The sequence below is a fragment of the Bacillus sp. TH25 genome (assembly GCF_016650935.1).
GTDB classification, from domain to species: domain Bacteria; phylum Bacillota; class Bacilli; order Bacillales; family Bacillaceae_G; genus Bacillus_A; species Bacillus_A mycoides.
The window spans coordinates 57672-114348 of the sequence record NZ_JAEKEU010000039.1 but is presented as its reverse complement, the minus strand read 5'-3'; the positions used below and the strand labels follow the sequence as shown (position 1 = coordinate 114348).

Annotated in this window: 66 protein-coding genes, 2 pseudogenes and 2 riboswitches (2 of these 70 only partly in view); of the genes and pseudogenes, 26 read left to right on the top strand and 42 right to left on the bottom strand. The window is 34.9% G+C overall.

The features are described from left to right. Positions 1–321, bottom strand: the 5' portion of a protein-coding gene (locus JFT89_RS24430; RefSeq protein WP_002067723.1) for a MogA/MoaB family molybdenum cofactor biosynthesis protein. 189 nt of this gene lie to the left of the window's left edge; only the first 321 of its 510 coding nucleotides appear in the window; the start codon lies at positions 319–321; its stop codon lies beyond the left edge, outside the window. A 267-nt stretch (positions 322–588) separates the two neighbouring features. Between JFT89_RS24430 and JFT89_RS24425 the strand changes: the two genes are divergently transcribed. Together JFT89_RS24425 and JFT89_RS24420 are read left to right on the top strand one after the other, a co-directional pair. Further along, complete coding sequence (locus JFT89_RS24425) at positions 589–768, top strand: hypothetical protein (protein ID WP_002067722.1); 180 nt, start codon at positions 589–591, stop codon at positions 766–768. A gap of 6 nt (positions 769–774) precedes the next feature. Continuing rightward, positions 775–957, top strand: a complete 183-nt coding sequence (locus JFT89_RS24420) for a hypothetical protein (protein WP_002067721.1) — start codon at positions 775–777, stop codon at positions 955–957. A gap of 192 nt (positions 958–1149) precedes the next feature. Here JFT89_RS24420 and metK read toward each other — a convergent pair whose 3' ends face one another. Further along, positions 1150–2349, bottom strand: coding sequence for a methionine adenosyltransferase (gene metK, locus JFT89_RS24415; protein ID WP_002015707.1), 1200 nt, complete (start codon positions 2347–2349; stop codon positions 1150–1152). 169 nt (positions 2350–2518) lie between these two features. Further along, positions 2519–2640: riboswitch (SAM riboswitch) on the bottom strand. A 228-nt stretch (positions 2641–2868) separates the two neighbouring features. Here metK and pckA point away from each other — a divergent pair. Continuing rightward, positions 2869–4455: a phosphoenolpyruvate carboxykinase (ATP) gene (pckA, locus tag JFT89_RS24410; protein ID WP_002089118.1), complete on the top strand. Its 1587-nt coding sequence runs from the start codon at positions 2869–2871 to the stop codon at positions 4453–4455. A gap of 327 nt (positions 4456–4782) precedes the next feature. Here pckA and JFT89_RS24405 read toward each other — a convergent pair whose 3' ends face one another. Further along, positions 4783–5166, bottom strand: a complete 384-nt coding sequence (locus JFT89_RS24405; RefSeq protein WP_002089121.1) for an ATP synthase subunit I — start codon at positions 5164–5166, stop codon at positions 4783–4785. A gap of 289 nt (positions 5167–5455) precedes the next feature. On the opposite strand from JFT89_RS24405, the gene JFT89_RS24400 reads away from it, so the two are divergent. Then, positions 5456–5677 carry a hypothetical protein gene (locus JFT89_RS24400; protein WP_002067746.1) on the top strand — a complete coding sequence of 74 codons (222 nt, stop codon included), beginning with the start codon at positions 5456–5458 and terminating at the stop codon, positions 5675–5677. Positions 5678–5705: 28 nt separating this feature from the next. On the opposite strand, the gene JFT89_RS24395 is transcribed toward JFT89_RS24400, so the two are convergent. The 4 genes from JFT89_RS24395 to JFT89_RS24380 all read right to left on the bottom strand — a co-directional run bounded on the left by JFT89_RS24395 (position 5706) and on the right by JFT89_RS24380 (position 9839). Beyond that, positions 5706–6611, bottom strand: a complete 906-nt coding sequence (locus JFT89_RS24395) for a DMT family transporter (RefSeq protein WP_002067744.1) — start codon at positions 6609–6611, stop codon at positions 5706–5708. A 113-nt stretch (positions 6612–6724) separates the two neighbouring features. Then, positions 6725–7048, bottom strand: coding sequence for an iron-sulfur cluster biosynthesis family protein (locus tag JFT89_RS24390; protein ID WP_002089124.1), 324 nt, complete (start codon positions 7046–7048; stop codon positions 6725–6727). A 318-nt stretch (positions 7049–7366) separates the two neighbouring features. Continuing rightward, positions 7367–8584, bottom strand: coding sequence for an ATP-binding protein (locus JFT89_RS24385; protein WP_002067742.1), 1218 nt, complete (start codon positions 8582–8584; stop codon positions 7367–7369). 25 nt (positions 8585–8609) lie between these two features. Beyond that, positions 8610–9839: an ATP-binding protein gene (locus tag JFT89_RS24380; protein WP_002067741.1), complete on the bottom strand. Its 1230-nt coding sequence runs from the start codon at positions 9837–9839 to the stop codon at positions 8610–8612. A 172-nt stretch (positions 9840–10011) separates the two neighbouring features. Between JFT89_RS24380 and JFT89_RS24375 the strand changes: the two genes are divergently transcribed. Together JFT89_RS24375 and JFT89_RS24370 are read left to right on the top strand one after the other, a co-directional pair. Next, positions 10012–12039 carry a catalase gene (locus tag JFT89_RS24375; RefSeq protein WP_002067740.1) on the top strand — a complete coding sequence of 676 codons (2028 nt, stop codon included), beginning with the start codon at positions 10012–10014 and terminating at the stop codon, positions 12037–12039. A 21-nt stretch (positions 12040–12060) separates the two neighbouring features. Then, entirely contained in the window at positions 12061–12870 is an 810-nt protein-coding gene (locus tag JFT89_RS24370) for an alpha/beta fold hydrolase (protein WP_002067739.1), read from the top strand. A gap of 49 nt (positions 12871–12919) precedes the next feature. On the opposite strand, the gene JFT89_RS24365 is transcribed toward JFT89_RS24370, so the two are convergent. Together JFT89_RS24365 and JFT89_RS24360 are read right to left on the bottom strand one after the other, a co-directional pair. Further along, positions 12920–13144, bottom strand: a complete 225-nt coding sequence (locus tag JFT89_RS24365) for a peptide ABC transporter permease (protein WP_206764818.1) — start codon at positions 13142–13144, stop codon at positions 12920–12922. A 212-nt stretch (positions 13145–13356) separates the two neighbouring features. Beyond that, complete coding sequence (locus JFT89_RS24360) at positions 13357–15423, bottom strand: LTA synthase family protein (RefSeq protein ID WP_016095943.1); 2067 nt, start codon at positions 15421–15423, stop codon at positions 13357–13359. Between the two features lie 291 nt (positions 15424–15714). Between JFT89_RS24360 and JFT89_RS24355 the strand changes: the two genes are divergently transcribed. After that, the gene (locus JFT89_RS24355) at positions 15715–16968 is read left to right on the top strand and encodes a glycosyltransferase family 39 protein (protein ID WP_002067736.1); all 1254 of its coding nucleotides are present in this window, start codon (positions 15715–15717) and stop codon (positions 16966–16968) included. 42 nt (positions 16969–17010) lie between these two features. On the opposite strand, the gene JFT89_RS24350 is transcribed toward JFT89_RS24355, so the two are convergent. The 3 genes and pseudogenes from JFT89_RS24350 to JFT89_RS24340 form a co-directional block, all read right to left on the bottom strand. After that, entirely contained in the window at positions 17011–17688 is a 678-nt protein-coding gene (locus JFT89_RS24350; RefSeq protein WP_201040816.1) for a YwbE family protein, read from the bottom strand. 193 nt (positions 17689–17881) lie between these two features. Further along, positions 17882–18093: pseudogene (locus tag JFT89_RS30840) on the bottom strand (hypothetical protein). Beyond that, the gene (locus tag JFT89_RS24340) at positions 18048–18344 is read right to left on the bottom strand and encodes a DUF3986 family protein (protein ID WP_002034469.1); all 297 of its coding nucleotides are present in this window, start codon (positions 18342–18344) and stop codon (positions 18048–18050) included. Before JFT89_RS24340 ends, JFT89_RS30840 begins: the two are co-directional and overlap by 46 nt. Before the next feature lie 120 nt (positions 18345–18464). Between JFT89_RS24340 and JFT89_RS24335 the strand changes: the two genes are divergently transcribed. Genes JFT89_RS24335 through JFT89_RS24325 form a run of 3 tightly spaced genes read left to right on the top strand, consistent with a single transcriptional unit; the run spans position 18465 to position 21047 of the window. Continuing rightward, positions 18465–19472: an ABC transporter substrate-binding protein gene (locus JFT89_RS24335; RefSeq protein ID WP_002067821.1), complete on the top strand. Its 1008-nt coding sequence runs from the start codon at positions 18465–18467 to the stop codon at positions 19470–19472. 11 nt (positions 19473–19483) lie between these two features. Then, complete coding sequence (locus JFT89_RS24330; protein ID WP_002034467.1) at positions 19484–20248, top strand: ABC transporter ATP-binding protein; 765 nt, start codon at positions 19484–19486, stop codon at positions 20246–20248. Then, positions 20241–21047: an ABC transporter permease gene (locus tag JFT89_RS24325; protein WP_002138764.1), complete on the top strand. Its 807-nt coding sequence runs from the start codon at positions 20241–20243 to the stop codon at positions 21045–21047. The genes JFT89_RS24330 and JFT89_RS24325 overlap by 8 nt, the downstream gene beginning before the upstream one ends. Before the next feature lie 34 nt (positions 21048–21081). On the opposite strand, the gene JFT89_RS24320 is transcribed toward JFT89_RS24325, so the two are convergent. Both JFT89_RS24320 and JFT89_RS24315 read right to left on the bottom strand, forming a co-directional pair. Beyond that, positions 21082–21309, bottom strand: coding sequence for a hypothetical protein (locus JFT89_RS24320; protein WP_002089142.1), 228 nt, complete (start codon positions 21307–21309; stop codon positions 21082–21084). A gap of 225 nt (positions 21310–21534) precedes the next feature. Then, entirely contained in the window at positions 21535–22653 is a 1119-nt protein-coding gene (locus JFT89_RS24315) for a recombinase family protein (protein WP_201040815.1), read from the bottom strand. 93 nt (positions 22654–22746) lie between these two features. Between JFT89_RS24315 and JFT89_RS24310 the strand changes: the two genes are divergently transcribed. Further along, positions 22747–23421, top strand: a complete 675-nt coding sequence (locus JFT89_RS24310; protein ID WP_002067814.1) for an HAD family hydrolase — start codon at positions 22747–22749, stop codon at positions 23419–23421. Between the two features lie 89 nt (positions 23422–23510). Here the strand turns inward: JFT89_RS24310 and JFT89_RS24305 are convergent, their stop codons facing one another. From JFT89_RS24305 to JFT89_RS24295, 3 genes are all read right to left on the bottom strand, one after another. Then, positions 23511–24047: a DUF3267 domain-containing protein gene (locus JFT89_RS24305; protein ID WP_201040814.1), complete on the bottom strand. Its 537-nt coding sequence runs from the start codon at positions 24045–24047 to the stop codon at positions 23511–23513. Positions 24048–24159: 112 nt separating this feature from the next. Beyond that, entirely contained in the window at positions 24160–24639 is a 480-nt protein-coding gene (gene mutTA / locus JFT89_RS24300) for an antimutator 8-oxo-(dGTP/GTP)ase (protein WP_002015736.1), read from the bottom strand. Between the two features lie 84 nt (positions 24640–24723). Beyond that, positions 24724–25041 (bottom strand): hypothetical protein, encoded by a 318-nt coding sequence (locus JFT89_RS24295; RefSeq protein WP_002089150.1) that lies wholly within the window; start codon positions 25039–25041, stop codon positions 24724–24726. An 83-nt stretch (positions 25042–25124) separates the two neighbouring features. Here JFT89_RS24295 and ytzI point away from each other — a divergent pair, with 83 nt between their 5' ends. The 4 genes from ytzI to JFT89_RS24275 are packed head-to-tail and all read left to right on the top strand — an operon-like array spanning position 25125 to position 26006. After that, positions 25125–25274 carry a YtzI protein gene (gene ytzI, locus JFT89_RS24290; protein WP_016095937.1) on the top strand — a complete coding sequence of 50 codons (150 nt, stop codon included), beginning with the start codon at positions 25125–25127 and terminating at the stop codon, positions 25272–25274. A 1-nt stretch (position 25275) separates the two neighbouring features. Then, complete coding sequence (locus JFT89_RS24285) at positions 25276–25506, top strand: YczI family protein (protein ID WP_002067811.1); 231 nt, start codon at positions 25276–25278, stop codon at positions 25504–25506. Positions 25507–25520: 14 nt separating this feature from the next. Next, positions 25521–25751 carry a YczI family protein gene (locus tag JFT89_RS24280; RefSeq protein WP_002067810.1) on the top strand — a complete coding sequence of 77 codons (231 nt, stop codon included), beginning with the start codon at positions 25521–25523 and terminating at the stop codon, positions 25749–25751. A 24-nt stretch (positions 25752–25775) separates the two neighbouring features. Continuing rightward, positions 25776–26006 (top strand): YczI family protein, encoded by a 231-nt coding sequence (locus JFT89_RS24275; protein WP_016092495.1) that lies wholly within the window; start codon positions 25776–25778, stop codon positions 26004–26006. 64 nt (positions 26007–26070) lie between these two features. Here JFT89_RS24275 and luxS read toward each other — a convergent pair whose 3' ends face one another. After that, positions 26071–26544, bottom strand: a complete 474-nt coding sequence (gene luxS / locus JFT89_RS24270) for an S-ribosylhomocysteine lyase LuxS (protein WP_001141371.1) — start codon at positions 26542–26544, stop codon at positions 26071–26073. A gap of 128 nt (positions 26545–26672) precedes the next feature. Here luxS and yidD point away from each other — a divergent pair, with 128 nt between their 5' ends. Further along, on the top strand, positions 26673–26909 hold the full coding sequence (gene yidD / locus JFT89_RS24265; protein ID WP_002112460.1) for a membrane protein insertion efficiency factor YidD: 237 nt from the start codon (positions 26673–26675) through the stop codon (positions 26907–26909). Here yidD and JFT89_RS24260 read toward each other — a convergent pair. Continuing rightward, complete coding sequence (locus JFT89_RS24260) at positions 26906–27469, bottom strand: beta-class carbonic anhydrase (protein WP_002015742.1); 564 nt, start codon at positions 27467–27469, stop codon at positions 26906–26908. The two genes, yidD and JFT89_RS24260, sit on opposite strands and share 4 nt — an antisense overlap. A 224-nt stretch (positions 27470–27693) precedes the next feature. On the opposite strand from JFT89_RS24260, the gene cydA reads away from it, so the two are divergent. Next, positions 27694–29043: a cytochrome ubiquinol oxidase subunit I gene (gene cydA / locus JFT89_RS24255; protein WP_016095936.1), complete on the top strand. Its 1350-nt coding sequence runs from the start codon at positions 27694–27696 to the stop codon at positions 29041–29043. Further along, positions 29033–30061, top strand: coding sequence for a cytochrome d ubiquinol oxidase subunit II (gene cydB, locus JFT89_RS24250; protein ID WP_016095935.1), 1029 nt, complete (start codon positions 29033–29035; stop codon positions 30059–30061). The genes cydA and cydB overlap by 11 nt, the downstream gene beginning before the upstream one ends. A 59-nt stretch (positions 30062–30120) precedes the next feature. Here cydB and JFT89_RS24245 read toward each other — a convergent pair. The 3 genes from JFT89_RS24245 to JFT89_RS24235 all read right to left on the bottom strand — a co-directional run bounded on the left by JFT89_RS24245 (position 30121) and on the right by JFT89_RS24235 (position 32679). Then, a protein-coding gene (locus tag JFT89_RS24245; protein WP_374191829.1) for an IS3 family transposase occupies positions 30121–31316 on the bottom strand; the annotation gives its coding sequence in 2 pieces (ribosomal slippage) (positions 30121–31019 and positions 31019–31316; 1197 coding nt in all). A 232-nt stretch (positions 31317–31548) separates the two neighbouring features. After that, positions 31549–31782, bottom strand: a complete 234-nt coding sequence (locus JFT89_RS24240) for a spore germination protein (protein ID WP_002015747.1) — start codon at positions 31780–31782, stop codon at positions 31549–31551. 84 nt (positions 31783–31866) lie between these two features. Beyond that, complete coding sequence (locus JFT89_RS24235) at positions 31867–32679, bottom strand: S-layer homology domain-containing protein (RefSeq protein WP_016095934.1); 813 nt, start codon at positions 32677–32679, stop codon at positions 31867–31869. Between the two features lie 743 nt (positions 32680–33422). Here JFT89_RS24235 and JFT89_RS24230 point away from each other — a divergent pair. Then, on the top strand, positions 33423–34457 hold the full coding sequence (locus tag JFT89_RS24230; protein WP_201040813.1) for a YdcF family protein: 1035 nt from the start codon (positions 33423–33425) through the stop codon (positions 34455–34457). Positions 34458–34645: 188 nt separating this feature from the next. Beyond that, on the top strand, positions 34646–35518 hold the full coding sequence (locus JFT89_RS24225; protein WP_002067795.1) for a YitT family protein: 873 nt from the start codon (positions 34646–34648) through the stop codon (positions 35516–35518). Between the two features lie 179 nt (positions 35519–35697). Here JFT89_RS24225 and JFT89_RS24220 read toward each other — a convergent pair whose 3' ends face one another. The 5 genes from JFT89_RS24220 to JFT89_RS24200 all read right to left on the bottom strand — a co-directional run bounded on the left by JFT89_RS24220 (position 35698) and on the right by JFT89_RS24200 (position 38522). Further along, entirely contained in the window at positions 35698–35916 is a 219-nt protein-coding gene (locus tag JFT89_RS24220) for a hypothetical protein (RefSeq protein WP_016095932.1), read from the bottom strand. 96 nt (positions 35917–36012) lie between these two features. After that, positions 36013–36831: a DUF4247 domain-containing protein gene (locus JFT89_RS24215; RefSeq protein WP_016095931.1), complete on the bottom strand. Its 819-nt coding sequence runs from the start codon at positions 36829–36831 to the stop codon at positions 36013–36015. A 13-nt stretch (positions 36832–36844) separates the two neighbouring features. Next, the gene (locus JFT89_RS24210; RefSeq protein WP_002015752.1) at positions 36845–37351 is read right to left on the bottom strand and encodes a DUF4178 domain-containing protein; all 507 of its coding nucleotides are present in this window, start codon (positions 37349–37351) and stop codon (positions 36845–36847) included. A 21-nt stretch (positions 37352–37372) separates the two neighbouring features. Continuing rightward, entirely contained in the window at positions 37373–37777 is a 405-nt protein-coding gene (locus tag JFT89_RS24205; RefSeq protein ID WP_201040811.1) for a DUF350 domain-containing protein, read from the bottom strand. Between the two features lie 79 nt (positions 37778–37856). After that, complete coding sequence (locus tag JFT89_RS24200; RefSeq protein WP_070145249.1) at positions 37857–38522, bottom strand: PspA/IM30 family protein; 666 nt, start codon at positions 38520–38522, stop codon at positions 37857–37859. Between the two features lie 412 nt (positions 38523–38934). On the opposite strand from JFT89_RS24200, the gene JFT89_RS24195 reads away from it, so the two are divergent. Next, complete coding sequence (locus JFT89_RS24195; RefSeq protein WP_016095927.1) at positions 38935–39513, top strand: lipoprotein BA_5634 family protein; 579 nt, start codon at positions 38935–38937, stop codon at positions 39511–39513. Between the two features lie 34 nt (positions 39514–39547). Here JFT89_RS24195 and JFT89_RS24190 read toward each other — a convergent pair whose 3' ends face one another. From JFT89_RS24190 to JFT89_RS24180, 3 genes are read right to left on the bottom strand one after another with little or no spacing between them, the layout of a single operon-like run. After that, on the bottom strand, positions 39548–39715 hold the full coding sequence (locus tag JFT89_RS24190; RefSeq protein WP_000989597.1) for a FeoB-associated Cys-rich membrane protein: 168 nt from the start codon (positions 39713–39715) through the stop codon (positions 39548–39550). Between the two features lie 16 nt (positions 39716–39731). Next, positions 39732–41720, bottom strand: a complete 1989-nt coding sequence (gene feoB, locus JFT89_RS24185; protein ID WP_201040809.1) for a ferrous iron transport protein B — start codon at positions 41718–41720, stop codon at positions 39732–39734. Then, positions 41717–41944 (bottom strand): FeoA family protein, encoded by a 228-nt coding sequence (locus JFT89_RS24180; RefSeq protein WP_000060512.1) that lies wholly within the window; start codon positions 41942–41944, stop codon positions 41717–41719. The genes feoB and JFT89_RS24180 overlap by 4 nt, the downstream gene beginning before the upstream one ends. A 194-nt stretch (positions 41945–42138) precedes the next feature. After that, a riboswitch (TPP riboswitch) is annotated at positions 42139–42240 on the top strand. Positions 42241–42326: 86 nt separating this feature from the next. Here JFT89_RS24180 and thiT point away from each other — a divergent pair. Next, the gene (gene thiT / locus JFT89_RS24175) at positions 42327–42998 is read left to right on the top strand and encodes an energy-coupled thiamine transporter ThiT (RefSeq protein ID WP_201040807.1); all 672 of its coding nucleotides are present in this window, start codon (positions 42327–42329) and stop codon (positions 42996–42998) included. Positions 42999–43208: 210 nt separating this feature from the next. On the opposite strand, the gene JFT89_RS24170 is transcribed toward thiT, so the two are convergent. The 6 genes from JFT89_RS24170 to JFT89_RS24145 all read right to left on the bottom strand — a co-directional run bounded on the left by JFT89_RS24170 (position 43209) and on the right by JFT89_RS24145 (position 47893). After that, on the bottom strand, positions 43209–45062 hold the full coding sequence (locus JFT89_RS24170) for a sensor histidine kinase (protein WP_201040805.1): 1854 nt from the start codon (positions 45060–45062) through the stop codon (positions 43209–43211). Beyond that, positions 45059–45748, bottom strand: a complete 690-nt coding sequence (locus tag JFT89_RS24165; RefSeq protein WP_201040803.1) for a response regulator transcription factor — start codon at positions 45746–45748, stop codon at positions 45059–45061. The genes JFT89_RS24170 and JFT89_RS24165 overlap by 4 nt, the downstream gene beginning before the upstream one ends. A 39-nt stretch (positions 45749–45787) precedes the next feature. Beyond that, positions 45788–46408 carry a class D sortase gene (locus tag JFT89_RS24160; protein WP_201040802.1) on the bottom strand — a complete coding sequence of 207 codons (621 nt, stop codon included), beginning with the start codon at positions 46406–46408 and terminating at the stop codon, positions 45788–45790. An 89-nt stretch (positions 46409–46497) separates the two neighbouring features. After that, positions 46498–46992, bottom strand: coding sequence for an LPXTG cell wall anchor domain-containing protein (locus tag JFT89_RS24155; protein ID WP_002067780.1), 495 nt, complete (start codon positions 46990–46992; stop codon positions 46498–46500). 173 nt (positions 46993–47165) lie between these two features. Further along, the gene (locus JFT89_RS24150) at positions 47166–47498 is read right to left on the bottom strand and encodes a hypothetical protein (RefSeq protein ID WP_016095920.1); all 333 of its coding nucleotides are present in this window, start codon (positions 47496–47498) and stop codon (positions 47166–47168) included. A 179-nt stretch (positions 47499–47677) separates the two neighbouring features. Then, positions 47678–47893, bottom strand: coding sequence for a hypothetical protein (locus JFT89_RS24145; protein ID WP_002175472.1), 216 nt, complete (start codon positions 47891–47893; stop codon positions 47678–47680). A gap of 161 nt (positions 47894–48054) precedes the next feature. On the opposite strand from JFT89_RS24145, the gene hpt reads away from it, so the two are divergent. Further along, positions 48055–48582: a hypoxanthine phosphoribosyltransferase gene (hpt, locus tag JFT89_RS24140; RefSeq protein WP_000687586.1), complete on the top strand. Its 528-nt coding sequence runs from the start codon at positions 48055–48057 to the stop codon at positions 48580–48582. 150 nt (positions 48583–48732) lie between these two features. Further along, the gene (locus JFT89_RS24135; RefSeq protein ID WP_201040800.1) at positions 48733–49635 is read left to right on the top strand and encodes a diacylglycerol/lipid kinase family protein; all 903 of its coding nucleotides are present in this window, start codon (positions 48733–48735) and stop codon (positions 49633–49635) included. 41 nt (positions 49636–49676) lie between these two features. Here JFT89_RS24135 and JFT89_RS24130 read toward each other — a convergent pair whose 3' ends face one another. Then, complete coding sequence (locus JFT89_RS24130) at positions 49677–50183, bottom strand: DUF2199 domain-containing protein (RefSeq protein ID WP_201040799.1); 507 nt, start codon at positions 50181–50183, stop codon at positions 49677–49679. A gap of 29 nt (positions 50184–50212) precedes the next feature. Then, complete coding sequence (locus tag JFT89_RS24125) at positions 50213–50884, bottom strand: DUF7003 family protein (protein ID WP_201040797.1); 672 nt, start codon at positions 50882–50884, stop codon at positions 50213–50215. Positions 50885–51178: 294 nt separating this feature from the next. Between JFT89_RS24125 and JFT89_RS24120 the strand changes: the two are divergent. Together JFT89_RS24120 and JFT89_RS24115 are read left to right on the top strand one after the other, a co-directional pair. Then, positions 51179–51565, top strand: a pseudogene (locus JFT89_RS24120) (Rpn family recombination-promoting nuclease/putative transposase); the annotation flags it as partial. Positions 51566–51967: 402 nt separating this feature from the next. Next, on the top strand, positions 51968–52147 hold the full coding sequence (locus JFT89_RS24115; RefSeq protein WP_002067775.1) for a cold-inducible protein YdjO-related protein: 180 nt from the start codon (positions 51968–51970) through the stop codon (positions 52145–52147). Positions 52148–52364: 217 nt separating this feature from the next. Here the strand turns inward: JFT89_RS24115 and JFT89_RS24110 are convergent, their stop codons facing one another. The 4 genes from JFT89_RS24110 to JFT89_RS24095 form a co-directional block, all read right to left on the bottom strand. Then, positions 52365–54212, bottom strand: coding sequence for an FtsX-like permease family protein (locus JFT89_RS24110; protein WP_016095918.1), 1848 nt, complete (start codon positions 54210–54212; stop codon positions 52365–52367). Between the two features lie 15 nt (positions 54213–54227). Further along, a complete protein-coding gene (locus JFT89_RS24105; protein ID WP_002067773.1) occupies positions 54228–54989 on the bottom strand; it encodes an ABC transporter ATP-binding protein in 762 nt (253 codons plus the stop codon). A 423-nt stretch (positions 54990–55412) separates the two neighbouring features. Further along, positions 55413–56183, bottom strand: a complete 771-nt coding sequence (gene mreC / locus JFT89_RS24100; RefSeq protein ID WP_002067772.1) for a rod shape-determining protein MreC — start codon at positions 56181–56183, stop codon at positions 55413–55415. 194 nt (positions 56184–56377) lie between these two features. After that, a protein-coding gene (locus tag JFT89_RS24095; RefSeq protein WP_016095916.1) for a YxeA family protein crosses the window boundary here: on the bottom strand, positions 56378–56677 show its 3' portion. Its footprint extends 66 nt past the window's final position; the window shows 300 of its 366 coding nt (coding positions 67–366); the start codon falls outside the window, past its right edge; its stop codon occupies positions 56378–56380.

Here is a 56677-nt window from a genome sequence, read left to right as displayed (position 1 = left end):
CTCACCAAATCCAACAATTTCTTTATCTAATAACACTGACACTGCCTCAATCGTTACATCACGTTTCGTAATACCAGTTCCGCCATTCGTTAACACGACATCAACATCTTTCCTATGATAACCTGCTAACACTGCTTGCTGAATACTTTCTTTATCATCTTTCACAATTTCATAAGAGGTCACTTTATGTCCTGCTTCTATTAATAATGCATGTAACAATTGACCACTCTTATCCGTCTCTTCCGTACGTGTATCTGAGATCGTTACAATCTTACAACGTACTTCTTTCGGTGCTTGTTTTTTATGTTCCATTACACTCATTCTTCATCTTTCCTTTCTTAAAAGCTTTTCTTCATTTTATCATACATACCTTTACACAATTCTGTATGAAGCCACCGATACGTCATGATACAATATAAGTATTAGCACCCACAAAAAGGAATTTAAATAGGTATACTATTTCCATTTCTTATACTCCTAGCTTTCACATCATTAGCTACTATTTATCTCTTCTTATGTTCTCTACATAATAGGTTTAAATTTAGTTTTAAAATTTACAATACAAAACAATTCGGAGGTTCCCACACTATGGAACTTTATAAAAAATTAACAACAACATTCATTCTCTTATTTGTTGCTTCCATCACTGTCGGCTTTTCCTTAAAAGGTGCGATTCCATACGCTACATTAGTGAGTATTATATTCGCAACGCTATTTTTACTGAGCAGTGCTTTTTGCGCAGGAAAAGCACGCCAACTGAAAGGGTGACCGTCTATGTTCCGTAAGAAACCAATCCTTTGTAAATCATGTGAAAAGGAAATACAAACGTATGAAAAAGCGTGGATTCATATGCCATTTCCCGCAAGTGGTATGACAAATATGAAGAAGTATATTGAGCTAGACGGGGAAGTTTATTGTAGTTCTTGCATTCAAGTAGTAAATAAAGTGAAACTTTAATCAGTGGGGATTTTGTTCTTCCCCACTGATTATTAGCCTTCACCAATCGGGCTTTTACGGGCAGTTAGCCTCCTACCTAACTTTTTTGCTTTACAGCCGAATTTTGAGGTGGGAGGCTTACTGCCCGTTAATACGGGATAAAACCAAATAAAAAAAGCTTTGCGCTCACCGCGCAAAGCTTTTTTTCATATATTATAGACCAGCTTGCTCTTTTAAAGTAGCTGCTTTGTCTGTACGTTCCCATGTAAGATCTACATCAGTACGTCCGAAGTGGCCGTAAGCTGCTGTTTGTTTGTAAATTGGGCGACGTAAGTCTAGCATTTTAATAATACCAGCTGGGCGAAGATCGAAGTTGTTACGAACTAGTTCTACTAATACGTCTTCAGATACTTTACCAGTGCCTAATGTATCAACTGAAATTGATACTGGTTGTGCTACGCCAATTGCGTATGCAAGTTGTACTTCTGCTTTGTCAGCAAGACCAGCTGCTACGATGTTTTTCGCAACATAACGAGCTGCATATGCTGCAGAACGGTCAACTTTCGTTGCATCTTTACCAGAGAATGCACCACCGCCATGGCGAGCATATCCACCGTAAGTATCAACGATAATTTTACGCCCTGTTAAACCAGCATCACCTTGTGGTCCACCAATTACGAAGCGGCCAGTTGGGTTAATGAAGAATTTCGTTTCTCCATCCATTAATTCTGCTGGAACTACAGCTTTAATTACGTGCTCTTTTAAATCGCGATCGATTTCTTCCCACGTAACATCTGGATGATGTTGTGTAGAAATTACAATTGTATCCACACGTACAGGTTTACCATTTTCATCATACTCAACTGTAACTTGCGTTTTTCCATCCGGACGTAAGTATGATAATGTGTCATCTTTACGTACTTCAGTTAAACGACGAGCTAATTTGTGAGCAAGCGAGATTGGAAGTGGCATTAATTCTTGTGTTTCATTACATGCGAAGCCAAACATTAAACCTTGGTCTCCCGCACCAATTGCCTCAATCTCAGCGTCAGTCATTTGACCTTCGCGTGCTTCTAGTGCTTGGTCAACACCCATAGCGATGTCAGCAGATTGCTCATCGATAGATGTTAAAACTGCACAAGTTTCTGCATCGAATCCGTATTTTGCGCGTGTGTAACCAATGCCTTGAATTGTTTCACGAACGATTTTTGGAATATCTACGTAAGTAGAAGTCGTAATTTCCCCCGCTACCAATACTAAACCAGTTGTTACAGTTGTTTCACAAGCCACACGTGCATTTGCGTCCTTTGCTAAGATCGCATCTAAAATTGAATCAGAAATTTGGTCACAAATTTTATCTGGATGTCCTTCAGTTACAGACTCAGATGTGAACAGATGACGTTTTTTTGTCATGTGGTAAACCTCCCTACAGTAATTGTATATATTGTACGGAACTCATCCTTAATTTGCCACAAACTGCGACATACATTTATTCTCCCACACAAGCATACAGAAAAACCTTTCCTACTTAACATAGAGGAAAGGTTTAATTTGCTACTTGCATACTGCTTTTTGCCCTTTGCTCTTATCGTTCGAGACCGTTAGCCTCGCACAGGTTTTAGCACCTATTCACCTGTATTTACCACTACAAGTGAGGTTGCTGGGCTTCATCGGGCCTGTCCCTCCGCCAGCTCGGGATAAGAGAGTATCCGTCCCAACCTATACTAAAGAAATGATATTCATTTGTCAATTAATATTCACATTTTCCTGAAAGTTTTTCTCAATACCCATAGAATGAAATATTAATAGGGAAATGATACATTCACACAAACAAAAATAAATAAATAGTATACATTATTTATATAATTGTGTTATACTATTGATGGGGATTACGAGAAATATTTCATTAAATGAAAAGGATGGTATATAAATATGAGTACTGTGAATGTCCAAATTGGTTTACATGAATTATTGAACGGAAGCAATGCACAGATTCAATTAAGTGTTCCGCAATTAGTGGAAAAAGTATTAATGCGAAACGAAGGGAAATTAACTTCTACTGGTGCCGTTTCTGCTTCAACAGGAAAATACACAGGACGTTCTCCTAAGGATAAATTTATTGTGAAGGAAGCATCGGTTGCTGACAAAATTGCTTGGGGAGCCGTGAACCAACCGATCTCTGAAGAACATTTTAATAAATTATATATAAAAGTTTTAGAATACTTAAAAGAAAAAGAAGAGTTATTCATCTTCAAAGGATTTGCTGGCGCTGATCGCAACTATCGCCTACCAATTCAAGTTGTTAACGAATATGCATGGCATAATTTGTTCGTACATCAATTATTTATTCGTCCAAATGAAGAAGAATTAGCAACTCACGAATCAGAGTTCACAATTGTTTCTGCACCAAACTTCAAAGCAGATCCAGCAATTGACGGTACAAATTCTGAAGCATTCATTATGGTTTCATTCGAAAAACGTATCGTACTAATCGGTGGTACAGAATACGCTGGAGAAATGAAAAAATCAATCTTCTCTATTATGAACTTCTTACTACCTGAACAAGACATTCTTTCTATGCACTGCTCTTCAAACGTAGGCGAAGAAGGCGACGTAGCACTATTCTTCGGTTTATCTGGAACAGGCAAAACAACATTATCTGCTGATCCAAACCGTAAATTAATCGGTGACGATGAGCACGGTTGGTCTGATAACGGCGTATTCAATATTGAAGGCGGTTGCTATGCAAAATGTGTAAACCTTTCTCATGAGAAAGAGCCACAAATCTTCGATGCAATCAAATTTGGTTCAGTTTTAGAAAACGTTGTCATTGATGGTCAAACACGCATCGCTGACTATAACGATACTACTTTAACAGAAAATACACGTGCTGCATACCCTATGCATGCGATTGACAATATCGTACTGCCAAGTGTTGCAGGACACCCAAATACAATTATTTTCTTAACTGCTGACGCATCTGGCGTATTGCCTCCAATCAGTAAGTTATCAAAAGAGCAAGCTATGTACCATTTCTTAAGCGGTTACACTAGTAAACTAGCAGGAACAGAGCGCGGTGTTACATCTCCGCAAGCTACATTCTCTACTTGCTTCGGTTCACCGTTCTTACCGCTTGATGCATCTCGTTATGCTGAAATGCTTGGTGAAAAAATCGAGAAACATGATGCGAAAGTATTCTTAGTAAACACTGGCTGGACTGGTGGCGAATACGGCGTTGGTAAACGTATGAACTTAGGTTACACTCGTGCAATGATTCAAGCAGCACTAAGCGGTGAACTTGCTAAAGCTGAAACTGCAAAACACGACATCTTTGGCCTTGAAGTACCTCGTCATGTTCCAGGTGTACCTGATGAAGTATTAATGCCTGAACAAACTTGGGCTGATAAAGATGCTTACAAAGCGAAAGCAATTGAGCTTGCAAACGAATTTAAAGAAAACTTCAAAAAATTCGATAGCGTTTCTGAAGCTATTATTAACTTAGGCGGTCCAATCGCTTAATTACAAATTTTCTGTTGGAATAACCCTTTTACTCATATGAATAAGTGTCGTGTAACCGTAAAGTTCCGCGTACTCACCGACAAAACCCAATGCGGCTTAACGGTTACACACACTTACATAAAAAAGAAGCTTACGTTTTCCGCGTAAGCTTCTTTCTATATATTCTTTAATTTACCCACATACAAACCACGGCTTCGAACATATAAACTATTTTCCCACTCACTACATCCTTCTGGTTTCACACCGCATGGGACTAAAAAAGGATCTGACCGCTTCTATCCATCGCCAGATCCTCTATTCCATCTAAAAAGAAGCTTTTTATCTTTTTCAGCCCTTTGTTAATTCTTCTTCATCCTTCATACTATAATACCCTAAATTAATAACGATTAAGAAATAACCACCCAGAATACCTACTGCAAATGCCCACATTACCATATGATGCTCGATTTCGTACATAATAATAGCACCCAAAATTGCAGCTGCAAAGCGATTAAACATACCAAGCGTCGGCGCTTTCGTCTTCTTTACTATACTATCTCCAAGCTTTTCGATACGCCTTCCTAAAATCCAAACACAATACATGCTTACAATAAGTCCAATTCCTGCACCTAGAAAATGTGCTGAAAACGGTGTTAACATCCAGCCTAATAACAGAATACCTAGTAGATAATACGATTGAATTTTAAACGACCTTAATGACATACTAATCATATTGTACTCCCCTTCAATAGTTTTTATCTATCCAACCAAAGCTATATAACTCATTTCTTTCGAGTCCATGCTACTTAAAATTCATTTCACTCAAATTTAAAAAACATAAACAGTATGTTTATGTTTTTTAAATGCTTTTAGGAAATAATATTATACAAGATTTATAATATAGAATCCCTCATAAATGTGACGTTTTTCAAAACATTTTCGTCCAATTATGAAAAAATTGATATCAATCTATGAACATACGGATATGATGTAATAAACACATAAATAAAGGGGGCGTCTAATGATTTATTTTTTAATGGCTCTCATTCATCTCATTGTTCCTGCACTTATTGGACTTTCATTATATTGGTACATGAAAAAACATAGTATTTTCTATGCTGTCCTCGGTGTTCTTCTTCCAGGTATTATTCTTATTACACTCTTCCGTATTCCATTTTTAAACTTAATTCCACTTATTACTGCTATCTTGTTTCTCATCTTCTTACCAAAAATAAAAAAATAGGAAAGCAGATCATAGGTAATCTGTTTTCCTATTTTGATATAGGTTCGTGTACGGTAGAGTGCGCTTCTATTTTCTCCGATTTCACAAACCATAGACCGAAGAAAATGATAATTCCACCGATTATTTGTTGAAACGATACATATTCATTTGCCCATATAGCTGCAAATAAAACCGCTACAAGCGGTGTAATATACATATATACCATCGTGTGCGACGCACCTATTTTTTGTACACCAACATACCACATGACTAAACCGAATACTGTTACAAAGAAAACAGAATATAGTAAAGCAAATAGTGTCATTCCGTGTGTAATGTGAAATGGCATGACAAATACATGTGGACCACTTAACAATAAGAGCGGAATCGCTCCAACTAATGTCGACCATGCAGTAACACGTAATGCTGAGTATTTTTTAATAAGCGGCCCTGCTAAAACGGGATAAAGTCCCCAACATATTGATGTAATAAGTCCAATCCCATTTCCGTAGAAAGAACTAGCGAGTGAATGCCCCGCTACTAAAACTAATGTAGCACCAATAAAGGCAATCATGGAACCAACTAACTTTCGAGAAGAAAATTTTTCTTGTTTCAAGAAAATCGCAAATAAAGTTGTAAAAATAGGTGAAATAGATATGAGTAAAGAAGCATTTGTAGCGGATGTGTATTTTACAGTTTCCATAAATAACGTTTGATACAGTACAATACCTACAACGCTAACGATGATTAATCTTGGTATATCTTTTCGCTCCATATAAAGTGACTTTTCGATAAAGAACGTAAGTAATAACAGTAGTGGTGCTGCTGTCATCATTCGAACTGCAGTAAACTCAATTGCTGTAAATTCTAAAAGTCCATATTTCGCAATCGTATAGTTAATCCCCCAAATAATAACGACACTTAAAATTAATAACTCAATTCCCCATCTTTTCATGCGCAACCCCCTCCGCAAAGAGAATTATACAGAAAATTCAACTATATGTACATTTCATTATGTGAAAAAATCCATAAGAAAAAGGAGCATATTATATACTCCTTCTCTCTTCATTATACTCGAACATGTAACTTCATATTCGGATTATAAAACTGGCTTGGGCTCTTCAGCTGGAAAGTCCCTCCAACTTCATGCCAATCAACTGTTAATTTATCATCCATAAATACAAGCTTTGTGCGATCTGCAATAAAGTTTAGTACGCTTGATTCGATATCTACATCGCGCTCATCTTTCTCTGAAACGGCTACTAAATCAATAATCCCGCTCATAACACAACCGCAACCTTCATTATCATAAAATAACTTTATATATTTCGTTTCACTTGGAATCGTATCCATAATCTTTTTATATGCTGCTTCTGTTACAGTAACGTACATGCGTGAATCTACATCCTCTCTTCTCGTATCATTTATATATTGTACCACCATTTTTCTCGAATCTTATATGCAGAAAATTAAGACTACTATAAAATATATGTGATAAAGTGAAACTTTAATCAGGGAGGTATCCATCCCCCTCTGATTATTAGCCCTCGCCAATCAGGCTTTTACGGGCAGCCCGACTCCCACCTAACTTCTTTGTCCCAGCTTAATTTGGAGGTGGGAGTCTTACTACCTGCTAACGCGGGATAAATCAATTTAAAAAAACATCACTTTTGATTAAGTGATGTTTTCTATTTATCTCTTACACTATCATTAAATCGGCAACATAATCTCAACAGTCGTTCCAACTCCAACTTCACTTTCAAAGTTCAATTTACCGTGGTGATCTTTAATAATTTTTTCCGTAACTACTAATCCTAAGCCTGTTCCAGTTTCTTTCGTTGTGTAAAAAGCTTCATTTAGCTTCGGAATTTTATCTTTCGGAATGCCGCATCCCTCATCTATAATTTGAACAATGATCACATCTTCCACTATAACTTTTACAGTAATAGTTCCGCCAACTGACATTGCTTCAATCGCATTTTTTATTAAATTAAAAAATACTTGTTTCAATCGTTTTTCCTCACATGTAATTGATGGTATATCTTTACTATAAATAGCATGCATTTTTATCCCTTGTTCTAAAGCTGGCTTTTCCATAACCCTGATAACATAAGAGATGATTTCTTTAATATTATGCGTTTCGGATTCTACCGATTTAGATTTCTCAAACCCATTTAGTTCTGTAGCAATTGTATGAATTCGCTCTACTTCCTGTCTCATAATTTCACTATAAATTTTATCTTCTGGATATTTTTTCGCTTGCTTATTCACAAGTTTTTTCAATTTTTCTAACGGTCTTCTAATCTTATCGCCAATTACTGTCGCCATTTTCCCAACCATTGCCAATTTCTCTACATTTCGTATTTCTTTATCCATCATTTCAAGTGTACGAACGTAAGATTGGAATCTTAAAAATATAATCCAACATATAATAACAAACACGCTATATAATGCTATTGGGATAAGAACAATAAGGGATTGAACAACGAATCCCATAAGTGCATATTTTCCAACAATAGTTCCGGCAACTAACCAAAAGTACCTCTTATTCACAAATATCGGTGCAAATAAAATAAAGAATCCTTCTACTATATTCCCGCCATCAAATTCTGCATCACTTCCGTAATAAATAATGAAGTTATGAATAAAATCCAATATATTATAGCCAATTAAAATAATATACTTCACAATATACGGCTTTTTCCATTTCATAAAATAAAATCCTATAAAGAATAATCCAACCATCAAACTATATAGCCATAAACCTAATCCTTCTCCAAAAGCATCTGCTAGTTTTTGATTTTTATCTGATAAAAGGACAATAACTTTTTCAGCAAAATCATACGCAAAAAATATAACGAAGAATAAGCTTAAAAATATTATTAATGCCTTTATCTCTTCTTTTTCAAATATATTGCCTTTTTCCATATGATAACTCCTTTAACAACACCTCTTAATCTTGTGTCACATTGCGCTCACATTTTTTCGGGAGCAGTATTTCTACTCTCGTTCCTTTCTTTACTTCACTAGAAATGTGTAATTCTCCAAGATGCTCTGTCACAATTCGCTCTGCTACCGTAAGACCTAATCCAATTCTATCTTGCTTCGTTGTATAAAAAGCATCCTTAACTCGTCCTAAATTATCCTTTTTTATCCCAAAACCACTATCTACTATACTTACTATTACATAATCTCTTTTTTTATTTTCAACTTGTATTTTTAATGTTCCGCCATGTTCCATTGCCTCTAAAGCATTTTTAATAACATACAAAAATACTCCTTTTAATTTTCGTTTATCACATTCAATTTCACTTCTATTTTGCTCTTCATTAAAGGTGCAATTTATATTTAACTCATTCATTTTTCCGCGCATGTTTTCTACCGCTTGTACTAAAACATCACTTACAATGTGTTTTTCATAAACAGAAGGTTTACATGCAGCAACCTCCATTAATTCACTAATCATGTTATTCATATTTTCGATTTCGAGAATCATTTGTTCATATGTTGCATCTTTTTCGTGTTTCTCTTTTTGTAATTGCGTAAACCCTTTTAATGAAGCAAGTGGGTTTTTAATTTCATGTCCGACTGTTGCTGCCATTTTTCCGATAACCGCCAATTTTTGTGACTGACTTGCCTCTGCAATACGTCCCTTTACTGCTGAAAGATATTGTAAAAATCGATTTAAAATAATAAATGACACGAAAAGTAACACCATATTTATAACAAGAGACATAAACAGGTTAAGTTCTCCAAATACAAATAGGTATATCATATATTTCCCTATAAGGAATGGCGCTAAAACAAATAAATATCTTTTACTCAAAAAGATCGGTACGAAGAAAATGAAAGTATATTCAATTACATTCCCTTCATCAAATGCTATTGTATTATGAAAAGCATACCATCCAATATTAAAAGTCTCTGCGATCATGTATGCAAATAAATATGTATATTTAACTAAATATGCTTTCTCTCTCTCAAATAAGTAAACACTAATACCTAATATAGCCATAATATATGCAAGCTTCCATATCCCTTTATGCCAATTTCCTAAAGGCATTGTATCTTCTAATATAATCGCGTATGCAACCTCGTATACAATTAAAATAACATGTATTACCCATAAGAAAATCTTAGCGTTTTTCTTTTCTTCTTTAGCTGATAGAAAACTCTCTTCCACTTCAACACCCCTTCAAAAGAATACCATTTATTATAATAAATGATTTTCATAGACAAACAAAGATAAATTGAACAAATGAGGAAAATCAATCCATAGATAATATACTTCCCCACACCATATGTAAGCATAAAAACCATGAACAATAATACGTATAATATGGGAGGTGCTTTATATGGACGGTCGTGAAAATAAGAAGATAGAACAGTTACAATCCTTTACGAAAAACAATGAAGGAAAAGAGATGACAACGAATACGGGTGTCAAAATTTCAAATGATGAAAACTCTTTAACCGCCGGCGATCGTGGTCCTACACTTTTAGAAGATTTCCTGATGCGAGAAAAACTCGCTCATTTTGACCGTGAACGAATTCCTGAAAGAGTCGTTCATGCCCGCGGTTACGGAGCACATGGTGTTTTTGAGCTATATGATTCTTTAGAAGACTTAACAATGGCTCATTTTTTACAAGACCCATCTAAAAAGACACCTATTTTTATTCGTTTTTCTGAAGTTGCTGGATCAAAAGGTGCAAATGAAACGAACCGAGATGTACGAGGATTCGCTGTTAAGTTTTATACAGAGGAAGGAAATTTCGATTTAGTGGGTAATAACATTCCGATTTTCTTCATTCAAGATGGTATTAAATTTCCGGATCTTATTCATGCTCTTAAACCAGAGCCACATAATGAGATTCCCCAAGGACAAACAGCACACGATACTTTTTGGGACTTTATCGCCAATAATCAAGAATCAGCTGCGATGATGATGTGGATTATGTCGGATCGCACAATTCCGAGAAGTTTTCGAATGATGCAAGGGTTCGGCGTTCATACATTTCGTTTAGTTAATAAACATGGGAAGTCACGATTCGTAAAATTCCACTGGAAGCCAAAGCTTGGCGTTCACTCGTTAATTTGGGATGAAGCTCAAAAACTAGGCGGCGCTGATCCAGATTATCATCGCCGTGATTTATGGGAAAATATTAATGCCGGAAACTATCCTGAGTACGAACTTGGCGTTCAAATTTTAGAAGAAGAGGATGAATTTAAATACGATTTCGATATATTAGATGCAACAAAAATTTGGCCGGAAGAAGACTTCCCTGTTAAGATCATCGGAAAAATGACGTTAAACCGAAACGTTGATAACGTATTTGCGGAAACAGAACAAGTCGCACTGCACCCTGGAAGCATCGTCCGCGGTATCGATTTTACAAATGATCCTCTCTTACAAGGTAGACTATTTTCTTATACAGATACACAATTAGCACGCGTCGGTACAAACTATCAAGAGTTACCGATTAATCGTCCGGTATGTCCTTTTCATAACAATCAAAGAGATGGTGCGTCTAAATATATAATTGATAAAGGAAAAGTCGCTTACCATAATAACTCTTTAGCTAATAACTCTCCCTTTACTGTACCTGGTACGAAAGGCGGTTTCGTTACATATCCTTCTACTGTTTCTGGACATAAAACAAGAGAAACAGCCGCTAGTTTTAAAGACCATTTCTCACAAGCCCGTTTATTTTGGAATAGTATGAGCCACGTCGAAAAAATCCATATTATGCAGGCCTTTTCCTTTGAATTAGGAAAAGTAAAAAGTAAATCAGTTCGCCAACAAGTCGTAGGTATGATTGGTCATATAAGTACAGAATTAGCTACTTTAGTAGCTGAAGCAGTCGGGGCAACAGTACCAAATGTTCAAGAATCAAATGTTACAAAATCCTCACCAGCACTAAGTATGGAACATACAACATTCAGCCCAAATACATTACGAGTAGGCGTCATTGTCGCAAACGGATATGACGGTCAAAACGCACAATATATTATAAATCAATTCAAACAAGCCGGTCTTCAGCCCGTTATTATTTCCGAACGATTAGGTTTTGTGCAAGGCTCTCAAAATGGACAGTGGGAAGTGAATGATACTTTCTTAACAGGATCACCACTTCTTTATGATGGGCTACTTCTTATTGGCGGAAATATTAATGATCATTTTCTTAACAAGGCAAGTTCATTCGTCGTAGAATCGTATAATCACTTTAAGCCAATTGGCGCTTTCCAAAATGGAACTACTATTGTTCAATCTTTAAACATCGAAGGAAAACCTGGCGTTATAACAGAACAAAATCCTACCTTACTTGCGAATGAATTTATTCAGGCAATGACAAAACAGCGATTTTGGGAAAGAGCCTATTAAAATACATGAGGAGGATACGTCATGTTCGTTACAGTGGAAAAAGATGTACACATTTTTGTGCAAGATATGAACCCAGGTCCTGACAGTAAAACTGTTTTCTTTGTACACGGCTGGCCTTTAAATCACCAAATGTTTCAATATCAATTCAATGTTTTACCACAGCACGGTTTTCGCTGCGTCGCTATGGACATTCGCGGAAACGGGCAATCTGATAAACCATGGACTGGTTACACTTATGATCGTTTAGCTGATGATATCGCAATTGTATTAGAAGCATTTCAAATAGAAAATGCTACGTTAGTCGGCTTCTCAGTCGGTGGCGCTCTCTCTATTCGGTATATGTCACGATATAATGGGCGTCGTATTTCCAAACTTGCATTAGTGGATGCTGTCTCTCCTTCTTTCGTGAAAAACCAAGAATCCCCTTACGGCGTACCGAAAGAACAAGCAGATGCTCTGATTGCTCAAATGTATGCAAATTTGCCTAAATTTCTTAATGATGTATCTTTATCATTTTTTAATAGAAACTTAGGGGCTGCCACGTTAGAATGGTTTTCTTATCTCGGTATGCAATCCGCTTCTTATGCTCTCATCAAAATTTTGCAAGCCGCTGCAAACGAAGACGTAACGAAAGACTTAAGTAAAATTAACGTCCCAACAAAAATATTCCACGGTGTTCACGACCAACTCATCCCTTATAAAAGTGCTGAGCTAACAAAAGAGCGAATTAAAAACTCTGAACTACATCCTCTTACAAATAGTGGCCACGGCTCTCCAATCGATCAAGCGGATGAATTAAATAAGGGACTAATAAAATTTTTAAATTCATAGTTCCTTTACAGTAAAAAAAGAATTTGCCCTTACGGCAAATTCTTTTTTCTTAACTACCTTTTGCACGAGCAAATTCCACATATGACTTATTCTTCTCTTCCATTAAAAATAAAACGATAATGCGGAAAAAATGAAGAGTTGGAACAATTGTCATACAAAGAATAGATAAAAAATAAACACGCTCATCGTTAAACGCATAAATACTAACAACTCGAAATCCTGTCTGTTTATAAATCCATACAACAAATAATTGCAAACTAAAAATTAATAACAAATCTGGAACTGATTCTATTAAAATTAAACAAATTATCCAATTATATACTAAACGAAAAATTCACATACTTCTCACAAATCAATCAATAAAACGACTCTATTTTAATTTATACTAAATGTACAAGTAATACTCCCTAAACCTAGCTTGTCTGGTTATCCTGTTAAATACTATGAAAAAAGAACTTGTATCGTATACAAGTTCTTTTTTGTCGCCTATTTAAATAATATATCCTTACTATATTGCTTTCCGATGAGTAAGTCATATTGAATAAACTCATATTGCTTTAACATTTCTTTTTGTTTTTCTGTTAAACTTTTTATTACTTCTCCGTCTTTTCCTATCTTCAATTCATCACGAAGTACGGGAATTTCTTCATATAACTTCGATAAAAATTGATAGAACGGTACCTTATTTAATCCAGCATAATCAAAGACAAGATTTGAAAAATAAATTGGACTTACTAATCCTAAATTGTCATTTGGCATATCAAAATTTGCATACATTAATAACGGCGTTTGCGCCATCGCTAATCGTTCACTTGGCGTTTTTTCATTTGTTATATAACCAGTCTCTTTATAAAGAGATTTATTTGTTCCTAGTGATGGGAGATGGTCCCCAAAGAATACTAATAATGTAGGTCTATCTAAATTATCTAGCTCCTCTATTAAATATTGAAGAGCTTCATCTGAACGTCTTAAACCTTCTGTATAAGTCTCTAATTCAGCCTTCGATTCTTCATTTTCTAAACCACTAATCTCTATTTGATTTTCGCCAAATCTTCCTTCTGTAAATGGAAAATGATTTTGCATTGTAACCGCATGAACAAACGTAGGTTTCTTTTGCTTTTCTAATTCAGCTATTATCTCTTTACTCATAGATAAATCGCTAATATAATCTCCATCAACTTCTACATTTTCCATCGTATCTTGTGCATTAAACTTATCAAACCCTAACACTTTATATACATCATCCCGTTTAAAGAATGAGCGACCGAACGAATGAATTGCACTTGTATAATACCCTTCTTTTTTCAACGCTCGAGGAATAGATGGAATTTCTACCTTATTTGTAACGACTTGCTGATATGGTATAGATCCAGGTTTTAACAAACTCATTGAATAACTCGTTAACGCCTCAAATTCAACGTTTGCAGTATTTCCTCCAAATGCAGGAGAAATAGTTTGTCCACCAGGAAAACTTTCTATATAATGATGCAAATTTGGTAAAGGATCTTCACTAAAGGAAAGATTCGTTAATTTCGTTGGATCCCAAAACGACTCACTCATTACAAAAATAATATTCGGTTTCTCTTTTTGTTTCTGCGCCCCTATGTTGCTACTATATTGTTTCTTTATATCGTTTGCTATTTGAAGCATATTTTCTTTTGAATAATCTTTCGGCTTTTCAATGACTGTCGTATCTAAATTACTTATAAAGCCTAGCACAAAACCATTCGAAGCATAATTTTCATTTTGATCCCACAAAACGAACTCTATACCCGACTTTTGAAACCATTTATTCATAAACGTATTCGTAAAATTACCATACACATATAAAATAACAACAGATCCTACTATAAATAGAACTCGTACGCCTACATGAACTTTTACATTTTGAATATACTTCCTCACATACATACCCGCCAAAATACAGACAACAACACTTACAATAACGAGAAGAATATAACCCCAACTAAAATAATCCATCACCATTGGTATAACAGATTGCATATGTCCAATCTGTGTAAAATCAGAAGGATATAGTGGGTCTCCCCTAAAAACAATTTTGAAGTGATTTACAATAGCCAAAATGATTAGCAAAATGCTTGTCAAAATAGTACTCAAAAAAACTTTCCCAAGCACGTTATACACCAAAACATATATCGCATAAATTATAATTAAACTAAATATAAACTGTGCGTTATAATTGTAAATCCAATTCAGTGTATTTACGAGATTCATATTATTTTGCGTGAAAATAAAAAGCAAAGTAACCACATGCGCTACTAAAAACATTCTAATATAAATCCTAATAATACGTTTAAATTTATTAACAATATCTTTATTCAAATGCGCAACATACAATAGTACAATCCACATCAAAATTGTCATTATACTTAAGACAATTTTTTGATTTAACATATCTTTCATCGTATCTAAACTAAAATATTTTAAAATCAAGAAAAGTGTGGGTATTACATATAGGGTTACTAGGCCACTTAACATCGCTGAAATTAATATACTTCTTCTTGGCTGATGAAATGAAAAATTACACCTCAATTCATTCCCTCTTTTCTGTTTATTAATTTCACCCCGCACCGTAAAAACAGTTTCTATTAAGATAACATACTTCATGCATTTCGTCTTCACACTGGATTCTACTATAACTGTAGTTTCTTAATTCTCCCTTAATCAACAGTTAATTTTTAGAATACCAACTATTCATTCTTAAAAAACTAAATTCCTTCATTCCACTTTATGATATAATAACTATGTTTTGGAAAACCTTAATACTAATAGGGTTTTATCATGAAAATACGAAAGAAACAATAAAAAAGGAGATGCTCATTTTTGCTAAATAAGTTTAAAAATCTACCTAAAGCGGTATATGCAATTTTGGCGCTTTCTTTCCTACTGCACGTTTTTTGTCTAGTAAAACAGCCAGGATTAGATGGAGAGTTAGTCAAAGTAACATATGGCGCAAATGATGCCTTTAACTATTCGTTAACAGCCGAACAATTATTAAAACATGGTGTATTTGGCTATGTTTATTTAGAACCTAGTGAAGTGCCTGGAAAAAATGCATACATCACACCAGGTCAGCCGCTATTATTAGCTGGCGCCATGATTATTTCTGATGTTACATCACTTCCGTACTATTACGTAGCAACTGTCATTAATATGATACTGAACCTTTGCACAGTGTTATTAGTATTCTTAATAGGAAAAGAGTTATTTGAAAAGAATATTTATGGAATTGTTGCGAGTATTTTATATGCTATTTATCCAAGTAACTATACATACTTCCGTACATTACTAACAGAAGTTCCTTCCATATTCTTATTATCGTTAAGCGTGTATGTATTTGTTCTTGCATGGAAATACAATAAAACAAAATTCCATATATGGTTTGGAATTGTTGTTGCTATTTTACTTATGTTCCGTCCAAACCCAGCTCCAATGATGCTTATTCCTGTTCTTGTCGTCTTGTTCACATATGGATTTAAAGACTCCATTCGAATTGGATTGTTATGGCTCATTGGTCCGTTCCTTATTATCGGTGCCTGGGTTGTTCGTAACTATTTAGCATTCAATCAATTTATCTTATTCTCAACGCAAGGTGCAGACCCATTAATTGCCGGTGCAGATCCGTTTAACAAAATTGGCTATGAAAATGTAGTTAATCAAATGAAAGCCCAGGGCTTAGATGATAAAGAGGCATACGCAAAAGATTTAATCAAAAATGGATTTAAAACGGACTTCACATATTGGTTCTCTTGGTTCACTGTCGGTAAAACAATTGAATTATTCAAAACAGCTCCTGCTGTAGACCAATACCGTATTCATAACTTTATACAAATGTGTCATAGAGTCTTTATCATCGGTACATTCTTGAGCAGTTTCTGCTTCATGCTAAATTCATTTAAGCATAAGCGCGTTATGATGCTAGTAGCAAGTTCTGTTATTTACATCATCTTCTCAAACTTATTCTTAGCAATTAATCGCTACGGATTTTTCATTAACCCTCTTATGTGCTTAATTCTTGCATATGGGTTAGTTTACACTGTGCAGAAGCTTCCATTTTTCCGCACTAGCCAAGCATAATAAAAAAGAGGTCGTCCAAAAATGGACGACCTCTTTTTTTATTTATCCAACACTTTGAACACGGCCAATTTGTCCATCTTGTAATCGGACTTTAATTCCGTACGTATGTGTTTCCGTGTTTGTTAAAATATCTTTCACAACACCGCTCACTGTTTTACTATAATCTTTATCTAATTGAATAACCACATGTGAACCAACCGAAATTTGTGATCTTGTCGGTTTCCCACCTGTTGCTTCTGTTGTTTTTTCTTGTTTCTGTGTTCTCTCTTGTTGTGCCGACTGCTGTTGCTGAGCCTTCTGCTCTTCTTGCTTACGTTTCTCTTCCTCTACTCTTTGCTGCTCTTCTTGCTTACGTTTTTCTTCCTCTACTCTTTGCTGCTCTTCCTGCTTACGTTTTTCTTCCTCTACTCTTTGCTGCTCTTCTTGCTTACGCTTTTCTTCCTCTGCCCTTTGCTGCTCTTCTTGCTTACGCTTTTCTTCCTCTGCCCTTTGTTGCTCTTCTTGCTTACGTTTTTCTTCTTCTACTTTTTGCTGCTCTTCTTGCTTACGTTTTTCTTCCTCTGCTTTTTGCTGCTCTTCTATCTTCTTACCTTCTTCAACTTTCTTCTCATCTATTTTCTGTTCTTCCGCTGCTTTCAGCTTTTCCTCTTCATCTTTACAAGCTGTTAAAACAACTACACATAAGCCCGTAAGTAAAAATAATAATAATTTTTTTAACATTAAAAAATCCTCCTATATATACATTACAAATAATGACCTTTAATAGAATAACAAATATGTATAAACCCCTTTGTCGTAATTTGTCGTATACATTGGATTTTCCATGTAACACTACATGCTCCAAATAGAGAAGAACCTGTCATGTGACAGGTTCTTCTCGTTATTTATTAGGATACGATGATTAGCATGTTTACTATACAAGAGGAAGCATCCATATTTTCCATATGATACTTACGATTACTATAAGTACAAAATCAAACAAATCTAATCTCGGACCCTTTTTCATAGTCATGTCTAGCCACATATGAATCCATTTCCCTTAAGCAATAAGATGAGAAATTCAAACACAAAATTCCTCCCTATTTTTGAAGTGTTCTTTCTACTATATGGTTCTTCAAAACCCATTCCTCAAACTGAGCACTTCCAAACTCCCAGCTCAAATCACGAGCATGTACAGAAAAAACGTAATAACCAGCATATTCGTCCATAAACCGACCTGTCTCTATCTCCTCTTTCTGAAGACCGTATACTCCAAAATTAAAATACACATCCCACACGTCTTCATGCTTCCTCTTATAAGCAATCGATTCCATATCACATTCAGTTCCGAAATAATCAAGATGTAAATGTACGCTATCATCGTATTCGTAATCCATTTTATCACCCCTTATATTTGTACTTCTTTATTACCCGAAAAATTCCTGCTATCTATACTCACATATGGGCACTTACCCACATATTATGCTTGTAGATTGACTTCTAGGAGGTGTCATATAGTGAAAAAATTAATTACCGTTTTTTGCATCACGTTACTAGCTGTTTTCACATTCGCTGCTTGTAGTAGTACAAAGGAAAGTACGAAAGAACAAGCTCAAAAAATTCGCGTTGGCGAAGTTACACACTCTCTTTTCTACGCACCATTATATGTTGGAATTGAAAAAGGATTTTTTAAAGATGAAGGCTTAAATATTGACTTACAAACAACAGCTGGCGGAGATAAAACGATGACCACCCTTTTATCTGGCGGAATTGATATTGCTCTCGTTGGTTCAGAAACGTCTATTTATGTTCATCAACAAGGAGCAAAAGATCCTGTCATTAATTTTGCGCAGCTTACACAAACAGATGGCACATTTTTAGTTTCCCGTAAAAAATTAGACTCTTTTAATTGGAACGACGTAAAAGGCGTTACGTTTTTAGGACAGCGTAAAGGCGGCATGCCGCAAATGGTTGGTGAATACGTTTTAAAGAAAAATGGCATTGACCCTCGCAAAGATACGAACTTAATTCAAAATATCGAGTTTGCTAATATTGCAAATGCCTTTGCATCTGGTACGGGAGAATTTGTACAGCTCTTTGAACCGACTGCAAGTATACTTGAAAAAGAAGGAAAAGGTTATATCGTCGCGTCTTTCGGAGCTGAATCTGGTACTGTCCCTTATACAACGTTTATGGCAAAAGAAAGTTTCTTAAAGAAAGATAAAGCTGCTGCAGAAAAATTCACGCGCGCACTATATAAAGCGCAGCAATGGGTTGATACACATAGTCCAGAAGAGATTGCCGATGCCGTTTCACCACTATTTAAAGACACTTCAAAAGACATTTCAGTAAAAGTAATTGAACGCTACAAAAAACAACATTCATATGCGACAAATCCATTATTAGATGAGGTAGAATGGAAACAACTCCAAACGATTATGAAAGAATCTGGTGAATTACAAAAAGAAGTTCCACATGAAGCGCTCGTCAATACAAAAATTGCCGAAAGCGTTATTAAGAAATAGAGGCGAAGTGTATGAGCTTTTTACAAATACGTAACGTTTCTCACTGCTTTTTTGCAAAAGAAAATGCCAAACTTATTCTTGAAGATATGAGTTTGCAAGTAGAAGAAGGCGAATTTATTTCAATCCTTGGTCCAAGTGGTTGCGGAAAAACAACGCTCCTCTCCATCATCGCAGGTCTACTCGATCCAATTGAAGGTATCGTATTTTTAGATGGTGAACCGATTACAACTAAGACCCCCTCTATGGGCTATATGCTCCAGCAAGATTACTTGTTTCCGTGGAAAACAATTGAAGAAAATATTATGCTCGGACTTCATATTCGGAAGGTTTATGATGAAAATACGAAAGAACATACATTAAAGCTTTTAAAACAAGTCGGCCTATATGATATAGAACAGCAATACCCTCGTGAACTATCCGGTGGTATGCGCCAACGTGCTGCACTCGTTCGAACATTAGCGACCGACCCAAAAATTTTATTGTTAGATGAACCATTTTCCGCTCTTGATTATCAAACAAAGTTAAAACTAGAAGATCTCGTCTTCACATTACTACGTAACTATAAGAAAACATCCCTACTTGTGACACATGATATTGAAGAAGCAATTGCGATGAGTGATCGTATTTATTTGCTGCAGGCGAACCCTGGAAAAATCGCAAAAACATTCATCGTCCCAGAAAGTATCCGTTCCTTATCGCCGTTAGAAGCACGCCACCACCATGACTTCCCATCCCTCTTCCAAGAAATATGGAAGGAGTTGGAACGACTTGGATAATATAAAACAACTACATGAACAGTTTCGAAAAAAAGAAAGACAACATGCATGGTTAGCTCGCTCTTTACAACTTGTACTTCTTGTTCTTTTCTTTGCACTATGGGAAATAGCGAGTAAAAAAGAATGGATTGATCCTTTACTCTTTAGCTCTCCTTCAAGTATTTGGGATCTCTTTTTAACGAAATGGATTGACGGTTCACTTTGGGTCCACATATGGACGACATTACTTGAAACAGGAGTAGGCTTCATTCTCGGAACTGTACTTGGAGCTATTATTGCTACTCTCCTTTGGTGGATGCCACTTTTGGCCCGCGTACTTGATCCTTATCTCGTCGTCCTAAATGCAATGCCAAAAGTTGCACTCGGTCCAATCATCATTGTTATTTTCGGTCCAAATATTTCATCCTCTATCGCAATGGGGGTAATCATCTCTATCATCATTACCATTCTCGTTATTTACAGCGCATTTCAAGAAGTCGATTCCAACTATATTAAGGTCATGGACACATTTGGCGCAAATAAATGGCAATGCTATAAGCACGTTATTCTCCCTTCATCTTTCCCTGCAATTATTTCAACGTTAAAAGTGAATGTTGGCTTATCATGGGTCGGTGTTATTTTCGGGGAACTCCTCGTTTCTAAACAAGGGCTTGGCTATTTAATTAGCTACGGATTCCAAGTCTTTAACTTCACACTCGTCTTACTCAGTGTATTGCTCACTTGTGTCCTCGCAACTCTTATGTATGTATTTGTCGAGGCATTTGAAAAACTCCTTATTGGAAAACGAAAAAAAAGCTGACTTAGAGCGATACGCTAGAGTCAGCTTCTTTCTTCTACCTTTTATCACACATTTTCGAATCATCTGTAACATTCCCATTAGCAACCGTAACTGTATGGAAACAATCTTTCACACGCACCGTAACGACATTATCTTTTCGATCAATAATATGATAATCATTAAACTCTTTATTTAATGCACTACGAATTTGCTCCCCTTCAAAAATCGGAAAACCGTGAGACATTACCCAAATGAGACCAGCAACAGCAAGAATCGTTTTCATACGTTTCATTACCTCCTCGAGAGTAAACTTATAGCCCCTATACTATGCGCATTATAATTGTGTCTAATTTGTGACGTTTTTATACTAATTCTATTTTAATGATTAAGTTCCTTCTTCTTTTTTAAAAAAGACAGAATTTTCAATTTTATCAACTTGAAGAAACGCAAAGAACTACAATTCTTCACGTTTTCCCTTGGCTAAAATATATCGAACACATAATTCGCATTAGTGTCCACTTGGTTGTTCCATCGTTTTCGACACATCATATAACCCAGCTAACACTTCCGCTCTCATTTTTACAAGCTCGGAGAATTGATAGAAGAAGGCAATTTTTTTATATTTTAATTCTGTTCCTTCTTTCACCTTTTTTGAATCTTGTAAAATAAACGCTGTAAATGTATCCGCAATATCCTCTGCTACATTTGTCGTCCCATACAGTGAAACAAACTCACCATGCTTTTCCTTAAAAAATTCAATTTGAGCTTCTTCGCTTTCTTCCACTTTCTTTTCTGTCCACTCCTGGTCAATTGGTTTCCAGAAAGAATTATAAAATTGATTTATATAAGAGCTCTCCTTCGCACATCCTTCTTGTAAGAAAAGAGATTTACATTTATTTTGGTATGATAAAATATCCTTATCTTCTTCAAAAGCCTTTAAGTACTTTTCATTTACTGGTATTTGTTTATGTCCCAGCGTCAATACGTGAGCCGTCTCATGTATTAATGTTTTCATCACTTGATCGATATTTACTGCAGAATCAAGCGTATCTAAACTAATGGTCCACTCTTTCGGATACTCCATACTTGGCATAACATGAGCCACAATTCCATCGTATCCATCTGTTACCATATCAAACTCTTTTATGTCAGTGCGATACTTAGCAGGAATAAGCGTGCTATACATCTCCCATAACGATTCATGATAATCCCTATCTTGACGTTGCTTTAATACTTCTTCTTTCGCGTCCTTCTCCTCCGCAAAAGCCTTATTCAATCGTTTGCGATCTAGTTTATCGAAATAAGGATCTACAATTTCATCACCATCAATATAATAAGAAGCTAAAAAGAAATAATTTTCATCATCCTTTTTTTTCATTTCTGCTTCTTTCATATCGTTACTTGAATGTCCTTCTAAATCATAATCCTCTAGTACTTCAAGTTCTGAAAGTCCATCTATCTTTTTATATACTTTTTGAAGTGTTTTATCACCTATTTGTGTGCATTCTTCTGTCGTTTCGCACACATCTTTTTTCTCTCTTTTCGAAGTTTGCTCCGACATATCACATCCAGCTACTAAGCCCGTTGAAATCATAAAACACACTAACTTGCCATATAGTTTCTTCATACGCACCTCCATTATTCCATTCTACAAAAATATCATAATCATTTTTTAACGAATATGCGATAATTAATTATAAAAACTGTATGGAGATTTCCCATGATTCGAGCAATCTTATTTGACTTAGATGGAACACTATTAGATCGTCGCCAATCTCTAGAGCAATTTATTCGTGATCAATATAATCGCTTCGCCTTTCATTTGATAAACATAGAAAAATTCGAGTATTGCTCTCGTTTTCTTGAACTCGACAATAATGGTTACACGTGGAAAGATAAGGTATATTCCACTCTCCTTTGCGAATACAACATTACCACTTTAACGCAAGAGCAACTGCTACACGACTACATTACAAACTTCCAACATCATTGTATTCCTTTCCAAAACATGCATGAACTACTTCAACAATTAAAACAGCGAAACATTAAAATTGGTATTATTACAAACGGCTTTACTAAATTTCAGATGAGCAACCTTCGAGCACTAAACATACATACGTATACAAGCACGATTCTTGTTTCAGAAGCGGAAGGAATTAAAAAGCCTCACCCTGAGATTTTCGAACGGGCTTTACAAAAGCTAAACGTAAAAGCAGAAGAATGCCTTTACGTTGGAGACCATCCAGAAAATGATGTGCTTGGTTCTGAACAAGTAGGGATTCTTGGCGTTTGGAAGAGAGATTCATTTTGGGGTGACTTTGAACATTCACGTGTCGTGGATGATTTATTAGAGGTGCTTTCGTTTTTAGGGGCGGAGGTAAAAACAATACAATAGTAAATAAATTATATCAGCGATTTTTGAAATATATCGATTTACCAACAAAAAGAGGAGGCCGTTGTTCAAAAACGCCTCCTCTTCCTTTATTATTCATAAACTGTAAACTGCGGTTTACTCGGATGATCTTTAACTAGCGCATCATCTGGAAACTTTGAAACTTTTTTATATAAAGCAATGTCACCGATACAACCTGCTGTTAGTAGAATCCCTAAAAATGAGAGTGGCTCCAGACTCATAGCTAATCCCAATACAATTGGTAAAATTCCAGTTGGTAAAAACGGAAGCATTAACACTGTCTTCATTTGCTTTACTGTAATCACCTGTTTAGAATGAGCATATGCAGCACCTAATTTCCAATTGACGCCCCATTTTAGTTCACTCCACGGAACACCTCCGATATAACGAAATCCAATTAAATGTATTGCCTCATGAATACAAACGAGGATAATCATTCCAATAATCAAAAGAAACATAATCGGCAATGTAATTTCAATTTGAAACTCGCCTGAAAAAAGCGCATGTAAATAACCAATTCCAATCGCCAGAGCGAATATTATAAAAAATGAATAAATATTTAATTTAACCATTGAAACAGAGACAGTTGTTTCTTTTCTGTTATCCACCTTTTCACCTCCTAAAATGTAAATATACCTTTATAAAATTGTATAATATACCTAAAACAATATGAAGATATATTTACATTCATTCTTACACATAAAAAAGAAACCGGCCACTTTACTTCGTAAAACAGCCGATTTCTTCTATATGTTTCATCGTACGCGCTAATACATCATCGCGCATAATAAAGCTAAATTTTCTATCAGTTTTAATATTATCAGGAATGTCTTTTAATAAAACAGACCCTTTCGTTTCTTCGTAATGCGTATGTTGCTCTACCGCACTAATTGTTGCAAAATAAATGTTTTTAATGATTATTTTGTCTTTTCCGGATACTTTGTATTGCCCTAAGTAAGTTAAATCAGAAACTATGCCGCCGGTTTCCTCATGAACTTCTCGAACTGCCGCTTCTTCCGGTGTTTCCCCGAGTTCTACTTTACCACCTGGAAATTCAAGACCACGGCGTAAATGATGCGTTAATAACCATTGATCCCCGTACCGGCATACAACCCAAACATGCTTTGGCTCAGGAGAAAATGGGTAACGTTCAAACGATAATTGTACAGTGTTGTGGTAATAATCTTTAAATTTGTACATGCCATTACTCCCCTATTGATGATTACAAGTTTTTCCTACCACAAATTGTAGCATATTCTCGCTTTTCTGCATAATATTATCCAATTACAATCCATTGATTATTCCCATTTGTGCGACTAATTCTTTCGTTTCATGATTCCCTAGATCATAAATCATTTTATATGCTTTTTGTAGTTGTTCATCATATCGATCATTATTCGAATCGTGATGATACTCAACGAATGGAACGTGGGAGCGTACATACGAACCTAAGTCCTCTTCATACGCTTGATCAAAATACTCTCTTAACTCCGTAATCTCTTCGTCATTTGCATAAATTTCAAAATTATACGTATCCGCCGTCTTCACTTGCGAAATTTGACCATTTCCAACTGATATATAATATGTTTTTTTATTCTCCATGTAACACCCTTCTTTCATCCTTTTAATTTCTATTGTTTTCATCAATTACAAAATTATGTAAAATAAAGAAAAGGAGGGATTTCATGCTCAAAATATTAATTATCGGCATTATAATCGTACTGATCGTATTAGTACTCTCCGTCATGACGATTAATAAAGGCTACGCATATAAACATTCTGTTGATAAGCCCGAAGATAACCCTTACTCGAAAAATAATAAGGAGGAATCATAGTATGCTTCGTATACTTCGCATCGCAATCGCACTCACTGTGATAATTATGTCGGCAATTGGGCTCTATACAGGTCAAAATAACTTTCTACCACTTTCACAATTTCTATTAGGAGCTTTAATGTTTCTCATCGCAATTGAGCAAATAAAAAAGAAGGATTCAGGAACCGGATTTATTTGCATTGTTGCTGGAGCATTCTCTTGGATTGTTCTCATCATTACCTACATAAAATAGAAGGAGGGTTCTTTATGTTAAAAGGAGTTCGAATTACTTTTTCACTTATCGCTTTATCTATAGCAATCTATAGTTTTATTGCTGGAAATAGAGGAATTATGCCTTATATGTTTATCTTTTTAGGCGGTATGGCTTTCATTGTAAGTATAGAGGAAATGATGGAACATAAAAAAGTAAGTAGTACGCTCGCTTTTTTAGTCGGTGCAGCAGTTTTATATCTAGGTATCTCAGAAATACTTCGTTAATTTGTCTATTTAAAGGAGGATTATATGTTAAAAAACATTCGAATTATAATAGCTACTATTGCCCTCATTCTCGCTCTACTTAACCTCTTTGCAAACCTCCCTATGCTTTTACCATTCGTATTTATCCTTTTAAGTATTATGTTTATCCTTTTTGGAATTGATGAAATAAAAGAGCAGCAAAAAGCAAAAGCATTTGTTTATTTTCTCGGTTCTGTCTTTATTTTATATGTTGGAGTGTCTAGTATACTTTCATAAAAGAAGAGCAAGTTTTCTCTTAACAAAATAAAAAAACTGCCCTTTCACAGGCAGTTTTTCATTCTTATCCAAATACTTTCTCAAGTTCATCTTTATCTTGGCTTAACCAGAAGTTCATTAAGCGTTGTGCTCCTTCTAAGTCGTGAAGCTTCGCTTGGCCACATTGTGTTTCATTTGCAGCTGGAATTTCTGTAATTTGAACCGCATCTTTTAATGTTAGTTCTAATAAATCAATGATTTCTCGAACCGTCGGTGTTCCGCTTACTACAAGATAATATCCTGTTTGGCAACCCATTGGTGAAATATCGATAATATCAAAATGCGGATAACGATCAATATATTTACGTAAATTAAATGCTAATAAATGTTCTAACGTATGAATAACATCTGGTTTCATTGCTTGTTTATTCGGTTGGCAGAAACGAATATCAAATTTATTTACAATACCGTCACTACCTACATTGTGGACTCCGCAATGTCTTACATAAGGCGCCTTTACAATCGTATGGTCTAATTCAAAGCTTTCTACTGATGGCATACAACATCTCTCCCGCTTTTAATTTAATTCCGTTATATCCAATATGATATAACGGAAATCGACATTAGTAAAGAATTATGTACTGTCGTGCTATAATACTTTAAGACTATGCTGAAAAGGAGACCATTATGAAACAGATTTTTATCGGTATTATACGCTTTTATCAAAAGTTCATTTCTCCGATGACACCGCCAACGTGCCGCTTTCATCCGACTTGCTCTCATTATGGATTAGAAGCGTTTCAAAAACACGGTGCCTTCAAAGGATTTTGGCTTACATGTAAGCGTATATTAAAATGTCACCCTTTCCATCCGGGAGGATTTGATCCTGTCCCAGATAAAAAGGATGACAAAGTAAATTCTTAATTGTCGTAACCATTCACAACTAAATCTAATTTTCCTGTATCAGGATCTATAACAAGACCGTGAACAGGTACTTCTTCCGGAAGTAACGGATGGTTGCGAAGTATTGACACACTATGTTCTACACTTTCTTCTACACTAGAGAACCCTTGTAGGAATCTTTCTAAATCGATTCCAGAATAACGAAGTGTATCTAATTTCTCTTCTGTTACGCCGCGCTCTTTCATTTTTTCAATTGTACTGCTTGCTTGAATTTTTGCCATACCACAATCATGATGACCGACAACACATACTTCATCAGCTCCAAGCTCATATACAGCGACTAAAATACTACGCATAATACTTCCGAATGGATGTGAAATAACAGCGCCTGCTACTTTAATAATTTTTACATCACCGTTACGCATATTCATAGCTTTCGGTAATAATTCAACAAGACGAGTATCCATACAAGAGATAATTACCATTTTTTTATTTGGAAATTTTCCTGTTTCATACTCTTCGTATTTTTTCTCTTCAACGAATTTTTCATTGTATTGTAAAATCTCTTCTAATGACTTCATAGTAAAGAACCCTCTTTTCTCTCATTTACATTACATATGTAGTGTACCAAAATTTGAAAAACTCAAAAAGGATATTGCTTTATAGTAAAAATAGGATATTTTCAGATAATCGACATAATTCTTTCAAAATATACACACACCTTTGTAACAAGTCTCACATACTTTAAACGTTTTTTCACTATAAACTGATTGTAGATAATGTAAAAAAGGAGTGAATATTTATTATGTCCGACGTTCTGTTACTAAGTCGTTTTCAATTTGCAATTACTATTTTTTATCACTTTTTATTTGTACCTTTGACAATCGGACTTGTTATTTTAGTAGCATGTATGGAAACTCAATACGCCCGCACATTGAATCCAACATACCGCAAAATGGCAAATTTCTGGGGAAAACTTTTTACAATTAACTTCGTAATGGGGATTATAACTGGGATTACGATGGAATTCCAATTTGGAACAAACTGGTCTGAGTACTCCAAATATATGGGGGATATTTTCGGATCACCTCTCGCAATCGAAGCACTCGTTGCCTTCTTCTTAGAATCTACTTTCATGGGAATATGGTTATTCGGTAAAGACAAAATCTCACCAAAGTTCCGTGCTTTCTGTATGTGGATGGTTGCACTTGGAACAAATATTTCTGCCCTTTGGATTATTACTGCAAACGGCTTTATGCAAAATCCTGTTGGCTATGTAGTACGTAACGGCCGCGCTGAATTAAATGATTTCTGGGCTCTTGTTACAAATCCATATGCATGGAATATGTTCTTCCATACTGTAATTGGTTGTTATATTGTCGGTGCTTTCTTCGTTATGGCAATTAGTGCATATCACTTACTACGTAAAAATGAAGTGGAATTCTTCAAAAAATCATTTAAGTTTGGTTTAATGTTAGGGTTATTCGCCGCAACTATTACACCGTTTATGGGACATCAATCCGGTGTATCAGCAGCTAAGTATCAACCAGCAAAAGGAGCTGCAATGGAAGCTGTTTGGGAAACTGGAAAAGGACAAGGCTTCTCAATCATTCAAATTCCTGATGTGAAAAATGAAAAGAACTTTGAATTCCTTACTATTCCAAAACTCGGAAGTTTCTTCTATACAAACTCATTTGATGGAGAAATTGTTGGTTTAAAAGATATTCCGAAAGATGAACGCCCAAATGTTAACCTCGTGTATTATAGCTTCCGCTTAATGGTTGCACTTGGCATGTTCTTTATGGCATTAACTTGGTTCGGTTTCTATTTAAACCGAAAAGGAAAACTAGAAAACTCAAAACGTTATTTAAAAATTACAATGTGGTCTGTCTTACTTCCGTATATCGCAATTAACGCTGGCTGGATTGTTGCTGAAGTAGGTCGTCAACCGTGGACAGTTTATAAACTAATGCGTACAGCAGAATCCGTGTCACCTATATCAGTTCCACAAATTTGGTTCTCATTAATTAGTTTAATATTGTTCTACACTTTACTCTTAATTGCAGACGTATACTTAATGCTGAAGTTCGCGAAAAAAGGACCCGCTGCATTAGAAGAGCCTGCTACTGAAGGAGGTACAGCTCATGTCTCATGATATGCTTGCAATCATCTGGTTCGGTTTATGGGGCGTAATTTGGACAGTTTACTTCATTCTTGATGGATACGCACTCGGTAACGGAATGATTTTCCCATTCGTTGCGAAAGACCGACAAGAACGAAATCAATTACAAGAAGCTATCGGCCCGTTCTGGGGTGGTAATGAAGTATGGTTAATTACAGCTGGTGGTGCAACATTTGCTGCCTTTCCAGTCACATATGCAAATATGTTTAGCTACCTATATACACCACTATTTTTAGTATTACTTGCACTATTTGCTCGTGCCGCTGGACTTGAATTTATGCATAAAGACGATTCACCAATTTGGCAAAAAACTTGTAAATGGGCATTTACAATTGGTAGTTTCCTAATCGCCTTCTTATTCGGCGTTACATTCGCTAACCTATATTACGGGCTGCAAATCGGAAAAGATGGTTATGAAGGAACTTTACTTAGCTTACTAAACCATTATGGTATTTTAGGTGGTCTTTTCTTCACTGCTATATTCGTCGTATCTGGTGCCCTTTGGATTATGATTAAAACAACTGGCGAAGTATCTGATCGTGCTTATAAAATCGCAAGACCATTTTCAATGGCAGCTGCTATCATTTTAGCTATTTTCTACGTAGCAACTGCAAATCGTACAAATTTATTCCAAAACTTCACGGAATATCCTGTACTATTCATTCTTCCAGTACTTGCAATGTTAATGAGTGTACTCACACTTATTATGGTGTACAAACATAAAATCGGCCTTGCATTCACATTCGTTTGCTTAACAATCGCAATGTTTATGACAACCGGTTTTGCAGGTATGTTCCCGAGAATGTTACCATCACGTATTAACGACGCATACAGTACAACGTTATATAACGCAGCTGGTAGTGAATTAAACTTAAAAATTATGTTCTTCGTTGCAATCGTCATGGTACCAATCGTTATTGGATATCAGCTTTGGAGCTACAGCATATTTAAAAATAAAATTCATAAAGACTCTGCTAAAGGATATCACTAAAATGAAAAAGACACTTCGCTTGGTCTTATCCCCGTCAAGTAGACAGCTTTAAAAAAAGACTAAGCAGCCATTGAGATTCGATATTCAATCGGAGCTCGATGATTGAGTCGTTTTTGGAATCGTTTGTAGTTATAATGATAGATGTATGTTTCAATTGCTTGAATCAATTCTTCTTTTGTTTGATAATAATTGAGATAAAACATTTCAGATTTAAAATGAGAAAAGAATGATTCAATACAAGCATTGTCATGGCAGTTTCCTTTGCGAGAGTGGCTGCCGATGGCACCTAGCTGTTGAAGCGTACGATGATAAGCATGAGATGTGTATTGGAATCCTTGATCCGAGTGGATGATGGTTCCATACACATCTCTTTTTTTTGTTGCTAAATCAAGTGTATCGAGAACAAGTTGTAGATCATTGCGATGTGAGAGTTTCCAGGCAACAATTTCATTATTGTAAATGTCTTGGACGACCGATAAATAGAGAAAATTATCTTTGAATGGCAAGTAAGTGATGTCTGTAACAAATACCTCATTTTGTTTGCGATTTTGGAATTGGCGTTCTACTACATTTGGGAAAATCTTTGAGGATTTCCCTTTAAAAAAGCGACGCTTTTTACGGATGATCGATTGAATTTGAAGCTCTTGCATAAGTCTACATACTTTTTTGTGATTCACTAAAAAGCCCTCTTCTTGTAAGGCAATTGTCATACGAGGATAGCCATATTCCTTGTGTTTTATGTGAATCGCTTGAATTTGTTCACGCAGTGTATCATCCTTTGAAAAACGTAATTTTCTTTGCGTACGTGTTGAACGCCATTTATAGTAGCTAGAACGATTTAACTGAGCAATGACGACAAGCCAGATTACTTTGTATCGAGAACGTAGTTCTTCAATAATCTCGTACTTCGTCGTTTGAGCAAGGACACCTCCTACAGATTTGGATACTGCTTTTTTAAGTACGCCACCTGTGCCTTGTAGTATTCCAACTCTTCTTCCATACTATCGAATTTCGTACGAGGACGACCTTTCAAGGGATTTTTGAGGCCCTTATTACCACTACTTTTTCCCCGTGAGTCTGAAATACCGCCTGTTTCTTGATATTTCCTAACCCACTCTATTAATTGTGTTCTACTTTTAAGTCCATATTTCTTCGCTATAGCTGATTGACTACCCTCACCGTTTAAAAAACTTTCTACAGCTTGTATCTTTAATTCATTTGAATAAGTTTGAAATGTAGACCCTTTTTTAGCCATAATAAAATCCCCTCCAAGTAGAAGTGTAACATCCATGTTTGTTCATGGTCTTTTTACACTGTCTACCTTAAGGGGATAATATCAGCTTGAAGTGTCTTTTTTTACGTATGATTTTTGATAAGATGTTACATTTATAATCTAACAACTATGATAAAGAAGAATCACTAACAGCTCACAACTAAATTGTATCACAGGGCAAACACATCAATTTATGCAATTTTACATATGAAAATTATAACGTAGATTGAATTACTTGGTCATACACATCGTTATCCGTTACATCTGCCGTACTAATACCACTGAATGTCCTCACATTTAATCCCGTATTTGAAGATCCCGATCCATTATAAGCTTTCGTTTTTTCAATTGGATGTACGTTATATTTATCACCTAAGTTAATTGTCCCGTTACAGTTCTCAATAATAACCCCTTCCACAATAGCTGGCATTTTATCACCTACTTTCATTTCGTTACTCCCATTCTATGAGAATCGCCTAAAAAAATAGCATGTGTGAATAAGAAAAAAGCACTCAGGCTGAGTGCTTTTTTCTTATTTACCGCTCTTCTTTCTCTCACAAGCAATTCCATCGCCATCACGATCTAAATGCTTACCGTAATACGGACTATCTCTTGTAATATCGTAAACTCCAGCATCATTTGCTTCTTTACAGTTAGCAAAGCGTTTTGATTCTGGCTTTTGTTCCGGCTTCACCTCTGGTTGTGGTTGTTCTTGTCTTGCTCCTGGTCTTTCTTCAAGTGGTAATGTCGCGTTATATAAGAACTGAACATATTGCTCACGACTTACATGCATTCTAGGTGCGAATTTACCATCACCAGTTCCAGCTGTAATATAATTTGATTTAACTGCAGTAATCGCAGGATTCGCCCATCCATTTCTATCTACATCCGGAAAATTATGATCCCCTCTAATTTGCAATTGAAACCCTTTTGTTAAAATTTGTGCCATTTCATCGCGAGTTAACGAATCTTTCGGCCTAAAGTTCCCTGTGTCATCTCCAGCGAATACACCGATCTCTGTTAAAGCAAGAATCTCTTTTTTAAACTGAGTCGAACGATCAGTAACATCTTTATAAGGATTATTATACTGTTCTTTTACTGCTGGCTTTAATTGACGGAACATAAGGGCTGCAACTTGCTCACGAGTTACATCATCACCAAATCCAAAAATCCCATTTCCATATCCAGCAACAATGTTTTTATTTGCTAAATCCATAATTGCCTTATAAGCCCAATGATTGTTTGGTACATCTTTAAACTGAGTACTTGCCTGCGCTGTCCCGATTGAAGTAAATGCTGTAGTTGCAACAATTGCACCTGTTAAAAGTAATTTTTTAAATCCCATACTTAAGTCTCCTTCTCTTTTCCATAATAACCATTTAACAATATAACAAATTATATAACTCCATTTTGTCATATTCTGTCGAATACAAAAAAGAACCCCGAAGGATTCTTTTTTGCTAAGCACAAATGGCAATTTTGGAGACAGTTGACTTTTTCAAAAATTTATTAGGGGTAATATTTTGAAAAAGAAAGCCTTTCATATGTAACTTAACATCACTGGAATATATAGTAAATTGATAATGTTTATACGGAAGATTGCTAATGTTTAGTATAGATATTTTCCACTATATCAACAGCGATAACTATCTACACTAAACAACAAAAAGGCGCCTTTTAAAAAGACGCCCTTTCCCCTGTTTATATAAACCCCATCCGCTTTTCGTAAACACACACTAGAAAACAGAATCATGAATTGTTACAAGATTGTTAGGTGCAAAAAGAGTAGAGGCTAATGTTTGTATACAATTCTGCTTTATAGCATGTATCCACAATTTATATTTTAATCCTCTTTCATTAAAAAGGAACAAAATATGCAAAATTACATATTTCAAAGAAAAAGACACTCTACAGAGTGCCCTCTAAACCATTTTACTTTTAACATATCACTTTGAATATATTTTACCATATTTAACTATATCGGTTGTTGAGAAAATTCAAAATCGTTATTTTTTTATCAACATCTTCAAAATCATGTAATATTAAGGATGCAATAAAACATTATAAAAATTGAGGTGTATTATATTTATGTATTTTGGAATTATTCCTCTTATATTGTTTATTATTTTTCTTATCTCTTACTTAAAAGATCCACGGAAAATAATAAATGGCTTTTTATTTAATGCCTTTTTCTGTTCATTTCTATTCTTTTGTGCTATAGCCTCATATGCGTCTGGTAATAACAATTTACATTTTATCGTTCTTATTCCTATACTAGCGTTAATTGTAATGATACCTTTTGCTATAGTCGCTTTAATGTTTGGACTATTTCTTAATGCAAAAATTTTAATGCAGAGAGAAGGACGACGCTTCACAAATTCTTTAACTTTAATCGCAGCTTTAGGGATTTTATTCTTTATAATGCTCTCTATCATAAATCCAGCAAGTTTATTCTCTGCACATTTTCAATTTATTTTTGCTGCGATTTCTCTTATAACTATGTATTTCTTTATACATTTATCTAACTTCTTAAGCGCTTATTTTCTATACCAATTCAATAGACCGAGACGTAATCAAGATTTCATCATCGTTCTTGGTAGCGGCTTAATTAATGATAAAGTACCACCTTTACTTGCAAGTCGTATTAATAAAGCAATCGACTTTTATTGGAAACAAGCAGCTGTTACTACACCGCCGACAATCATTTTCTCTGGCGGACAAGGTCCAGATGAGGGCCTTCCTGAAGCAGAAGCAATGCAAAAGTATGCTGTTGAAAAAGGAATTCCACCTGAACATACAGTGCAAGAAAATCGCTCTGTAAACACATATCAAAATATGTCGTTCTCTAAAGAAATTATGGATTCTTTAAAACCTGAAGGTAAGTATAGAAGTATCTTTACAACGAACAACTTCCATCTTTTCCGCGCTGGTATATATGCAAGACAAGCGGGTCTTAATAGCCAAGGAATTGGATCAAAAACTGCATTTTATTACTGGCCTAATGCAATGATTCGCGAATATGTTGCAATCGTCGTTATGGGACGTAAACGACATATGAAAGTGTGCGGAACTATTTTAGGTTTCGCTTTATTCCTAACGGTCCTTAGTTTTATTGTTTCTTAACATTCTCCCATCCTTTCATAAGGATGGGATTTCCTATACCCATTTCAAAAATATTTTAAAGATAATATGGTGATAATATTCCCTGCATACATCCATTAAAGGAGAATTTTTTCAGATTAAATGTTAAAATAAAATTTAGGTGTGAATGATGTAACAAACAAGAAACTAGTTTGAAACGAGGAAATTACATGGAGAAAATTATGAAAAACAAGCCCAATAAGCTAAAAATTGCTTCAAAAGCTTTGATGATTATTATTGGGGCATTTATCACAGCGTACGGATTAGAAGCCGTATTAATTCCAAATAACGTATCAGACGGTGGTGTAACTGGTTTAAGTATCGTTAGTTCAAGATTATTCGGGTTACCATTAGGAGCTCTAATCGCAGTTATTAACATTCCTTTCGTTTGGTTAGGATATAAGCAAATCGGTAAAAGCTTTGCGATTTATTCCATTATCGGGATTGCTTCACTAGCAATAGGTACCGTTGTCATGCACGGAGTACCAACAATTATTGAGGGCGATACACTTTTAATTACTGTTGTTGGTGGTATTATTATCGGTTTTGGTATGGGACTAGCATTACGTAATGGTGGGGCATTAGATGGAATCGATATGCTAGCCGTATTACTTTCTCGAAAGTTACCATTTGGAACAAGTGATCTTATCTTATTCTTAAATATGTTTGTCTTTATTTTTGTCTCAACAGTATTCGGTCTTCAAGGAGCTATCCTTTCGGCAATTGCTTACTTTATCGCTTCGAAAGTGATTCATATCGTTGAAGTTGGCTTAAGTGGCTCGAAAGCATTTAAAATCATCACAAAAGAGCCTGAATTAATGGTAGAAACAATTCGCGATCGTTTAGGCCGAAGCGCAACGTATAACGAAGTATATGGTGGTTATTCAAGAGAGCAATTCAAAGAAATCTCTTGTGTAATTAACCGTTTAGAAGAAAGTAAAATGAAAGAACTTATTAATGAAATCGATCCAAATGCCTTTATTACAGTTTATGACGTAGCAGAAGTAAAAGGCGGTAACTTTAAGAAACGTGATATTCATTAATCGTTATGAAAAAAGAGGGTGTGCCAAAATATTGGCACACCCTCTTTTTATTATGAAGTTGGTAAATCGATATTCCTTTTCGAATCGTTGATATATTTTGAGTTATGATGGATATAATTGAAAAATCGTTGATATATTGTAAGTTGTGATAGATATAATCGAAAAACCGTTGATATATTTTACTCCCCCCATCTTCCCCCGCTTTTAATCCAATCGACGTACTTTTGAAAGGCGTTCACTTCATGTTGAAAGCGAAGCGGAATATATAGAAAGAGAGTACATGTACATAGTATCCATAGAATACCAACTACAAAGTGAAATTTCATCGTTGTACTAATAAACAAACTGAGGAATAATACGAGGAACATGATTAAACTAAATCTTTTATACATAGTCATAATATTCCCTCCTTATTCATTAATTGTACCAGCTGCAAGGAATTAATTACCATAATAAAAAGACCGAAAAGCAAATTTCACTTTTCGGTCTCTATACTATCTTCTCTTCATAATTTTCCCTGAACCGCCAACCCTCGTTTTCGGGGGAGACGTATTCTTTGGCGGAGTTTTAATGGATGATTTCGGCTTCACATCAGATCCGCTCGATCCATCTGGCGTTTTCGTAATTTTCCCTTTGCTTCCGGTAGAAGGTGGAGGCGTCGTATTACTTCCTTTTTCAGTAATACTTCCCTTATCACCTACTGATGATTTCGGATCTACATTATCTCCTCGCTTAATGATAGATCCTTTCCCTTCCTTCGTAATTGGAGGCGGGGTTTTCTTTTCTTCTTTCGTAGGTGGTCTTTCCGGGATAACCGGTTTATGATTTTGTCTATCGTTATATCCGCGATAATCACCGTATGATGATTTCCGTGAACCGAATATATCGTTTAATATACTCCCCATAATATATCCTTGTAAGAAGGATGGTTGGTAATTTTGACGAACAAATTCTTCATTACTTATTTCAATTAGCGTATCAGATGGTTTCTCTTTATCCTTTTGAAGATTATACATTTTATCAGAATAAACGAGGAACATTTGATTTTCGTCTTCTTTAGATGCTTGCTTCGGTTTCCTTTCGGCTATAAGTTCCTTTGCGACTTCAGGAACTGACCGATTGGCGGCCCTATACACGTAAGATTCTTGTTTACCTTCTTTTGCGACAGACTCAAGCGGATAACGGTCTTGAATTGACTTCGCTTGACCACTTTGACAGCCTGATAAAGCATAACCAGCAATAACAAGTAATGTAACGATAGCAAGTATAGGGATTACGAACGATTTAATCATGGTAAACAATCGGTTTGACATGATTACGCCCCCCTTATGTTGCTCTTATAATTTGTACATCAGCAGGAATAATTACTTCTCCCTCATACATCATTGTGCGACCATTTTGCCATTCAACACGTAATAATTTGCGGTTATCAGATTGGAATTCCCATACGTACTGTTCTTCTGAAGCAGCGAATGGTGTTTTCCCCATAACAACAACACGTCCATTATATTGTTCTTCCATATGATACTCTATATCATCCATTTCAATCGTCGTCGGAATTTCATCGATTGAATCTAAACGACCATCAATCGGTGTATACAATTTGTAATACGTATTTTCACGGTCTTCGATTTTCAAATAACGAATATCTTTCCCGTCCTGCAGGGTTAAAATAATCTCCTTGCGAGAATGCATGCTCGTTTTCCCAGTTAATTCGTACATGACTAACGAGACTTCAATCATATCGCCAGGAGCCAACGTTAAAAGACTCTTTTCTGGCTTCGGCGGTTCCGGACTCTTCATTATATTTTTAATACGTTTAAATAAACTCACAATCTACCCCTCCTTTTCTCTTTATAAACAAGCACCTAAAATAAGTGCACCAACGATATGTAATGAACCAGCTAACAACGCATGTGCTACGCTGCCTTCTTTCGTTCCTTCTTCTAAATCTAAACCAGACATTTTCTTTAACACGAACTCAATGAACATTTCTACAATTAATAAAATAACGAATGAAACTGCTGAGGCAAGAAGCGCTTGCCATAAGTCATTCGCTTTCGTTATAGATTGAGATAAAATGTACCCTTGCGCAAATAATTTCATAACGAAACGCGTTGTCACTGCTGTATTTCCATTTTTCATTTCTTTTAAATCATTGTATTTTGTAAAAATCGAATCAACCCACATAATTGCAAATAAAAGTACCGCACTCGCTCCAGTCCATACAAGCATAGCTAAAACATTCGTCCACGTCATTGCAAAACCTCCTCTAAAAGGTAATAGAAAACCGACATGAATTCTCTTCAGACATGTCGGCTTCTTTGTCTATTCTATATTATTTCTCATACTGCTTCATAATACGAGCTAATTCATCGTCAACAGCAGAATTTTTGTTTAAGCTTGCGAATTCATCGTCTAATGACTTTTCTTTCTTGTAAATTTCACCGCTTGCTTCTGCTTCAGCCTCTAATTGAAGAGCTTTCTCTTCCATACGGCTTAAACCAGCTTTTGCTGTATTTGAGTCAAATCCAGACATCGCCTGATTAATATTCTTTTGTGCTTTCGCTGCATTTACACGTGCAACAAGTGTTTCACGTTTATTTTTCAGCTCTGTTAATTGCTTACGCATTTCTTCTAGCTTAAGACGAAGGTTATCAGCAGCTGCTTTGTTTTGCTCATAGCTCGCTTTATACTCATTCATCTTTTGCTCTGCATTTTGTTTTTCTTCTAAAGCACGGCGCGCAAGATCTAAGTTGCTAGCTTGAACAGCCATATGAGCTTGCTCTTCACGTTTTTTCACAAGTGCTTCTTGCTCTTCAAATAATATTTTGAATTTCTTCTCAAGCGCGATTTGAGCCGCTACACTTTTCTCAGCTTCTTGTACATCCGCTTGCATATCGCGTAAATATTGATCCGTCATCTTAACTGGATCTTCAGCTTTTTCAATTAATGAATACACATTCGACATTGTTAAATCTCTTAATCGTTTAAATACAGACATCCAAATTCCTCCTATGATATACCTCATATTTCAAATTCACTACTTGGAAATTTAAAAATCTCCCTTTACAGTAAGAATATTCATTTTTATAACCTATGTGTTCATTATAACAAAACTAAGATGTCCTTACATGTTATTTCCAAAATACAACTAATATAATATGACATTCCAGATATAATATTGTATTCCTACTATATCCTTATTATTTCTGCCTCCAAAATTAACTTATTTTTGCGCAATTTCACTAAATTACATAAGTGTAATGTTACTGTAAGCTAACTCGATAGTTACGTTTCAACATTTCTTATACACTAATACCAGCGGCAACGAAAAAACAAAAAAGCTTCTCAACATGTAAGAACTAATACAAAAACTATATTTACTATAAAACATATAAAAAGGAGAAATCATCATGAAAAAATTAGTAGGAATCGGATTAGCAGCAGCAATTTCATTTGGAGCATTATCAGGTTGTTCTTTATTAGGAGAAAAAGCGAACGGCTTTGTATTATACGGAACAGAAGAGCAAGTTCAGCAAATTGCAGATAAAAATAAAAAAGAAGTAAAAGAAAAAGATGTATACAAAATGAAACTTACAACGCTAGAAGATAAAAAAGTTCTTGTAATGGATAAGAAAACTGGCGAGGAACTCGTTAAGAAAGAATTACTACAAAAAGTTGATGAAAAAGACGACACGAAATCACTTGATAAATTACCAGCTGTAACAGCAGAACAAGGCGTGTTATTCGCAAAAAATAAAATAGAGAATGCTACAATTGATGGCGCGAAATTAAAATATGAAGGTAACACAATTATCGGTAGTGGCCGTGCATATGCAGATATGTTCGCGATTGTTGATGATGCAACTTACGGCAATGTAAAAGGTGAAGAAAAATCTGTGGGTGTATTAAAATTTGATAAAGACCCTAGTAAAGAATTCCCTGGAAAAAATGGTGTAGAAGGAGCACAACTTGTAAAAATTAAGAAATAATAAAAAAGCTTTGCGAAATTCGCAAAGCTTTTTTCTACTTGTGAGCAATTTGCTCCATATCTGGACTACAAGTTTGCGACTGACATGACTTATTTAAAGAGCATGCTGCGCACTTTCCTTTTTTACTTCTCTTTACAAAATTAACTAACGTATATGCTGCATAACCAAAAATGATAGCTCCAATTATAATATTGACCATCACCCTAATACATCTCCTTCTAGAATCCGAGTAAGGATCCAACTTGGTATATAATGAGCGTTAATACATAAGCAACCACGAGCGGATAAACGACAGAGAAAACGGTCCATTTCACCGATCCAGTTTCACGTTTAATAACAGCTACTGTCGCTAAGCACGGAACATATAATAAAACAAAGAACATAAATGCATATGCTGATAGCGCAGTATAATGTGCTCCCATTACATTTCCTAGCACATCTTCTTTAACCGCATAAATAATTGCCATTGTAGAAACGACAACTTCTTTCGCTAAAAATCCTGTTAGAAGGGATGCCCCAGCTTGCCACGTTCCAAAACCGAGCGGTGCAAATAGTGGTGCGATAAATCCACCAATCATCGCTAAGAAACTGTCTCCCATATCAACACCAAATCCTGATGGACCTGCATAGTTTAATAACCAAATGACAACAGAACCACCGAAGATGAATGTACCTGCTTTACGAACAAAACCTTTACCTTTCTCCCACGTGCTGAGCCATAACGTTTTCGCTTGTGGCACACGGTAAGGCGGTAGTTCTATTACAAAAATAGATTTTTCTGCTTTTAAAATAGTAAGTGACATAATTTTTGTAACAAGTAACGCAAGAACAATACCTGCAATGTATAAAGAGAACACAACAGTTGCCTGACTATTAGGGAAGAAAACTCCCGCAAATAGTGCATATACAGGTAAACGTGCTGAACAAGACATAAATGGTGTTACAAGAACTGTAAGTAATCTTTCTTTTTCTTGTTCAATCGTTCTCGCAGCCATAATACCTGGAACGTTACATCCAAAGCCGATAATCATCGGAATGAACGCTTTTCCGTTTAAACCGAAAAACTCCATAATTCTATCCATAACAACTGCAATTCGTGCCATATATCCCGAGTCTTCTAATAATGAAATGAAAAAGAATAGTGCAAAGATTTGTGGAACGAATACTAATACCGCACCAACGCCGGCAATAATCCCTTCTGTAACGAGTGCTTGAATAAAGTCAGAAGCGCCAACACTTGTGAGCCCAGCTGTAACCCAATCAGTAAGTTGTCCGCCAAAAAATCCATCGAGCATATCAGATAAAGGTGTACCAATCCACGTAAACGTAACCTGAAAAATAAAAAACATAACTGCTAAAAAGATTGGAAGTCCTAAAATTTTATGTGTAATTAACCTATCAATTTTTTCTGAAAAAGGAATTTTTCCTTCTTTCTCATGTTGCATAACATTTGTTTTTAACTTTTCAATATACGCTTCACGAGTCTTGTAAATGTGCTCCTCTAACGTACAATCAAGTTTTCCACCTAAACGAGATCGAATGGCTATAAGTTCCTTATAAATTGGTAATGCTTTCATTTCTTTTTCTACTACTTCGTTATTGCTTAAAAATTGAAGGGCTAACCATCTCGGATGCTCATAATTCGCTGTCTCTAAAAGAGCGATTACCTCTCCAATCCCTTCATCCATTTGTACACCATATGAAATAATGAATGGCTTTTTCTCTTTTTGTTTCTCTTCATGAAGAGTAGTAAGTAATTCTTCACAGCCTTTTCCAGTTCTTGCGATGACAGGAACGACTGTTACACCTAATATTTCTGATAACCGTTTTACATTAATCACAATTCCTCTTTGCTTTGCCACATCAATCATATTTAAACCAATTGAAACGGGCTTACCAAATTCAAGTAATTGCAATGTTAAATGCATATTTCGCTCAAATTGAGAAGAATCCACTATATTTAACATATGATGAAATTCATCTGTTAGTAGAAAATTCGTAACGACACCTTCATCACGTGAAACTGGATTCAAATCATAAACGCCTGGTAAATCAATTAATGTTCCTTGCTTATCTTTTAATTTACCAACCTTCTTTTCTACTGTTACACCACTCCAGTTTCCTACATATTCATAAGAACCGGTAAGTGCATTAAATAATGATGTTTTCCCTGTATTCGGATTCCCTAGCAAAGCTACCTTATTCACGCTAATTCCACCTTTATCATTTTCGCGTCACAATGACGAATACTAATTAATTGTCCACGACACTCCAATGTACAAGGACCTTTAAACATCGCTTTCTGTTTCAGGCGAAGTTCGCTTCCTTCCGCAAGACCGAAAGCAGCCAGTCTACGCTTTAATAACTGATCTAACGACTGAATACTTTTTACTAACACTTTCTCGCCAATTTTAATATCTACTAAGCTCATAACCTTCCCCCTCAGAAGAGAATGATAATTATTTTCAAAAAAATTATATCATACTCTATTTCTCTTGTACTATACCCTTTTGCTTCATATTTATTAACATTTCGCTACAATTCTATTTCAATAATTGTCATACGGTATTCATTTGCCATTCTCATCCATTTCGCTTACAATGAACAATAGCAAATAAAGAATCTCGTTATCACAGGGGGAGCCTTACCGCTGAGAGGGAACACTTCGTTCCGACCCTTAGAACCTGTTAGTTAATGCTATCGCAGGGATTGTGCAAACGTCCGAAATACATACCTCTTTTTTATTTACGTATTTCGTATCCTCCTATGATAATGTTCTTTTTTTGCGTCACTTGGATTTAGGGGGAGACAACATGCGTAACACTAATTTACAAGCGATGATCGAATCTGCAATTCTTGCAGCCTTCGCCTTGGTTATCGACATTTTACCACTTTCAATCAAAATATCAGCAACAGGCGGTTCTATATCATTCGCTATGATTCCTATTTTTATTATCGCATACCGCTGGGGCTTCAAAATGGCTTTCTTAGGAGGCTTAATTTGGGGATTATTACAAATTGTCGTTGGAGATGCGATTATCGTAACACCAATTCAAGTAATAATTGAATACTTCGTTGCTTTCGCGTTCATTGGATTTGCTGGTTTATTCTATCGTCCCATTCAAAAAGCACTTTTAACATCTAATGAGAATAGCAACGAACAATCAAACTTAGGTAGCCGTAAAAATAAACCTTCAACAAAACAAAACCAAGGAAAGAAAGTAATTGGATACATTATCCTTGCTACATTTATTGGCAGTCTAGCTCGTTACTTCTGTCACTTTATCGCCGGCATTATTTTCTGGGGACAATATGCACCAAAAGGTCAATCAGCTTTCCTATATTCTTTAATATTTAATGGTAGTACCATGATTGGTTCATATATTATATGTACAATTTTACTTATATTTTTATTTACAACTTCACCACGCTTATTCAAAAGCATCAGTGCTTATCAAATGAATACACAAAAAAAGGGCGCTTAATTAGCGCTCTTTTTTTCATATCGTAATATCAATAATAAATACAATAAATGCACAAAAGAAAATAAATACCATCACACCTAGTAAATTGCTATTCATGGCTAATCTACTCCTTACATAACCTCTTTTTCTAACCAGATTATATCTCTTAAAAATAAAGATTAGGTAAAGATAATATGAAAATAACTTAAAAAAAAGCGTAGCATGTATGATCTACGCTTTTTTCGGTAAGTAGAAGTAAAATAACACCCCATCTTCTGTATTCTTTACTCCATATTCAACATCGTGTAGTTCTAAAATATTCTTTGAAATGGCAAGCCCAAGCCCCGTTCCACCTTGTGAACGATGACGCGCTGCATCCACGCGATAAAAACGATCCCAAATTTTATCTAATTGCTCTTCTTCAATGTGAGTACCTTTATTTTCAATACACACTTTTATACGATCCTTCTCATCTACTGTAGAAATAATGATATCCTCTTTATTTGGTGTATAACGTATGGCATTCGTAATGAAGTTCACGATAACTTGTTCAATCCGACTTTGGTTTGCAATCACTTCAAATGAACGTATATTTTTATGAACACGAAGTTCTTTTTTCTCTATCTCCACAGAAAGGTATTCACATATATCTTCAATTGCTGTATCAATATAAAATGAATCTTTTTTCATTTTATATGTACCAGATTCAAATTTAGCTAACTCAAGCATATCCAAAATTAACGTATCCATTTTGTCTACTTCTCGTTCCATTGCTTGAAAATAGTACTCTTTTTTATGTTCAGCTACCCCATCTTTTAAAATAGAAATACAGCTTTTCATAATACTTAACGGTGTTTTTAATTCATGTGAAACACCAGAAATGAATTCTTTTCGCGTCTTTTCTAACTTTCTTTCTTTTTCAATATCTTGTTCTAACTGTCCAATATGTGAATGTAGTTTATTAGATAATGTATTAATATTTTGCGATAAATCACCAATTTCATCTTTTGAAGTAATCGGAATTTTTTCTGTGAAATCCAAATGAGCTATTTTCTTCGTTGTATCATTTATTTTTAGTAACGGTTTTGCAATTTGTTTTGAATAATAGAAAGAAGCTAGAAAAATAAGAATGACTACAAACGCAACAATGTAAATGTAATAATCTTGCACCATTTGAACAGCCTCATCGACAGGCTGTAAAGAAGCCATCGCGTATATGTATGTCACCGATCCATCTTTTTCTTTTATTGGTTTGATTAATAATTTATATTTTATATCATTTTTTTCATAGTCCATTGTTTGTGTTGCATATTGTATTTGATTGCTTTCTTTTAGTAATAAATCAGCTTGAAATTCTTTTATATTATCCAAAAATAAATTATTTTTATAAATTGGGTTTACAGGCCCTTTTACATCGGGGAACTGTACTTTCGTAACACGTCCTACTATGGGAGCATCTAATTCCTGAGCAGCTTGCTCCTGAACGGCCGGCTTCTTTTCCTTAACAACTTGTTCCTCAGCTGCTTTCTTTTTCTCCTGATCTAATTTAATCATTTTCTCATTAAATGCTTTTTCTAACGGTTTATTAGATCCACTTAAATTTTGCTTACCTAACGAGAAAGAGAATGGAATAAAACTTTCTTCTTTTCTCACTCCAGAAAAATAAATTTCTTGTCCTGAAAACTTCTCTGATAATTTATTATCAATCTCCTCTATATTGACGAGATTACCTAAGGGAATCTTGAATATTTGTTGTCCAAAGCTCTTTTGTTGCCTACGGTCTATCGTTACTTCAAAATAAAAATCATCCACATGTTTTAAATTCCCATTCTGATCTAATATCGTAATCCACGTATTATTTTCTCTTAAAAAATCTTGCTCCAGTTTCTGAACTTCTTCTGCACTTCCTGCATAATTTAAATAGTTCTTTGCAAAGGAATTTAAGTTCATTTTAATATCTTCCACTTTTCGATTCGCATAATATTGTTTGAAAAATATTGTTTGCCCAATAAATATCGTCGCTAAAATCAACATACATAGAGCTGTTGTAAGGGTAAATAATTTAAGTACAATCCCTTTTCTCATATGTTCCCCTCGAATTTATAACCGGTTCGCACTACAGTTGTAATGCACTTTGCTTTCTCTCCTAATTTATTTCGCAAATTACGAATATGACTATTTACTGTGCGATCATCCCCAGCAAACTCATATCCCCAAATCCTTGAAATGAGTTGCTCTCTCGTTAAAACAATCCCCTGATTTTTCATGAAATACACTAATATTTCAAACTCTGTATGTGTTAAACTAATGTCTGCCTCATCAACAGTAACAGTACGTGACGGGAAATGGACATGAATGCCGTGAATTGATAACGTATCATCTTCATTCTCTAAAGGTTTCTTCGATGCTTTTCTACTTTCCAACAACCTTTTCGCTCTTGCTAATAAAATTGGCGGACTATACGGCTTCGTCACATAGTCATCTGCCCCAAGTTCAAAGCCAAGTAACGTATCATCTTCATCTACACGCGCCGTCAACATAATAATAGGAACCTCGGACGTCTTACGGATTCTTCGGCAAACAGACCATCCATCGAGTTCTGGCAACATAATATCTAGAATAACTAAATCAACCTCTTCTTCTTCAAATACAACTAAGGCTTCTTTCCCATCTCTTGCTTCAAACACTATATATTGTTCACTCAAAAAATAATCTTTTAATATTTCACGCAAAATATCTTCATCTTCAACAATCAAAATGTTTTTTGACATAATCTATGTCTCCCCCTCTCGCTTTCAAAAACTACAATTTCATTTTGAATAACTACCAGTTAACTTCGCTTCAATAATATATCGATCCGGTGCATCCCCTATATAATCAAATGGATAGCAAGTCGTCAGTGTTAATGTTGGTTCTTCTTTTTTTATAATAACAGTACGATCATCCGCATGGGTAATCCATGTCTTTTGAATTTCATATGTGTAAGTTTTATTATCATACTCTAAAATAAGAGTATCCTTTTCTTTTAACTCTCCTAAATCTGTAAATACAGTATCTCGATGCCCACTCAGTACAGTATGTCCTCCTCCAGATGGAGTTGTCGTTAAATCGCTAACAAACATACCAACTCCTTTTTTCAAAGTTGCATCATTCGCTCCCCAATATATAGAAAACTTCTTCTTTATTTTCGGTATATTTAACATCGCTACCTTTTCTCCTTCTTTATGCTCGGTTTGAGAAGAAGGTACTTGGGACGTTACTGGTGTTTCATGTGAAAGTTGATTATCTTGTATATTTTTAAGGCTCTTTATTTCTTCTTTCGTTAATTCTTGAGCAGAGCTTTTTCCTTTATACCATTCCACAGCGTAATACGATCCCATGAATAGCCCTATGGCCATCAATATGATACCGATATAATTGAGTAACTTCACGTTCCATCCCTCCATGCAAAAAATGGTAGGAATAACCTACCATTTTTAATATATGAAATTATCCCATTCTTTATAGGAAAATATTTTATTTATGCCTTAACTTTATTACGACGATTCAAACCAAATAATGTCCCTATCCCTACAAGACATGCACTTAGCGCCATCATTGCTACATTATTTGATGCTGTATTTGGTAATTTTTCACCTTGTACAACTGGCTTCGCTACTTCCTTTTTCGCTGCATCATTCTTTTGCCCGGCCTTAATTGCTGCTTCTTTTTTTGCAAGAGCTTCCTTTTCTTGTACTTGTGGTGTTACTTCTTTTTTCGCTGTATCATTCGTTTGCCCAGCTTTTATCGCTTCCTCTTTTTTAGCCATATCACCTTTTTCTTGTACTTGTGCTGCTTGCTTTTTCTCTTCTTCATTTTTTTGCTGTATCTTAATTGCTTCTTCTTTTTTAGCTTTATCTTGTTGCACTTGCGCTGCTTCTTCCTTTGTTACCGTTCCAGTATCTGCACTTGCTACTGAAGAATATCCTACTGTTAAAAGTGCCATTGCACAGATTGGTAATAGCTTCTTTTTCATTTTATCTCTCCTCTTATACGTTTTACATCACTTCGCATCGGATGTATCACTAGAATAAACAAGAGATATAAATATAAGATGCAGATGAAATATATTTCATTTAAAGATTTCATTGTAGAAAAATAAAAAACATCGCAATATATACGATGTTTTTTTGGTGCGTGTCTCAATATTTACATGTTACTTTCTCGTGTTTCAGAAGTAGAGCGGGCCGGAGCGATAACTAGTTGTCTCGGCTCAGTTTTCTTGAAGTGATTTTTGACGTTACACTTACGACGTTGAACAACCCATGCTTTAATAGGATTTGTTAAAATAACTCTTTGCTCTTCGTTAGGGGCCTCTTCTTCCAATCTACAACTTTCGCTCCATTTACGCCATTTCATTGTAAATTTAGAAGAAGAATGATCGTCTTCTCGATCAAACAAGTGCAAAAAATCCATTTCTCCAGCTAGCATTACGGTGTTACTAGTCGCTAAAAAAGAAAAGGTTGTCCAACGTTTCTCCATGCCCTCCTACTCCTTCTTCACATATAGAGTGCCTAAAACTTAATTTACCTAAAATCTGCTTTCCTTTTACCTTACACCCCTAGTTTATCCAAAATGCTATTATGCAACTATCGATTTTTCTTACAACTACCTTACATTTTTGTAAGAAAAAAACCTTCACTCTATATAATGAAGGTTTCTCACTTTTTATCTATATGATTTTTCATATTATCAACTCCAGCTTCTTGAAGCTGTGATATCATGCCATGGGAAATTGCGCCTAATACTAAAGTCATTCCAATTAGTGAAATGCGAATTGCAGGTACATCAATTATGTAAGCCAACATACCAAGAACAATTGTTAAAAGCAATGCTTTTATAAATGTTACACTTGTATACTGTTTCTTTTTCATCATAATCACCCTTTATGGAAGCGTTTTCTTAATATAATCAGTATATCATATCATCTGACTATTTTGTGGGGATTTCTGTAAAAACCTTATGTCTTCTTTGACTTTTTTCTTTCTATCCTTTACAGTCGAAATGTTCACAAGTTTTACACTGTAGGAGGATTCAAATGAAAATTGAAATAAAAGACACTTTAATTTCTGAAGAACAATTACAAGAAAAAGTAAAAGAACTAGCGCTCCAAATCGAACGTGATTTTGAAGGAGAAGAAATCGTTGTAATCGCTGTATTAAAAGGATCTTTCGTATTCGCTGCTGATTTAATTCGTCACATTAAAAACGAAGTAACAATCGACTTTATCTCTGCATCTAGCTACGGAAATCAAACAGAAACAACTGGAAAAGTGAAACTATTAAAAGATATCGATGTAAACATTACTGGAAAAAACGTAATTGTCGTAGAAGACATTATCGATTCTGGTCTAACACTTCACTTCTTAAAAGATCACTTCTTCATGCATAAACCAAAAGCATTGAAATTCTGTACGTTACTTGATAAACCAGAGCGCCGTAAAGTGGACTTAAAAGCTGAATATGTTGGCTTCCAAATTCCAGACGAATTTATCGTTGGCTACGGTATCGACTGCGCAGAAAAATATCGTAACTTACCATTTATCGCTTCAGTTGTAACGGAATAATAAAATAAAGTGAAACTTTAATCAGTGGGATTTTTGTCCATCCCCAATGATTATTGGCCCGCAAATAGCGGGATCAAATAAGCTTCCATGCATTATTGGTGGAAGTTTTATTTCTATCGTAATTTATAAAAACAAAGGGAGAGATGAAGAATGACAAAGACAAAATTTGGAAAAGTACTCCTCATCGTAAATCCGAAAGCAGGGCAAGGCGATTTACATACGAACTTAACAAAAATCGTACCACCACTTGCCGCAGCTTTTCCTGACTTACATATCCTTCATACGAAAAAACAAGGTGATGCAACAAAATATTGTCAGGAGTTTGCTAGTAAAGTAGATTTAATTATCGTCTTCGGTGGTGACGGAACTGTATTTGAATGCACAAACGGCTTAGCCCCTCTTGAAACTAGACCTACACTTGCAATTATTCCAGGCGGAACTTGCAACGACTTCTCTCGCACACTCGGCGTTCCGCAAAATATTGCAGAAGCAGCAAAACTCATTACAAAAGGACATATAAAACCAATCGATGTCGCAAAAGCAAACGGACAACACTTCTTAAACTTCTGGGGCATTGGACTCGTATCTGAAGTATCAAACAATATTGATGCAGAAGAGAAAGCAAAGCTTGGTAAAATTGGTTACTATTTAAGCACAATTCGAACTGTAAAAAATGCTGAAACATTCCCAGTAAAAATCACTTACGACGGACAAGTATATGAAGACGAAGCTGTCCTTGTTATGGTTGGAAACGGTGAATATCTCGGCGGTATTCCTTCCTTTATTCCGAACGTAAAATGCGACGACGGAACACTTGATATTTTTGTCGTTAAATCAACAGGCATTCAGGCATTTAAAGATTATATAGGAAAAAAATTATTTGAAGACTCAAATGAAAATGACATCTTCCACGTAAAAGCGAAATCCATTCATATTGAAACAGAAGAAGAAAAAGAAGTAGATACAGATGGAGAAAGTTCGCTCCATACACCATGCCATATTGAACTATTACAAGGACACTTTACGATGATTTATAATCCTAATGTTGTGTAATAAAAAAAACGAGTGATATCACTCGTTTTTTCTCTTCTAATCTAATTATGTCGTTGTATAATTTCTTGTATTTCTTTAACTCTCTCTAAAGTAATTCCATTTCTTTGTTCCAGCGCAAGAGGATGATCAGTCGGTTCTAATTCGATGAACGGAGCCATTCCAACTTCTCTTATATGTATATTTGTCTTTAAATTTAGTGTTTCTGAATAAACTGGTATTTCTACAGATAACCAGCCAAAATAAGGATCACTATTTTCTCGTCCTCTTTCATCCCACTTTTCTAGTACTTTATCATAACTTTCTTTACTAAGTGATACCCACACAGTCCAGATAAAACTTTCATGGTAATCAATTATAGGAAGCTCTAAACATCCCCTAATAAAGTAATGTTCATCGTCCATTACGCAAAGATCTGATGTTAAATGGAAGCGTCCCTCTCTTTCATGAGGCTCTACCTCGTAATAATATGGTGCTTCACTTCCGTAACATAAAGGAAGTGTAAAGCGGTTCATTTGTATCTTTTCTCCGGACTTTCTTCTTCTTTTCATCTATTATGAGTTCTCCTATCCTTTAAATTTCATTCACACTCAAAATCCATCCAATTTTTCCAATGTGTATTAGAATCCTTATTCACAATAACACTTGGATCTTTCTTCTCTATTGCAGCAGCTACTGATTGGAAGAATTCATTTTCACTTACTTTCTCGTCTTCAACATGTTTCCACTCTTCCGTTTCATACACTACTTCCCAATCGCCTTTTAAACCTACCTCTGCTAAAATTTCTTCTTTATTCCACCATACTAATTTTCTAGCTTCGTCATTAGTAGCAAGCATACGCATGAAATATGTTGGATAAGACTCTGTCGTTTGTACTTCTATTCCATTATTCACATAATCTTCTTCTGTAAATTGATATTCAAAATGATGATCACGAATTTTCAAACTGCCGTTATGAATATCCGGTATAAATTCACCTTCATCATCAAATAATTCATAATCTCCATCATTTAATTGCAACATACCATCATCACCAATTGAATGATTAATTCTATCACCATATATTTGAATATCATTAAATACACCTAATGAACCTACACCAACAAATTGAAACACCATTAACCAATCTTTATTATCTTTAAAGAAAAGAGAGAATTTCACTTGTGAAACATCCATATTTTCATTATCTAAGGCAGGAAATTCATATTTACTTTGCTTTTTATCTAATAACTTTAAAATATCTTTTTGCATACGTATCACCTTTTTCTCAATATAAATAAAAATTTCCTTTCATTTTCACTAGAGTATAACATAGACATACTTGCCTTTCACTTTCTAATAATACTACTAACAAAATAGCAGAAGGGCCTGTTTGCATGCCCTATTTCTTTTTAGATACAATGAAGGAAAGTAGCAACCTGATACAAGGGAGAGGAAAAGCTGTGTTCAACCAACAGTTAGTTAATTTACGCATTAATTTTGCATTTAAACAATTGTTTGTTACGAATGGTAGTGAAGATATTCTACTTGCATTTTTAAATGCTAGATGAGCACTTAACTAAAACATTGGAGGATATTGCTATGAACCGAAATCCTATTTTACAAAAAGCAATAAACAAATGGGAACGTATGAGTCAAGATTCATCTTTCCGACAAGCCTATGACGCGAGGGAGAAAGTGTTAATGGATGAGGCTGCAAAATTCGCCCACGCAGAGCAAGAAGGAATAAAAAGAGGAATAGAACAAGGCATTAAAAAAGGTATTGAACAGGGCATTGAAAAAGGCATTGAAAAAGGTCGAAAAGAAGGGGTTCAACAAGTAAAAACACAAATGATTAAAGATATGTATGAACTTGGTATGCCACTTGAAACGATTGCTAAAGCAAGTAAATTAAGTGTGCATGAGGTTGAGCGTATTTTAGGACATAAATAGTGATAAAAAAGAGTTTGAATTACTTCAAGCTCTTTAAATGTACTTAAAACTTGAAGAAATCCACTACTGTGTAAACAAAGAATTACCGTCAATAAACCTTTTAGCACAAATAAAGTGTGTGAAATTTCAACTACTACTGGATATACTCCTCAATTACTCGTATTAAATCTATTTTAATTCAGTTCTCTTAAATTTTTTTGGACAGTATACTCATTCGCGTTCAACGATGATTTATAATCCTATGCTTGTATAATCACTATTTTATTATAATTTTAATAATTACTAACCTTCGCATTTTTTAAGAAAATACAGTATAATGAATAACTAAAAGGTTGTTAACAAAAACGTTAACAACCTTTTTTGTTTTTTCTAAAAAACTTTTCAATTTAAAGGAGCGATCACATGTATTGGAGAAAAAATGATAAACCTGTAGAAGAACCAGAAGCAATTGCTGTGTGGGAATGCGAAGCAGACGACTGCCTTGGATGGATGCGTAAAAACTTTTCTTTAGAAGATAAGCCACAATGTCCGTTGTGTAAAGGTGACATGAAAAGCAGCGAACGATTACTACAGAAGTTATAATACCTTTCCCTCTTTATCTTTTATATACTGAAAAGATAGAGGATTTTATTTCTCCTTATCTACAGTACAAGTTGCTTCCTAATTATAAATAATGAAAGAAGCAGCTATTACGTAGAATAGCTGCTTCTTTCAATCTATAACTTCTTCATCGCTATAAATTCCATATAATATTCCCCTAAATTTATCTCTATTCATCATTCCCCTTACTCACTACATACTAGACTTCTTTCGGAAGAACAATTTTTTTATACAATTGAACTGTAATGAAATAATAAAACACATAAATGACTAAGAAAATAATAATCGGCAGCCAAATACGGAAATATGGATTATCTATTAAGAACGAGAACATGCTCATTCCGACTAATACGTGCATTATACCTACGATCGCTGGAAACAAGAAAACTAAAAGTAACTCTTTATAAATTGATTTCGTTAATAGCTCATAACGCACACCAATTTTACGAAGCATTTGATAGCGAATAACATCTTTTGAAGCACCAGAAAGAATTTTAAACATTAAACAGCTTGCCAGCATCGCTAAGAAAGCTATGCCTAAGAAAAATCCCATAAATACTGTTCCACTGTAAGTACTGTAATATCCTTCATATAGCATATATTTACTCAAAAGATGTACTTCTTTCATATCTTTATATCTAGCTAGCTCTAATTCATCGATTTTTTTCCATTCTTCTTTATACGTTATAAAATTGTCCGTTTTCCCCAGTATTATAATTTCTTCTTTACCTTGTATCCCGTCATACATCTTTTGATCTACAATTTGTATCTTTTGACTAGGATTCATATATGTCTTTTGAAGAGACCTTAAAACATTTCCCCACTCTTCTGGAATTACATTGGTATTATCCTCATTTTTTTCTTGCCTATGGCTTAAAACGGCTCCGACAATTAGCTCCCTCGAAACAGGAACGAATCGGCTACTATTCTCGTCTTTTCCAGTACGTGTTAGCGGACGGTTTCTTTCTAAATCTTCTTTCAATTGATAAATAAACTGCTCATCTAATTTGTATCGATATTCATTCTTTTCTTTAAATGTAATACTATCTAATATTTTCTTTTCTTCTGCTGTGGGATTTTTAATTTCGACATCATAGTATTCTGCACTCTCCACCATATTTGTGACATTATTTTTTAACGCCATACCACTGGAGATTGCACCCGCACCGAGAGCCACTAACATAGCAACTGTCGCTAATACTTTCGTTAAACTATTAATAGAAAAACTTAACTGTGCAAACGTAAACGCATTGATTCCTTTTTCACTACGATTTTTATTCGCTTTTAGTTTGTTAATAATAATGGGAAGGAATGATGCAAATAGCATGTAAGTTCCTAATGTGACTGTAATTGTAGCAATGATAAATCCTGATTCCTTTAACTCTTTCATATAAATCATCGAAGCATAACCAACTGCTAATAAAATAATTGATAAAAGTGCTACTATATTCGTTAGTTTTCCTTTAATAGGCGTACGCTCTGTATGACTATTGGAGTGAACGAGTTGTAATAGCGAATTACGCACTAGTTTCATACCATTCATAATTGCGGACAACATAAATAATGCAATGAAAAAGATGAAAGTAACAATAATTGATGGTACATAAAATGCATGATAACCACCGCCAGTAAATTCTAGTTCCTTCATTAGCAAATGGCCAACACCTTGCGCCAAGATTATACCGACTATCACACCTACTATAAGAGATACTATTCCTAATACAATTGTTTCAATAAACATAAGCAATGTAATTTTATGCTTTTTTGCCCCTAATACCATATACATACCAAATTCTTTTTGCCGAAGTGATAATAAAAATGAATTGGCGTATAAAATATAAAATAATGTAATGAAACCTAATAAAAATGATCCTGTTTGGAAGACTGAAAAAATTCCATCCATGGAATTCCCTTCGATAAACGTTTTATTTAACGCTAACGTTTGAAACATATAAAAAATTGAAATAGACATAATAAGCCCAACTAATAAGACCATATAGTCTTTTCGTTTACTTTTTAGTCCCGACATGGAAAGTTTGAATAACATGTTGAACCTTCTTTCTTATGCTTTTTGTGTGCCTAAATCTGCAAGCACATCTAAAATCTCTTTATAAAACTCTTCACGAGTACCTCTGCGATGAATTTCTTTATACAATTCTCCATCTTGGATGAATAAAATACGTCGGCAATAACTTGCGCTTAATGGATCGTGTGTAACCATCATAATTGAAACATCCTGTTCTTCATTTAAGTTGGTCATCGCCTCTAATAAACTTTTCGCATTTTTAGAATCAAGCGCTCCTGTTGGCTCATCTCCTAAAATTATTGCTGGCTCATGTACAAGTGCACGAGCCGCCGCCGAACGTTGTTTTTGTCCACCAGATACTTCGGACGGATATTTTTGAAGAATCTCTGAAATTCCTAACATCTCTGCTACCTTTTTCACATTTAATCCAATTCTTTTCGAATGAACACCTTGCAGAGAAAGCGGTAATGCAATGTTTTCATAGATTGATAAATTTTCAAGTAAGTTAAAATCTTGAAAGATAAACCCTAGTTTCTCTGAGCGAAAATCAGATAATTCCCCTTGCTTCATTTTCGTAATATCTGTTCCAGCAATTTCAACAATTCCACCTGTCGCTTTATCTAATGTAGAAATTACATTCAATAATGTTGTTTTCCCTGAGCCAGATGGTCCCATAATTCCAACGAATTCACCCTCTTGAATCGAGAACGATACATTCTTTAGTGCATGTGATTGACTCTCATCTTTTCTACCGTATACCTTTTGTACATTCTTTACCTCTACAACTGATGCTGTCATTTATATCCTCCTACACTTCTTTTCCAATTTTTGTTTTCCTTACATATTTTCCGAGCATTTCTTAACCCATTTCTAAGTATAGATAGCATTTCTTAATAAATAGCAGCGGATATTCTTAATATTTCTTTAAGAATATGAAAAAGCCCCAAAGCTAGTAGCTTGGGACTTTTGGTTTCTATATTCTATTTTTGAGTAAGAAATAAAGACTTTATTTCTCCTCTTTAATCTTAATTTTTGCTTGTTTCTGAAGAGCTGCATCTTCCATTTTATCTATAGATTTATGAACTGATTTTACTTCTTCTCGTGCTTTTCCAAAAGCTTCTTTTTCTTTGTTCCATACTTTTTCTTATTCCTCTTAATCTTACTCTACCTAAAAAAAGTGATATTCATCTCTTCTTCACTTTTAATAGACACTATTCTTTGCTACCCTTTAGGTTCTACTAAAATGACATCTTCTAAATCATATAAATTCGCCTTTGGTTTTGCATAAATAATATGTGCAAGGCCATATTTATCCGGCTCTTGATCTATTACCTCCGCTACTTCAAGACCAGGTGGTATTTTCCGGCTCAATTCAGAGGTAATAATGCTATCACCTATTTTTATTTCTTTCGCTTTATCTGATGGAATATTATCAATTCGAAGAGCTTGTTTTTCCTTATCATACCCTGTAACAAATCCTAAAATGGATGAGTTATTTTGGAAGGTGATTGCTAAACGATTTGTTCTTTCATCTTTCGTAATTAATTTCACAATAGATGTAAATTGATCTACACTCTCTACCTTTCCAATGAGACCACTCACCGTCATAACAGCCATATCAACCTTTACACCATGTTGTACCCCTCTATTAAGAGCGATTTTTCCATACCAATCTTCTGCTACACGCCTTACTACTGTAGCTTGAATTAAATTATATTTTCCTTGTTCCTTTAATTCTCTCGTCTTGTTGATAAGCTTAGTAAGGTTTTCTTTCTCCTCACTTAACATTTGCACTTTACTCTTTAACGATTCTTGGTTCTCGATTTTTTCTTGCAATAATTGATTCTCTTTATATACTTTATAAATGTCTTCTATATTGTTAACAATATTTTGTACATGCCTATTATTCGTACATACATACATCATCAATAAAACAAAAAGAATAATTGAAAGAAATAATAATATTTTCCTCTTAGAAACCTGCATAATCATCCTGTTACTCCTTACCATTTTTTATCTACACAATATAGAATACTAGTAGTTGTATACAGAAGAAATGTAGTTTAGATAAAGTTCAGATAATCTTTATCTTCTTTATAAAAATTTTAGAAATTATCATATACTGCCATTACATTTGAAGCTTGATCGTTACTTTATCTATTGAATTCAACTTATCATTTCTATAACTAGACATGCTTTATTGTTACTTTTTCTTTTGCTTTAGCGGGTATTTCGTCACCTTGTATTTCTTCCCATTTCATACCATAAGTCCCTTTAGATTTAATCTTTAAATGTGCTCCTATTCGTAAATGTTTTGAAGAAGTCATCATAATTTTTTGTTCTTTCCCAGATTCATCATATCCTTTAAATTTATAGTTCCATCTACCAAAACCATTACTTTTGGCTTCATACTCCCCATCACTGTCGACAACAGCATAATAAATATCTTCTTTAATAAACGGATTGAGTTGATCTACAATCGGTCC

Coding starts and splice junctions, on each gene's coding strand:
- ytzI (WP_016095937.1), top strand. CDS start 25,125: ATGCTCAAAATATTAATTATCGGCATTATAATCGTACTGATCGTATTA.
- JFT89_RS24375 (WP_002067740.1), top strand. CDS start 10,012: ATGGACGGTCGTGAAAATAAGAAGATAGAACAGTTACAATCCTTTACG.
- JFT89_RS24110 (WP_016095918.1), bottom strand. CDS start 54,212: ATGTTATTCAAACTTTCCATGTCGGGACTAAAAAGTAAACGAAAAGAC.
- JFT89_RS24260 (WP_002015742.1), bottom strand. CDS start 27,469: ATGAAGTCATTAGAAGAGATTTTACAATACAATGAAAAATTCGTTGAA.
- JFT89_RS24215 (WP_016095931.1), bottom strand. CDS start 36,831: ATGTCAAACCGATTGTTTACCATGATTAAATCGTTCGTAATCCCTATA.
- JFT89_RS24390 (WP_002089124.1), bottom strand. CDS start 7,048: ATGTACGTTACTGTAACAGAAGCAGCATATAAAAAGATTATGGATACG.
- mutTA (WP_002015736.1), bottom strand. CDS start 24,639: ATGTACAAATTTAAAGATTATTACCACAACACTGTACAATTATCGTTT.
- JFT89_RS24115 (WP_002067775.1), top strand. CDS start 51,968: ATGTATTGGAGAAAAAATGATAAACCTGTAGAAGAACCAGAAGCAATT.
- JFT89_RS24130 (WP_201040799.1), bottom strand. CDS start 50,183: ATGAAAAGAAGAAGAAAGTCCGGAGAAAAGATACAAATGAACCGCTTT.
- JFT89_RS24330 (WP_002034467.1), top strand. CDS start 19,484: ATGAGCTTTTTACAAATACGTAACGTTTCTCACTGCTTTTTTGCAAAA.
- JFT89_RS24405 (WP_002089121.1), bottom strand. CDS start 5,166: ATGATTAGTATGTCATTAAGGTCGTTTAAAATTCAATCGTATTATCTA.
- luxS (WP_001141371.1), bottom strand. CDS start 26,544: ATGCCATCAGTAGAAAGCTTTGAATTAGACCATACGATTGTAAAGGCG.
- JFT89_RS24105 (WP_002067773.1), bottom strand. CDS start 54,989: ATGACAGCATCAGTTGTAGAGGTAAAGAATGTACAAAAGGTATACGGT.
- yidD (WP_002112460.1), top strand. CDS start 26,673: ATGAAACAGATTTTTATCGGTATTATACGCTTTTATCAAAAGTTCATT.
- JFT89_RS24275 (WP_016092495.1), top strand. CDS start 25,776: ATGTTAAAAAACATTCGAATTATAATAGCTACTATTGCCCTCATTCTC.
- JFT89_RS24150 (WP_016095920.1), bottom strand. CDS start 47,498: ATGGAGAAACGTTGGACAACCTTTTCTTTTTTAGCGACTAGTAACACC.
- JFT89_RS24395 (WP_002067744.1), bottom strand. CDS start 6,611: ATGAAAAGATGGGGAATTGAGTTATTAATTTTAAGTGTCGTTATTATT.
- JFT89_RS24340 (WP_002034469.1), bottom strand. CDS start 18,344: ATGGATTACGAATACGATGATAGCGTACATTTACATCTTGATTATTTC.
- pckA (WP_002089118.1), top strand. CDS start 2,869: ATGAGTACTGTGAATGTCCAAATTGGTTTACATGAATTATTGAACGGA.
- JFT89_RS24180 (WP_000060512.1), bottom strand. CDS start 41,944: ATGAGCTTAGTAGATATTAAAATTGGCGAGAAAGTGTTAGTAAAAAGT.
- cydB (WP_016095935.1), top strand. CDS start 29,033: ATGTCTCATGATATGCTTGCAATCATCTGGTTCGGTTTATGGGGCGTA.
- JFT89_RS24370 (WP_002067739.1), top strand. CDS start 12,061: ATGTTCGTTACAGTGGAAAAAGATGTACACATTTTTGTGCAAGATATG.
- JFT89_RS24230 (WP_201040813.1), top strand. CDS start 33,423: ATGTATTTTGGAATTATTCCTCTTATATTGTTTATTATTTTTCTTATC.
- JFT89_RS24310 (WP_002067814.1), top strand. CDS start 22,747: ATGATTCGAGCAATCTTATTTGACTTAGATGGAACACTATTAGATCGT.
- cydA (WP_016095936.1), top strand. CDS start 27,694: ATGTCCGACGTTCTGTTACTAAGTCGTTTTCAATTTGCAATTACTATT.
- JFT89_RS24425 (WP_002067722.1), top strand. CDS start 589: ATGGAACTTTATAAAAAATTAACAACAACATTCATTCTCTTATTTGTT.
- JFT89_RS24195 (WP_016095927.1), top strand. CDS start 38,935: ATGAAAAAATTAGTAGGAATCGGATTAGCAGCAGCAATTTCATTTGGA.
- hpt (WP_000687586.1), top strand. CDS start 48,055: ATGAAAATTGAAATAAAAGACACTTTAATTTCTGAAGAACAATTACAA.
- JFT89_RS24220 (WP_016095932.1), bottom strand. CDS start 35,916: ATGACTATGTATAAAAGATTTAGTTTAATCATGTTCCTCGTATTATTC.
- JFT89_RS24125 (WP_201040797.1), bottom strand. CDS start 50,884: ATGCAAAAAGATATTTTAAAGTTATTAGATAAAAAGCAAAGTAAATAT.
- metK (WP_002015707.1), bottom strand. CDS start 2,349: ATGACAAAAAAACGTCATCTGTTCACATCTGAGTCTGTAACTGAAGGA.
- JFT89_RS24135 (WP_201040800.1), top strand. CDS start 48,733: ATGACAAAGACAAAATTTGGAAAAGTACTCCTCATCGTAAATCCGAAA.
- JFT89_RS24350 (WP_201040816.1), bottom strand. CDS start 17,688: ATGTTAAAAAAATTATTATTATTTTTACTTACGGGCTTATGTGTAGTT.
- JFT89_RS24170 (WP_201040805.1), bottom strand. CDS start 45,062: ATGAGAAAAGGGATTGTACTTAAATTATTTACCCTTACAACAGCTCTA.
- JFT89_RS24205 (WP_201040811.1), bottom strand. CDS start 37,777: ATGACGTGGACGAATGTTTTAGCTATGCTTGTATGGACTGGAGCGAGT.
- JFT89_RS24280 (WP_002067810.1), top strand. CDS start 25,521: ATGTTAAAAGGAGTTCGAATTACTTTTTCACTTATCGCTTTATCTATA.
- JFT89_RS24145 (WP_002175472.1), bottom strand. CDS start 47,893: ATGATGAAAAAGAAACAGTATACAAGTGTAACATTTATAAAAGCATTG.
- JFT89_RS24385 (WP_002067742.1), bottom strand. CDS start 8,584: ATGGAAAAAGGCAATATATTTGAAAAAGAAGAGATAAAGGCATTAATA.
- JFT89_RS24400 (WP_002067746.1), top strand. CDS start 5,456: ATGATTTATTTTTTAATGGCTCTCATTCATCTCATTGTTCCTGCACTT.
- JFT89_RS24155 (WP_002067780.1), bottom strand. CDS start 46,992: ATGAAAAAGAAGCTATTACCAATCTGTGCAATGGCACTTTTAACAGTA.
- JFT89_RS24320 (WP_002089142.1), bottom strand. CDS start 21,309: ATGAAAACGATTCTTGCTGTTGCTGGTCTCATTTGGGTAATGTCTCAC.
- mreC (WP_002067772.1), bottom strand. CDS start 56,183: ATGATTATGCAGGTTTCTAAGAGGAAAATATTATTATTTCTTTCAATT.
- JFT89_RS24295 (WP_002089150.1), bottom strand. CDS start 25,041: ATGGAGAATAAAAAAACATATTATATATCAGTTGGAAATGGTCAAATT.
- JFT89_RS24235 (WP_016095934.1), bottom strand. CDS start 32,679: ATGGGATTTAAAAAATTACTTTTAACAGGTGCAATTGTTGCAACTACA.
- JFT89_RS24285 (WP_002067811.1), top strand. CDS start 25,276: ATGCTTCGTATACTTCGCATCGCAATCGCACTCACTGTGATAATTATG.
- JFT89_RS24165 (WP_201040803.1), bottom strand. CDS start 45,748: ATGTCAAAAAACATTTTGATTGTTGAAGATGAAGATATTTTGCGTGAA.
- JFT89_RS24315 (WP_201040815.1), bottom strand. CDS start 22,653: ATGAAGAAACTATATGGCAAGTTAGTGTGTTTTATGATTTCAACGGGC.
- thiT (WP_201040807.1), top strand. CDS start 42,327: ATGCGTAACACTAATTTACAAGCGATGATCGAATCTGCAATTCTTGCA.
- JFT89_RS24200 (WP_070145249.1), bottom strand. CDS start 38,522: ATGTCTGTATTTAAACGATTAAGAGATTTAACAATGTCGAATGTGTAT.
- JFT89_RS24420 (WP_002067721.1), top strand. CDS start 775: ATGTTCCGTAAGAAACCAATCCTTTGTAAATCATGTGAAAAGGAAATA.
- JFT89_RS24225 (WP_002067795.1), top strand. CDS start 34,646: ATGGAGAAAATTATGAAAAACAAGCCCAATAAGCTAAAAATTGCTTCA.
- JFT89_RS24240 (WP_002015747.1), bottom strand. CDS start 31,782: ATGAAAGTAGGTGATAAAATGCCAGCTATTGTGGAAGGGGTTATTATT.